This is a genomic window from Streptomyces sp. NPDC007872, from assembly GCF_042868165.1.
In the GTDB taxonomy this organism is placed as follows: Bacteria; Actinomycetota; Actinomycetes; order Streptomycetales; family Streptomycetaceae; genus Streptomyces.
This window is the reverse complement of the sequence record NZ_JBIAEA010000001.1, coordinates 214449-269248: the sequence shown is the minus strand read 5'-3', so window position 1 is coordinate 269248 and position 54800 is coordinate 214449. Positions and strand designations below refer to the sequence as shown.

Genomic DNA, 54800 nt, shown 5'->3' with positions numbered 1-54800 from the left:
CCGGGCCGCGTTCACCTGGGGCTGCGTGAGGAAGAGGGCACCCGTCAGGTCCGCGCCCGACAGGTCGGCGTCCCGCAGGTCGGCACCGATCAGATCGGCGAGCGACAGGTCCGCCCCCGTCAGATCGGCGGCGATGAGCAGCGCCCCGCGCAGGTCCGCGCCCCGCAGCTTCGCCCCGCGCAACCGCTTGCCGATCAGGTCCGCTCCGCGCCGGCTCTTCGGCCGGCCGCCGGCCGTGGCCCGGACCAGCTCGCTCGTCCGGAGCAGCAGCGGATTCACCCCGGCCCGCACGGCGTTCACGTCCAGCTCCTCCAGCGCGTCCGGCGTACCCGACGCGAGCGCCTCGACCCGGGCGAGCGCCGCCCGCACCTCGGCGTGGACGGGACGGGCGGCGGGCAGCGCCAGGGCCTCGGTGAGATGACGCAGCAGCTCGTGCAGCCCGCGCACCACAGGGAACACCTCGTACATCTGCCGGGCCGTCTCCGGGGCCTCGCGCCAGGACACGCCGCCGAAGGTCACCAGGGACACCCGCTGGCCGGCGCCGAAGCAGTCGTACACCGTACAGCCCTGGAAACCGCTCGGCCGCAGCCGCGTGTGGATGCCGCAGCGGAAGTCCTCCCGCAGGTTGCGGCAGGGCTCGCCGGAGGGCTTGTCCACGGCGAAGTCCGCCGACCTGGCGAAGGGCAGCGCCACGCAGCACAGGCCGAAGCAGTTCGCGCAGTCGCCGCGCAGCGCGGATTCCCGGGTGTCGGGCACGGTGAAACGATTCCTTAGGGGTGGGGGAAGGGCGCCGGGGAGAGCGGCCCGTCCACCGTATCGCGCCCGGTCCCGTGCTCTCGGCGAAATTCGTTGCCGAGATCACCGGGGCCGGTGAGGATCGACGCATGCCGACGTTCACGACGTATGACGGAACCGAACTCGCCTACCGCACGCAGGGGGAGGGCGAGCCGCTGGTGTGCCTGGCGGGCGGGCCGATGCGCGACGCCGCCTACCTCGGCGACCTCGGCGGACTCGCCGCCCACCGCACGCTCGTCCTCCTCGACGCCCGGGGCACCGGGGCGAGCGCCGTGCCCGCCGACCCCGGCACGTACCGCTGCGACCGGCAGGTCGGCGACGTCGAGGCGCTCCGCGCCCACCTCGGCCTGGAGCGGATCGACCTCCTCGGCCACTCGGCGGGCGGCAACCTCGCGACCCTGTACGCCGCCGCCCACCCCGAGCGGATCCGCTCCCTCGTCCTCGTCACCTCCGCGGGCCGCGCGCTCGGCGTCACCACCACCGACGAGGAGTGGGACGCGGCCGCCGAGGTCTTCGCCGACCGGCCCTGGTACCCGGAGGCCAGGGCCGCGCTCGACGCGATCGGCCCCGACACCCCGCTGTCCCGCGTGTGCGAGATCACCGCGCCCTTCGCCTACGGCCGCTGGGACGAGGCCGCCCGGGAACACGCGGCCGCCGCCGACCGGCAGACCCGCTGGGAGGCCGCCGGCGCCTACCACGGCGAGGGCGCCTACGACCCGGCGGCGACCCGCCGCGCCCTCACCGCGCTCACCGCTCCGGTCCTGGTCCTCGCGGGGGAGCGCGACGCCGGACCGACCCCCGCCAAGGCCGCGGAGGCGACCGCCCTCTTCCCCTCCGCCGAGCTCGTCGTCCAGGCCGGCGCCGGGCACCACCCCTGGGTGGACGACCCGGACGCCTTCGTCCGCGCGGTCACCGCCTTCCTCGATCCCGCCGTCCGCACGGTCACCGTGGACGGCGTGCGCCTCGCCCACCGGGTCGCGGGACCCGAGGACGCCCCGCCCGTCGTCCTGGTCCACGGACGCGGCGAGAACAGCACCACCTGGGCGCGGGTGGCGGCCGACCTGGCCGCCGACCACCGGGTGTACGCGCTCGACCTGCGCGGCCACGGACTCAGCGACCGGCGCCCCGGCGGCTACGGCTTCGACGCCTTCCGCGACGAGCTCGGCGGCTTCCTCAAGGCCCTCGGCCTCACCGGCGCCACCGTCGTCGCCCACTCGATGGGTGCCGCCGCCGCGTACCTCCTCGCCCGGGACGAGCCCGGCCTCGTCGGCCGCCTCGTCCTGGAGGAGCCCCCGGTCTTCTTCCCGCTCGACCCGCCGCGCCCCGCCGCCGAACGGCCCGAGGGCCCCCTCGGCTTCGACTGGGAGGTGGTCCGGGCCACCGACGCCCAGCTCAACGACCCCGACCCCGACTGGCGCGACCGGCTCGCGTCGATCACCGCCCCCACCCTGGTCCTGGCCGGCGGCCCGACCAGCCACGTGCCCCAGGAACGGCTGTCCTGGCTGGCGGACCGGATCCCCGGAGCCCGTCTCGTCACCGTCGACGCCGGCCACCTCGTCCACACCGACCGCACGGCCGAATTCCTCTCCCTGGTAAGGGAGTTCGGCCTGTAGGAGGGAGGGCTTCCCTCACCCGCCGTGGCGTTCCTGGGCGGCCATCACCTCGTCGCCGTGCTCGAAGGCCCACGCCCCGAACGCGTCGATCGGACCGAGCAGGGTCCGCCCCAGCGGGGTGAGCCCGTACGTCACCCGGGCCGCAGCCCCCGCGTGGACGTGCCGCTCCACCAGGCCGTTGAACTCCAGCCGTCGCAGCGTCTCGGTGAGGACCTTGGAGCTGATCCCGCCGACGCGCCCGCGCAGCTCGACGTGGCGGCTCGGGCCGTCGCGCAGGGCCCAGAGCACCACCGAGTTCCAGGTGTGGGCGAGCAGGTCGAAGGCCAGCCGGGCGCGGCAGTCGGCGAGGTATCCGTCGGAGGTCACGCACCAAATGGTGCCCGACCGGCTCCCTAGTGTCGTCCCCGGAGTGCCGGACGTCGGCACCGGAGGACCGGAAGACCGGAAGGACGGGAACGATGAGGATCGGTGTACTGGGCACGGGCGACATGGCGGACGCCCTCGCCACCCACTGGGTACGGGCGGGCCACGAGGTGCTCGTCGGCGGCCGCGACGCGCGAAGGGCGGAGCGGCTCGCCGCCCGGCTCGGCGGTGGGACGCGGCACGGGAGCCTCGACGAGGCGGCCGGCTTCGGGGCCGTCGCCCTCGCCGCGCTGCCGTACGGAGCGGGGGCGGAGGTCGTCGCGGGCGTACGGGCCTCCCTGGCCGGGCGGGTCCTGCTGGACTGCTCCAATCCGGTGGGCCCCGGCTTCCGGCTGCTCACGGACGGCGGCCCCTCCGCCGCCCGCCGGCTGGCCGACGCGGCGCCCGGGGCGCGGGTCGTCAAGGCCTTCAACCTCTGCCACGAGGACGTGTGGCGGATGACCCCGCCGGTCTTCGACGGCCGGCCCCTCGCCGTCCCGGTCTGCGGCGACGACGGGGAAGCGCTCGCGCTGGTCGAAGAGCTGGTGCGGGACACGGGCTGCACCCCGCTGGCCGGGGGCGGCCTCGACCGCGCCGGACTGGTCGAGGCGACCGCCGCGCTCTTCATCGGCCTGTGGGTCGGGGAGGGCGCGGACGCCCAGGCGATCGCCCCGCCCCTGGCGTTCGCCACGGGACCGGCGGAGGGCCTCCCGCCGCACCCGTGACCGTGCCCGCCTACCCTGGCGCGCATGAACGCGGAACGCGACCTGACCCGGCTCCTCTCCGGCCTGCGACCGGAACTCGACCCCGGCCGGTACGTCTTCACCACGGTGGACGGCCCCGTCCCGGCCGGGCTCGTCCCGGTGGTCACCGTCACCGAGCCCGAGGGGCTCACCCTCGTCGTACGGCAGGAGGAGGCGGACGCGGCCTCCCTCCCGTACGACTACGTGGCGGGCCGGATCACCCTGCGGGTGCGCTCCGCCCTCGACGCCGTCGGGCTCACGGCCGCCGTCGCGCGCGAACTCGCCGGCGCCGGCCTGAGCTGCAACGTGGTGGCCGGGTTCCACCACGACCACCTCTTCGTCGAACGCGCCCGCGCCGAGGAGGCGTTGGGCCTCCTGAACCGACTGGCGGAGCGGTCGGGCGGCGACCGGGGCGAGTGAGACGGTTCCGGCCGGGGCGTGCGGGGCCGGTCGCCCGTACGGCGCACCCGGAGCGACCCTCCGGGCACCTCGGGTGACCGCCGGGGCGCCGGGTACCCCGCGCGCGAGCCTCCCGGAGCGGGCCGCCGGGGGCCCGTCCGGGCCTCGCCCGAGCCCCCGCAGAGCGAGGAACGGGCACCGCGGCACACCGGTGCGGTCGGGGCGGCCGTACGGAGCCGCCCGGCGCGTCGCGCGCCGCCCCGGGGCACGTACCATGGCCGTATGTCCTTCCTCCGCCGCCGCAGCGCCGCCACACCCGCGGGTCCGGACTTCGACGTCCTGGCCATGGACCCGGGGGACTGGCCCGGCAACCTCGGCGCCGGCCTGCTGCCCGCACCCGACGGCTCCTGCCAGGGAGTGTTCCTCCGGTACGACCTGTTCGGCGGCCGCGGCCCCGCGATGATCATCGGCAACCTGCCGGAGGGCTCTCCGGCCCGCGAGCTCGCGGACGGCCAGATCCCCTTCGAGGTGGCGCAGCTCCTCGCCGCCCTGGAGAACGACGAGCCGGTCGAGGTGCTCGACACCGAGGACGTCCCCGTGATGCAGGGCGACAACCTCCTCGTCGTCCGCCGCCTCAAGCTCTCCGAGAGCCGCATCTCCTGCGTCCAGTTCGACCGCAGCGACAACGTCCTCGTGACGATCGCCAGTTGGGACCGGCCGATCACCGACGACCTGTACGCGCTGCTCAAGCCGCTGCCCGCCGAGCTGTTCCAGCAGGGCTGACGGGGGAGCGGGGCAGCGTGAGCGCGCGCGTCGACAGTTGGATCTGGGCGGTCCGCCTGACCAAGACCCGCTCCCAGGCCGCGGCGGCCTGCCGGGCCGGACACGTCAAGGTCAACGGCGAGCGGGTCAAGCCCGCCCAGCCGGTGAAGCCCGGCGACGAGGTCCGGGTCTTCCACGGTGGCCGGGAGCGGATCGTCGAGGTCAAGGTGCTGCACACCAAGCGGATCGGCCCGCCGGTCGCCGCCGAGGCCTACGTGGACAACAGCCCGCCCCCGCCGCCGCGCGAGCACGTCGCGGTCGCCGCCGTCCGCGACCGGGGCGCGGGCCGTCCCACCAAGCGCGAACGCCGGGAGATCGACGAACTGCGCGGCCGTCGCCCCTGAGGAGACGTGAGGCCCCCGGGACCCTTCCGCGTGCGTCAGCGGGGAGCGGACCCCAGCAGTTCCGCCACCCGCGCGGCCGAGGTGCCGAGCCCCTTCGGGCCCCGCCCGTGCCGCAGCAGCGCGGTCCCGGCGCCCGAGCGCACGTCCTCGGCCCGGTAACGCCGTACGTTCCGGTGCCAGTTGAGGATCCCGGCGAGCCAGTCCTCCAGCTCCCGCAGATACGCCCCGAAGGCCGCCCTGCCCTCCTCGTCGAGCCCGAAGTCCTCGAAGAGCAGAGGCACTTCGTGCTTCTTCACGTGCTCGTACTGGCGCAGTCGCCCCCGCATCAGGTCGTCGACCATCGCGACCGCCGTCGGATAGTCGCAGTCGAAGAACGTCTGCAGCACGAGGACGCCGTTGTGCACCTCGCCCTCGACCTCGACCTCCTTCTGGTACGAGAAGAGGTCGTTGAGGAGCGTCGCGTAGTCCATGACCGACCGCTCCAGGGCGCGCACCGTGCCCGTGCGGTAGAGCGCGGGCGGCAGCGCGTCGGCGTGCCGCAGCCGGCACAGCAGGGTGGTCAGCTCCGAGCCGAAGGTGGAGCGGCGCATCTCGATGTAGTCGACCGGGTCGGGCACCCGGTGCTGCGCCTGGTTGTGCAGCTCCCACAGCCAACTGTCCAGCATGGCGTCGAGCGCGTACCGCAACTGCCCCCGCGCCTCCGGCGACATCGGGCCCGCCGTCCGCGCCCAGAGGTCGGCGAGCGAGCGCTCCATCGGATTCACGGCGGACGACGCCCCCAGGGCCGGGTCCTCCAGCGGCATGCAGGCCTTGAAGCGCTCGGTCTGCGCCTTCGCGCCGGCGAGGTCGCGCGGCCGGCCGAAGACCAGCGGATAGTGGTCGTCCCCGTACGTGCCCCAGGTCAGCCACTCGGAGCTGAGCTCCAGCTCCTCCGGGGTGGCGTCCGGGTCGAGCCCCGCCGCGCACAGCGCGAGGTCGAAGCCGTCCATCATCGGGCGGTCCCAGATGTCGTCCAGGAGCCCCATCCGCTCGGCCCAGTCCTCCGAGCGCCGCTTCGCCTCCGCGTGGTGCGGGCTGAGCGCCAGCGGGTACGGCAGGTCGAACTCCGGAAGCAGCGAGGGCCCCACGTGCCGGTGCGGCACGTGGGTGAGCGTCCGCAGCCGCGCGGCCGCCGGACGCCCGAAGAGGTTCCGCACGTCCAGGGCCGAGGTGCCGATGATCCCGTCCAGGTGCGAAGGACCGCCGGCCATCCCCTCGTTCATGTACCGGCTGGAGCGCATGTGCCACTCGTGACCGCCGGACTGCCAGTCCTGGAGCCCCTTCACGTACGCCGCGACGGCCGCGCACTCCTCCGGCGAGAGGCCCTTCTCGACGGCGAGCGGCGGCACCTCGGTCAGGGCCGTGTTCTCGAACTGGTGGAGCCGCGAGGTCAGCAGGTCGTTGACGGCGTTCGCCGCCTCCTGTGTCGTGCAGCCGAGGAACCGCTCCAGGACGAGCACGCCGTTGCTGTTCTCGCCCTCCTCCTCCACCTCGCGCTGGTACGAGAAGAGGTCGTTGCGCAGGTGCACCGCGTCCGAGAAGGTGTCCCGCAGCACGCACAGCGGCCGGGAGTGCGCCACCCGGTCCGGGACCTCCGCCCCCGCCGCGTACTCGACCAGCCCCGCCGACCAGGGCGCCCCGCCCACCTTGCGGCGCATCTCGATGTACTCGACGGGGTTGGCGACGCGCCCCTCGTTGATGTTGTCGAGCTCCCAGAGCGACTCGTAGAGCAGGTGCTCCGTGGCCTCCGCGAACCGTTTGCGCCAGCCCTCGGACATGGAGGGCACGGTCCGCAGCCAGAGGTCCGCGAGGCCCGCCTCGACCGGGTTGGACGGCTCCGGCATGTCCACCGGGTCCGCCGGCATGAACATCGGCAGCCGGTCCAGATAGGCCTTGCTCCCCGCCCGGTCCTGGGTGCGCTTGAAGACCTCCAGGAAGTGGTCGTCGAAGAAGAAGACCCAGGTGTACCAGTCGGTGACGAGGTTCAGGGCCTCCTCGCCGCAGTCGGGGTGGGTGTAGGCGCAGAGCAGCGCGTAGTCGTGGGAGTCGAGGTCGTGCTCCTCCCACACCCCCGAGCCCTCCAGCATCCCCCTCTCCCGCGCCCACGCGCGCGTGTGCGTGCGGGCGGCCTCCACGTGGGGGTTGAGGCGTGCCGGATGCGGGACGTAGAAATCCGGCATGACGAAGGGCTGCGGCATGTGCTGGGGGGCCTTCCGGTGAACGAGGGTCGGGTGACCGGGCCAGCCTTACCCCTCGCCCGTACGGCGCACACGATCTCCCGAATAGTCGTATGAACGCCGACGGGGCGGTGCCGGACCGCGCGTCCGGCACCACCCCGCGCCTTTCGGCCGCCTTCCCGCTAGATCCGGGAAACCCGCACGTCGGCGGCCTTCACGAAGGCCACCCGGTGGCCGAACTGGATCTCGTAGTACTCCTCCCGGCCCCGGACGACCGCGTGCCCCGTCGTGTCGAACGTCGGTGCGAAGAGGTACTCGCCCGGGGTGCGGTCGCCCACCACGTACCGCTGACCGGCGAGCAGCCTGTACGGCAGCGGCGACACCGCCTGGACCGGCACGCCCGCCGGATAGGCCGAGGCCTCCGGGTAGGCCCGCCCGTACACCGGCACCTCCGCCAGGCCCTCGCGCGGCGTCAGGACGAGCCCCCGTCCGTTCACCGCCGTCGGCTGCCTGCGCGGGTTGTGGAACCAGGCCTTCTGCCCGAGGTACCAGACCGCCGTCCAGTCGCCCCGGCGCTCCGCCACCGCGAAGCTCTGCCCCGTCGAGGCACGCGCTCCCGTGTCGTTGACGCCGGTGGTGGAGTACTCCCCGCCCGGCCGCAGCCCGACGTCCTTCACCAGGGGCGCGTCCTCGTCCGGCGCGGTGCGCAGGCGCACCGCCCCGCTGCCGTGCGGCGCGCACGCCGTCCCCGCCGCCGCGCAGTCGGTGTAGACCGGCCGGTGGGCGTCGTAGTCCGGCCGGATCGTCACCACGCCCGCGTGCGGACCGGCGCTCGGGACGATCGGACGGCCGAGCAGCCGGAAGTAGTGCGCCCAGTCCCAGTACGGGCCCGGGTCCGTGTGCATGCCCCGGATCGAGGACGTCACCGTGCCCGGCACGTTGTCGTGTCCCAGGACGTGCTGCCGGTCCAGCGGGATGCCGTACCGGGCGGCGAGGTACCGCACCAGGCGCGCCGACGACCGGTACATCGCCTCCGTGTACCAGGAGTCCGGCGAGGTCAGGAAGCCCTCGTGCTCCAGACCCACCGACTTGGCGTTCACGAACCAGTTGCCCGCGTGCCAGCCGACGTCCTTCAGCGCCAGGTGCTGCGCCACGTGCCCGTCGGAGGAGCGCAGCGAGTACTGCCACGACACGTAGGCCGGGTCCTGCACCAGGCCCAGGGTCACGTCCCAGGTGGCCTCGGTGTCGTGGATCACGATGTAGTCGATCGACTGGGAGACGGGCCGGTCCGCCTTGTCGTGGTTGCCGTAGTCGCCGTCGCCGAACTCCTCGTACGGCGCGGGGATCCACTCGCAGGCCACCGTCCGCGGGCACTCCACGGGGCCGGCGGCCGGCGCCCGCAGACCGAGCGCCGCCACCTGCCCCGTGACGGGCGCGACCGCCGGGGCGGCCGGGAGGGTCACGACCTGCCCGCTGTCCGTCGTCCGCGTCTCCCCGGTCCGGATCACGTCGAACACGTCGTTCGCGTACGCGGCCGCCGTCGCCGCGTCGTCCGCGCCGGAGTACCGCGCCACCGCCCCGTACCAGTCGGCCGGGTCCGCGCTCGCGGGCAGCCCGGCCTCCCGCTGCGCGGCGGCGAGCAGGGCCGCGCCGCCCTCGATGTTGGCGCCCGGCCGGGTCCGCAGCTCCTCGGCCGGGATCCCGGACAGCGCGGACGCCCGCTCCAGGGTCCGCAGCCGTCCGGGCAGCCGGCCGGCGGACGGCACCGGCGCCGGCGCCTCCGTGCGCGCCGGGCGCGAGGAGTCGCCGCGTGCGTCCTCCTCGCCGTCCGAGTGGTGCGGGGCGGACCGCTTCAGGGCCGTCACCGCGTCCGTCAGGTGCATCGGCCCGTACCCGCCGGTCACGCTCGGCGCGCCGCCGTGGCCGTCCCACCGCGACTGGAGGTACGAGACGGCGAGCAGCACGCTCTCGGGCACGCCGGTGCGCGCGGCGGCCCGGGTGAACTGCCCCTGGAGGGAGCCCTCCTCGGGCGCGTCGGCGCCGGCCGGCGGCGCGGCGGACAGCAGGGGGAGCAGCAGGGCGGCGGACGCCAGGGCGACCGCCGCCCTCGGCGCGCGGACCGGCGGCGTACGTCTGCGGGACCCGGAACGGAGCAAGGCGGCCTCCAAGGCGTGGGGGTGACACGGGGAGCGTGCGGGGCCGAACCCGTACAGGGGTATCGGCTCCCGGACGATCCGTCAATCACACCTGGAGCCATGAAAGTTCGCACGTCAGAGCGGGAACGGCGGCCGAACGGCGGAGTTTCGCGGCGACGGGCCCCGGGCCTGGGACGCGTCACTGGAGTGGACCACTGGAGGGGCACCCGCGGGGGAGGGCGGGGCCGGAGAAGCCGGTGCGCCGCGTCCCGGTGTGTCGGCACCGGGCGCACGGCGCACCACCCCCGTGGTCGGCGGGCCCCGCCCTTCAGCGCGTCCCGACCGCCGCGCGCACGGCCCGCCGTGCCATGGCGCAGTCGTCGTGCAGCCGCCTGAGCAGCAGCCGCTGTTCCTCCCCGGGGGCGAGCGCCCCCGAGGGCACCGGCACGGAACCGGCCGGCGGAGCCTCCTTCATGGTGCGCTGCACCGCCGTCTCGTAGGTGCGGATCTCCCGCGTGAGCACGATCATCAGGTTCACCAGGAAGGCGTCCCGGGAGGCCGGGCCCGCCTGCTGGGCGAGCTGACTGATCTGGCGCCGGGCCAGCGGCGCGTCACCGAGCACCGCCCACAGGGTCGCCAGGTCGTAGCCGGGCAGGTACCAGCCCGCGTGCTCCCAGTCGACCAGGACCGGCCCGGTCGGGGAGAGCAGGACGTTGGAGAGCAGGGCGTCGCCGTGGCAGAACTGGCCCGTGCCCTGGCGGCCGCCCGCGTGCGCCAGACCGTGCAGCAGCTTCTGCAGGTCGTCCCGGTCCCGGTCGGTGAAGAGCCCGAGCTCGTGGTAGCGGGCGATCCGGGCGCCGTAGTCCAGCGGGGCGTCGAACGTCCCGGCCGGTGGCCGCCAGGCGTTGAGCCGGGCGATCGCGCCGAGCGCGGCCCGCACGTCGGCGCGGGGCGGGGCCTCGACGGGGTGGCGCGAGAGGGCCGCCGCCCGTCCCGGCATCCGCTCGATCACCAGCGTGCAGTTCTCCGGGTCCGCCGCGATCAGCCGGGGCGCCCGCACCGGCGGACGGTGCCGGACGAAGGCGCGGTAGGAAGCTATCTCGTGCCGGAACCGCTCGACCCAGGCCGGCGAGTGGTCCAGTAAACACTTCGCGACCGCCGTGGCCCGTCCGGTCGTCCCGACGATCAGTACGGAACGACCGCTGCGCCGCAGTACCTGCACCGGCTTGAACTCCGGGCAGATGCGGTGGACCGAGGCGATCGCCATCTTGAGCTGCGCGCCCTGGGGACCGGACAGATCGATCCTCCCGCTGACCGGCTGGGTGCCGGTGCCGCCCGCCCAGCGCCGCGGCCGGACGGCCTGCGGCGCGGGGGCGAGGTACGGTCCGGCGCCGGCGGGGACGACGCGGTGCTGCGGCCGGGGCGGGGCGGACACGGAGGACGATGCTGTGTACATGGAGGTGACAGATCCCTTCGTGTGCCGACGAGTTGCGTGCGTCGCCCCGCCCGCCCCCGGTCCGCACCCTGGGGAATGAGGGCCGGTCGACGGGACGGGGTGGCGCGTTCCTACCTGACACCCGCGCGCGGGTGGCGGAACATCGGGCGCACCCTGGCGAACCCTGGCGAATAGTCGCCAGCCCCATGACAGGGGGTTACTGTCAACTCAGCCGAGAACCTGGGGGCTTAGACGTGACCGGAGAAACCAACACCCGTCTCGCGGACCTGTTCGGCCTGGCCGGCTGGTCCAAGGGAGAACTCGCGAGGCTCGTCAACCGGCAGGCGGCGGCCATGGGCCACCCCCAGCTCGCGACCGACACCTCGCGGGTGCGGCGGTGGATCGACCGGGGCGAGACCCCGCGCGACCCCGTCCCCCGGGTGCTGGCAGCACTGTTCACCGAGCGACTCGGCCGTGTCGTGACCATCGAGGACCTCGGGTTCGTACGACACGGGCGTGCAGGGAAACGGCAGGACGTCAGCACGACGGAGAACCCTGACCAACTGCCCTGGCCACCCGATCGTACGGCGGCGGTCCTCACCGAATTCACGGGAATGGACCTCATGCTCAACCGACGCGGCCTGGTGGGCGCGGGTGCCGCGCTTGCCGCCGGCTCCGTACTCAGCAAGGCCATGCACGACTGGCTGCAGACCGATCCCGCCCGCCCGGGCGCCGCTCCGCGTGCCACCGATCCCCTCCACGCCGACCCCGCCGGGTTCGACCGCTACGAGGCCGCCCCCATCGGGTCGGAGGAGATCGAGGCCCTGGAGCACTCGGTGCAGGTGTTCCGCGCCTGGGACGCCTCCCGGGGCGGCGGCCTCCAGCGCAAGGCCGTGGTGGGCCAGCTCAACGAGGTGGGCGGCATGCTCGCCTACCGCCACGCCGACCACCTCCAGCGGCGCCTGTGGGGCGTCGCCGCCAACCTGGCCGTCCTCGCGGGCTGGATGTCCCACGACGTCGGCCTCGAACCCACGGCGCAGAAGTACTTCGTCATCGCGGCCCACGCGGCCCGCGAGAGCGGCGACCGGCCCCGGGCCGGCGAGGCGCTGTCCCGTGCCGCGCGCCAGATGGTGCACCTGGGCCGGCCCGACGACGCCCTCGACCTGATGAAGCTGGCCCAGACGGGCTCGGGCGACCGGCTGCTGCCCAGGACCCGGGCCATGTTCCACACCATCGAGGCCTGGGCGCAGGCGTCGATGGGCCGGGGGCAGGCCATGCGCCGGACCCTCGGCGAGGCCGAGGACCTGTTCGTGTCGGACCGGCGCGACGAGGCGACGCCGGACTGGATGCAGAACTTCGACGAGGCCGACATGCACGGCATGGAGGCCCTCGCCTACCGGACCCTCGCCGACCACGACCCGACGGCCGCGATCCCCGCGCAGCGCCACGCCAAGCTGGCGCTCGAACTGCGGAGCAAGGGGCACGAGCGGTCCAAGCTCTTCGACCACATCTCCCTGGCCTCCGCCTGCTTCATCGCCGACGACCCGGAGCAGGCCGACCGGTACGCCCGGCTCGCCCTCACGTCCATGGGGGAGACCTCCTCCCACCGGACCTGGGACCGGCTGCGGGAGATGTACCGGCTCACCGGCCAGTACGCCGACTACGCCAGGACCGACGTCCTGCGCGAGGAGATCGAGCTGGCCCTGACCCGGTCCCCGGTGAACCGCCCGAGGCCCGGACAGGCCTGATCCCCGGCCCCTTCGGGGGACCGGGGACCGGGACTGCGACTACCGGTCGTCGGCCGGCTCAGTGGCCGACCCGCACCACCATCACGCAGGCGTCGTCCTCGCGTGCCTCCTCGCCGAACTCCTCGACCACCATCCGCACGCCTTCCCGCGCGTCCCGCGCGCCGGCGAGCCGGGGGCCGAGGGCGAGCAGGCGTTCCGCTCCCGTGTCGTCGTCCGTACCGCCGTCCCGGGTCAGCCCGTCGGTGTGCAGGACGAGCAGGTCGCCCGGGAGCAGTCGGGTCTCGGCCTCGTCGTACGCGGCGCCGGCCGTCGCCCCGAGGAGGACGCCCTCGGGACGCCGGAGGGCGCGCCCCGTCCCGCCGCGGAAGAGCAGCGGGGCGGGGTGGCCGGCCTGCGCCCAGGTCAGGGTCTGGGCGACGGGATCGTACCGGCAGCACATGGCGCTGCCGAGCGCGGGCTGCACGGAGGTCTCCAGGAGCTGGTTGAGGTGGCCCATCAGGGCGGCGGGGCGGATCCCGGCGACCGCCATGCCCCGCAGCGCGCCGAGGAGCATCGCCATGGAGGAGGTCGCGGCGACCCCGTGACCGGTCAGGTCGCCGACGGTCAGCAGGGCGTCCCCGTCCGGCAGCGCGAGCGCGTCGTACCAGTCGCCGCCGATCAGTCCGGTGCTGGCGGCCGGGAGGTAGTGCGCGGCCACGTCGAGCGGGGCCGGGCCGCCGTGGGCGAAGTGCAGCGAGCCGCGCCAGGGCGGCAGGACCGCCTCCTGGAGCTCGACGGCGACCCGGCGCTCGGTGCGCTCGATGTCCCGGCTGCGCTCCAGGCCCGCCCGGCTCTCCCTGACGGCCCGCTGGCTGCGCCGCAGTTCGCTGACGTCCCGCAGGACGGCCCACATGGAGGCGGTGCAACCGCCGGCGTCGAGGACGGGCTCGCCCGTCATGTGGACGGTGCGCACCCGCCCGTCGGCCCGGACGATCCGGAACTCGCCGTCGATCGGCTTCCCGTCGATCAGACAGTCCGTCACCATCCCCTGGAGGAGGGGCTGGTCCTCGGCGAAGACCATCGTGGGCATCTCGTCGAGCGACATCGGACCGCTCTCGCGGGTGCGGCCGAAGATCTGGTACAGCTCCTCGGACCAGCTCACCTCGTCGGTGAGCAGGTTCCACTCGGCGCTGCCGACCCGGGAGAGCAGCGCGCCGGTGCGCGCCGGCGCGGCCGCGCCGTACGCGGTGCCGGGATCGGTCGCGAACCCCGCGTCGTGGAGGTCCTCCCCGCCGCTCTCCGTCCCCGGCGACACCTCCACCGGAACGCCCGCGCGTAACTGGCCCAACTGGGCTCCGAGGTCGTCGAGTTGGTGTACGGCGAGGTCGCACAGGGCGCGCTGCCACCGCTGCTGCGGGTCGTCCTCGTCCGCCACGGCGTCCCGGCGGACGGCGTCGACCTCGCCGCGCAGGCGGCGGGTCTGCGAGATCAGCGCGTCCACCGCGCCCGGCTCCGGCGGCTGGGCGGGGCGGTCCGCGAACAGAGGGGACGGCATGTCGTACTCCGATGCAGGCGCGGCGCGGCCAAGAGTGAAGAGGAGGCCCGCATACGACTGTTGCACAGCCCGGGACGGCTCGTAAGAGGTTTGGCAACACTCGATCCGGTGGTGCTTCTGGCATATGTCAAAGGCCCGGAAGGGGGCGGGGAGGCCGCGAACGGAGGTTCGGTGGGAGGGGGAACTGTACGAAGCCGGTCGTGCCCGGAGCGGCGTCCGGCACCGCCTCCGCGCGCACGGCGGTTCCGGGCCCCCGCCCGCGGCGGCCTCCGGAAGCGGGCCGGGCCTCCGGGGCGCGGCGGGCTGCGAGAGGATGGGGCGGTGTCCACCTCACCGAGCCCGGCCCAGGACCCCGCGCCACCGGCGGCGCGGCGACCGCTCCGCACCGAGCGGCTGCTGCTGCGGCCCGTCCGCGCCGGTGACGTTCCGGCCGTGACGCGACTGTGGACCGATCCCGACGTACGGCGTCACCTCGGCGGCCCCGTCACCGAGCCCGTCATTCGCATCCGGCAGCGGCGGATCGTCGGGGCGCCCGGCTTCCACGCCGTGGTCCGCGCCGAGGACGGCGTCCTCCTCGGGCTCGTCACGGTGGAGGAGGGCGGGCGGAACGGGGAGACGGAGGTCTCCTACCAGTTCCTGCCCGAGCACTGGGGGCACGGGTACGCGCGCGAGGCGGTCGGCGCGGCCGTCGCGCGGGCCCTGGAGAACGTGCCCGGCGTGGTCGCGGTCACCCAGGAGGCCAACCACCGCTCCCGGCGGCTCCTGGAGGCCGTCGGCCTGGAGCACGCCGAGTCCTTCGTGGAGTGGGACGCGCACCAGGTGCTGTACCGGCGACGGCGCGACGACGGGCCCGCCTGAGGCCCTTCCGCCCGTCGGCGCCGTTCACCGCGGCCGCCCGCCCGCCGCCAGTGCCGCCACCGCCCGCTCCAGCCGTGCCGCCCTCGTCCGCGCGGTGCGGGCCTGCCAGAGGCTCAGGATCACCAGATAGCGGTCCGTCCTGTTCAACGCCTCGAAGGCCGCCGCGGCGCGGGGCTCGGCCGCCAGGGCCACCGCGAGGTCGTCCGGCACGGTCGCCTCCTTCTGGGAGGGGTACGCGGCCTCCCACCGCCCGTCCGCCCGCGCCGCCCGCACCTCGGCGAGGCCCGGCTCGCGCATCCGGCCGGCGGCGGTCAGCGCCTCGACCTGGCGCACGTTGACCTGGGACCAGAGGCTCCCGGGCGGGCGCGGTGTGATCTTCTGGAGGTACGACCGCTCGTCGCGCGCTCTGCGCTTGCCGGTGATCCACCCGTGGGCGAGCGTGGCGTCCAGGATCTCCTCGGCGGTGGGCGAGGCCAGGTCCGAGCCCTTGCGGGCGAGCAGCAGCCAGATGCCCGGGGTGTCGCCGTGGTGCCTCTCCAGCCAGGCCTCCAGCTCCTCCCCGCCGCCGAACGTGATCACCGCGAGTCCCTCGACCGTCTCCACCCGAACCTCCCCCGCACCAGGACCTGGACGGTGACACGATACGGTCGGCGGCCGGGACGTCCGCTCCCGCTCCGAGGAGATCCGCCATGTCCTTCCTGGTGATCGGCGAGTGCGTCGCCGACGTCGTCCGCGCGCCCGGCACCGCCGACCGCGTCCACCCCGGCGGCAGCCCGGCCAACGTCGCGTACGGCCTGGCCCGCCTCGGCCGGGACGTCACCCTGCTCACCCAGCTCGCCGACGACCCCGCCGGGCGTCTGATCGGCGACCACCTGAGGGGCGCGGGCGTACGGGTGGAGGTCGGCGGCCTCCCCGAGCGCACCCCGTCGGCCGTCGTGGGCCTCGACGCGGAGGGCCGGGCCACGTACGCCTTCGACATCGTCTGGACGCTGGAGGCCGGGGGGCTGCCCGCGCGGGCGCCCGCCCATGTGCACATCGGCTCGATCGCGGCCGTCACCGCCCCCGGCGCGGCGGCCGTCCTGACCGTGACCGAGCGGCTCCGCGACCGGGCCACGGTCAGCTACGACCCCAATGTGCGTCCCGGACTGATGGGGGAGCACGGCTCGGCCGTCGCCCGCGTGGAACGCTGCGTCGCCCTCGCCGACCTGGTCAAGGCGAGCGACGAGGACCTGGCCTGGCTGTATCCCGGGGAGGACCCGGAGGCCGTCGCCACCCGCTGGCTGGCCCTCGGCCCGGCCGTCGTCCTGGTCACCCGGGGCGCGGCCGGCTCCTTCGCCGTCACCCGGCACCACACGGTCGCCGCCGGGGCGCCCCGGGTCGACGTCGTCGACACCGTCGGCGCGGGCGACTCGTTCATGTCCGCCGCCCTGGACGCGCTGACCGTACGGGACCGGGCGGCCCTCGGCGCGCTCTCCGCCGGGGAGTTGACCGGGCTGCTCGCCCGGGCCGGGGCGGCGGCGGCCGTGACCGTCTCCCGGGCCGGGGCCCGGCCGCCGGACCGGGCCGAGCTGGACGCGGCCCGCGAGGACCCGGCCGGGACGTGACGAGGCCGTGGCCCCCGGAGGAATCCTCCGGGGGCCACGGCCACGGGTGTCGCTTCGGCGCGGGGACCGTCAGTAGGCCGGGGCCAGCTTCGGGTTCGGGCCGTACGCGTTCTGCTGCTGCTCGCCCTCGGTGCAGTTGAAGACCAGCAGGATGATGCCGCCGACGAACGGGACCAGGGCTATGAGGAGCCACCAGCCGGAACGGCCGGTGTCGTGGAGGCGCCGGACGGACACGCCGAGGGAGGGCAGGAAGATGCCCAGGGCGTAGAGGGCGTACAGCAGCGGGAAGGTGCCGATCAGCAGGTCGACGGTCGCGAGGACGGCGATCGCGATCAGGTTGAAGAGCGCGAACATCCAGAATTCCTTGCGGCGTGCCCGGCCGCTGAACACCGCGTACTTCTTGAGAACGTCGAGGTACCAGTTCACTTTGTCCCCCCAAGGACCGGGTGTGCGAGCAGGAGCCTGTCCCTGTGGAGCAAGCTTTACGCAGAACTTATGTGGCCGAAAGCGGATGGGTCAATTCGTTACCTTCCAGGTGCGGTTCACCCGCGGGCACAGGAAACGGCGGCACCTCCTGGGAGTCGAGGTGCCGCCGTCACGGACGGGGATCAGCGGGGGGCCGGGGCGGAGCCGGACGTCACGTCCTCTTGCTCTTGCTCATGAGCAGTCCGCCGGCGGTGAGGGCGAACAGGCAGACGCACGCGCCGGTGATGACGTTGCTGAGGATCATGCCCGTGTCGGGCCCCCGGGAGACGACCCACGGCGAGACGATCAGCCACGCGCCCAGCAGCAGGACCACGAAGTTCAGGTCCTGCGACCGCTCGGGGACCATCGACATGCACAGGCCGAGGACCGCGAGCGCGATGCCGACGACCAGGTTGCTGAGGGCGAGTTCCGGCCGGGCGGCGGCGAAGTGGACCGTCCACGCGGAGATCGCGGCGTAGACGCCGGCGAGGATCACGAGCTCCTCGACCGCCGCCACACCTCGGGTCTGGAGCATGCGGGCGTATCGGTCCCGCATTTCCGGCGCGTCCGGGTGTCCCGAGATGTCACCGGGGCGATGAGAGACGTCGGCCATGTGACTCGCCTCCTTCTGGCGTCTTGCGTGTCGGGCCGCGTGTGCGGCGAATGCGCGCCGCTGTTCCATTGTGCTCTTATCTGGCCTTTATGTGTAGTTCTGGCCCTGAGGGATGTGCACAGAATTCGGACACCGGTTGTGCCGGGTTCCGCCAAAAGGAGCCGCTCGTTCGCCGGAGACCCGGCGTAGCCCGGAAGGGAACTCGGGGAATCGGCCTTCCAGCGCCGGGAGCGGGCGATGACCGGCATCGTGCGGAGAAGTTCCGATTCGGCGGACGAGACCCGTCCCTTCGAGGACGGCAAGGGCAGGCTGGACCTGCTGACCGGCGCGGACGGTCCGGTCGGCCGCGCCGTGTTCGAGCCGGGCCGCGCACGTCGGGTACGTCGTCGGCGGCCGGTTGGAGGTCGTCATGGACGACGGCGAGACCGAGGAGTTCGGACCCGGCGACTTCATGCGGGTCGAACCCGGTCACGACGCGTGGGTCCTCGGCGACGACCCGTGCGTGGTCCTCGACCGGGCGGGCTTCGGGGACTACGCCAAACCTGCCTGACCTGCTCGGCTCGTCCGGCCCGCTCGGTCCGCCCGGTCCGTGGCCGTGCGCCTCAGTGGTGGCCGAACCTCACCCCCTCCCACGGCACCCGGTCGTACGGGAAGGACTCCGGGCACCGCTGGTCGAGCGAGCGCGGTGCGGCCGGTTCGATCACCGGATCGGCCCCCTCCACCCGCAGCAGCCACCCGGCCAGCGCCTCCCGCAGTCCGTCGGCCACCTCCCGGTGCGAGACGAGGCCCACCAGGTTCTCCAGTTCGTACGGGTCGGAGGCCAGGTCGTACAGCTCGGTCTCCCGGTAGCGGCCGGCCGCCGGCTCGCGCCAGGCGTCGGTCCCGGGCGGCGCCGACACCACGTACTTCCACCGCTCGGTCCGCACCGCCCGGCCGACCTGGTCCTCGCTGATCTGGACGAAGACCGACTCGGGACGGTCCGGGTCCGTCCCGCCGCCGACCAGCGGCAGCAGCGACCGGCCCTGCACCCCCTCGGGCACGTCGAGCCCCACCGCCTCGACCAGCGTCGGCATCAGGTCGGCCGTGGACACCGGCCGCCGGACCAGGCCGCCGCCCCGGAAGCCGGGGCCGGTCAGCGCCCACGGCACCCGCACCGAGGAGTCGTGCGCCGACCGCTTGTACTCGGAGTTCCGCGTACGGAAGTGGGAACCGTGGTCGGCGGTCCAGGCGAGGACCGTGTCGTCCTCGATGCCCAGGGAGCGCAGCGCGTCCCGGAGCCGGCCCACCCCCTCGTCCACCCGCTTGACCTGCCCGAGGTAGCCGCCGACGTGCCGGTGCGCGCCGCCGTGCGGGGCGCCGGGGCTCAGCGCGGCGAGGTCGGGCGGCAGCCAGCGGCCCTCGTACCGCTCCCGGTACCCGGCGGGGGCCGGGTAGTCGTCCGTCGGGTTCTGGTGGTGCGGTTCGAGCAGCGAGAGGAAGAGCAGGAACGGCCGGTCGTGGTGGTCGGCGACGAACCGGATCGCCGCGTCGACGAGGGCGTCCGAGCGGTAGCCCGGCAGCCGGACCGGCTCGCCCTCCTCGTCGTGGACCACCGTGCGGTACGCGTCCGAGGTGAACTCCAGCCGGTCCGAGGCCAGCCAGTGCGCGTAGCCGCCCCGGCGCCCGGGCGGCACGGGGCCGTCCGGGTTCTCCTCGCCGGCCAGGTGCCACTTGCCGATGTAACCGGTCGCGTACCCCGCCGCGCCGAGGACCGAGGCGAGGGTGGGGACGTCCTCCGGCAGCGGGAGGCCGTTGCGGAAGACCCCGGTGGAGGTCGGCCAGCGGCCGGTCTGCAACGCCGAACGGGCGGGCGCGCAGACCGGGTTGGGGGTGATCGCCCGCTCGACCAGCGTGCCCTCGCGGGCCAGCCGGTCGAACTCGGGGGTCACCCCCGCCGGATTGCCGTGGACGCCCGTGGTGTCCCACCGCTGCTGGTCGGTGAGGACCACGATCACCCGGGGCGGGACGTTCGTCATACGGCGGCGGTCTCCGCCGCACCGGCAGCCGTACCGGCAGCCGTACCGCCAGCCGCGCCGTCCGCCGTGCCCGCCGCGTCCGTCGTCGAGGCGCCGGAGGCGATGCCGAACGCCGGGTCCGGCACGGACTCGGGCGCGAGCAGCACCGAGGAGCGCCCGTCCACGCCGACCGGCACGTCGCCGTCGATGGTCACCCGGCGCAGCTTGCGGTCGTGGTCGTCGGAGTCGTCCACGCCGTAGTGCTGGGTGGCGCGGTTGTCCCAGATGGCGACGTCGCCGACCTGCCACTGCCAGCGGACGGTGTTCTCCGGGCGCTCCACGTGCCGCTGGAAGAGGGCGAACAGGTCCCGGGAGTCGGCGCCGGTCAGACCGCTGATCCGCTGGACGAAGTTGCCGAGCAGCAGGGTCCGCTCACCGGTCTCCGGGTGGACCCGCACGACCGGGTGCTCGGTCAGGAACTTCGTCGAGGCGAAGACCTCGCGGAAGCGCACGAGCTGTTCGGGCAGGGTGCCGGGGCGCAGGGCCGCGTAGTCGTAGTCGTTGGAGTGCACCGCCCGCAGGCCGTCGGCCAGCTTCCGCAGCGACTCGGGGAGGTTCTCGTACGCGGTCGCCGTGTTCGCCCACAGGGTGTTGCCGCCGTACGGCGGGATGACGATCGCGCGGAGGATCGAGAAGGCGGGGTAGGCCGGGACGAACGTCACGTCGCTGTGCCACTGGTTGGCCCGGCCGCCGTAGTCCGAGTCGATCGGGAAGGAGTAACGGCCGTCGGCGGAGGGGACGGTGGGGTGGGCGACGGGCGTGCCGAGGAGCCGGCCGAACGCCTCCTGCGCCTCCTCGTCCAGGTGGCCCTGGTCCCGGAAGAAGACGACCTTGTGCGCCAGGAGCGCGGCGCGGATCTCGGCGACGGTCTCGGCGGGCAGGTCGCCGCCGAGGCGGACGCCGGAGATGACGGCGCCGAGGCGGCCGCCGACCTTCTGGACGGTGATCTTCCGGACGTCGGGGGAGGTGGTGGTCGACATGACGTGTCCTTTCGGGAAGTGCGGGAGTTCAGGAGCCCCGGAGCGGGTCCGGAGCAATTAATCTCGGAGAGGAAGTAATGAGCCGACGGAGGGGTCGGTATGGACGTGCGCGTCCGTCGTGCGTACGCGCCGTCCGGGCCTGCGGAGCGGGGTGAAGGGCCCGGAGCGGTGCGGACCGGGACGGTGCGGACCGGGTGCGGGAGGACGCTGTTCGGACGCGGCGGATCCGGAAGGGCCGGACCACGGGGGCGGGACCGGCGGACCGGTCGCGCGAGGAGTCGCGAGGGTCAGGCGCCGCGGAGGGCGGGACAGGAGGGGGTCGCGAACATGTCCCGGAGCCTCGCAGCGGCCGCCGCCGCGCGTCAAGCGCCCGTCCGCTCCCCGAACCGCCGCCCCCGGTGGTTGAATCGGCGCCTGCCCGGCGCCGCCGATCCGGCCTCCCCCACCCCGCAGAACCCCACGTGACCAGCGATGTTCCCCTTCCGGAAGGGGAACGCGGCCGGTATCGGACGGCGCAGGACGGCCGCGCCGGCGACCGCCCGGGATTTCACACCGCCGCAACAGTGACCGGAGAGGTACCCATGACCACGAGCACCCCGCACGGCTCCCGGATGGCCGGTGACGGCAGACGCGAGACGAACGCCGCCACCGTCCTGCGGACCGTCCTCGACCACGGACCGGTCGCCCGCGGCGCCGTCGCCCGGCTCTCCGGCCTCAGTCCCGCCGCCGTCTCGCGCCAGGCCACCGACCTCACCCGGCTCGGCCTCCTGCGCGAGCTGCCCGAACTCGCCGGGGGCGGGGGAGTGGGGCGGCCCCAGATCCCCGTCGACCTGCACGTCGGCGTCACCGGAGGACCCGTCGTCGGCGGCGTCCACCTCGGCGTGCCCGGTTCGACCTTCGCCCTCGTCGACCTGCGCGGCCGGGTCCTGGCCCGCCACACCCACGCGCACGAGGGCATCGCGCCGGACGCCCTGCCCGGGGAACTCGCCCGCGAGCTGCGGGGCTTCCTCGACGAGCACACCCGGGGTCGCCCCCTGCTCGGGGTCGGCGCCGCGATCGGCGGCTGGGTGGACCCGGCCGAAGGGGTGGTGGTCCGGCACGACGCCCTCGGCTGGCGCCGCCGGCCGCTCGCCGCCGAACTCGCCCGCGGCCTCGGCGGACGGACCGTGCGCCTGGACAACCACGCCCGCTCCATCGCCCAGTCGGAGATCCTCTTCGGCCGGCCCGCCGCCCGCCGCAGCCTCGTGCACCTCTTCGTCGGCAACGTCGTCGACGCGGCCGTCGGACTCGCCGGGGTCGTGCACCAGGGGCCCGGGGCGGCGGCCGGCGACGTGGCGCACCTGCCCGTACCGGACTCCACGGCCCCCTGCCCCTGCGGGCGTTCGGGCTGCCTGGAGGCGACCGCGTCGAACACCGCCCTCGGGCGCACCGCCGTGCGCCGCGGCATCGTGCCCGAGCCCGACACCTCCCTGGTGGTGGACGCGGCGGCGGCCGGGGACCGGCGCGCCGACCGGCTGCTGCGCGAACGGGCCCGCGCGGTCGGCCGCGCGGTGGCGCTCCTGCTCGACGTGCTCAACCCCGACCTGGTCGTCGTGACCGAGCAGGCCAGCGTCATCGAACCGGACTACCTGGAGGAGATCCGGGGGGCCGCGATCGACCTCTCGCACGTCTGCGGAGACCCCGAACGCATCGTCAGTCCACATGCCGGACCGGCCACACTGCCCGTCGCGGCGGGCACGGTTCTGCTGAACCCCCTGTTCAGGAGGCCTCTTGAGACCATCGAAGAGCTCCTGCCGGCAGGGGCGGACGACTGATGTCGTCTCGGAATGCGGTCAACGCCGGTTGACCACTGCGCGAAGCCGCTGTCATATTGCTCCCGTGAATCCGGACATGCGCCTCATCTCCCGCAGGCACGTCGACCTCTGTCGACAGGCCAGCGCGGTCTGTGCCGTCCGCGCCTGACCCCGGCGCCGGTCGTCGCACCGGCCGCACCGCTCCCGTACCGGCCCCGCAGGCCCCGGGCCGCCCGCCGCACCCCCGTCACCGACGGCCGGCGAGCGCCCCGACGTTCCGCCCGCCGGCCGGACGCGCCACCACGGCTCCGTGACGCGAGGGGGCCGAAGCCTCCACCGGCTCCGTGACCCCCGGTCCCCGTCGCCGTGATCCTCCGCACCGCTCCGCACCCGGTTCCGCGTGCTTCCGCATCCCCGTACCCGGATCCGCGCACCCCTCTCCACCCCGTCGTGGTTCCTTCCTTCCGCAGCGGAAGGAAATCCGCGCACCCCGCGGACCTCCACCCCTTTCACAGGCAGGCATCGATGACCGAGCTGTACCCCACCACGCCCACCGCCCTCTCCCGGCGCACCACCCTGCGCGCCGCGGGCGGCGGCACCCTGCTGCTCGGGCTCGGCCTGGCGGGCTGCCGCTCGGCGGTCTCCGAGGCCGAGTCCCCGGCGCCCGGCGCCGAGGCGACCGCGGAGCCCCGGCGCGGGGGCACCCTCACCGTCGCCGTCAACTCGGACTTCACGCCCAGCCTGCTCTTCGCCCAGAGCAGCCAGTCGCTCCAGCAGCGGCTCGTCTACAACACCCTCGTCCGCTACGACGACCGGTTGCAGCCGCAGCCGGAGCTCGCCACCTCCTGGGACTACGCCGAGGACGGCCGCTCCATCACCCTCAAGCTGCGCACCGGCGTCACCTACCACGACGGCCGGCCCTTCACCGCCGACGACGTGATCTTCGCGGTGAAGAACCTCCAGAACCCGCTGCGCGCCGCCCAGTTGAGGGCCACCGCCGCCGCGATCACCGGCTTCGAGAAGCGCGGTGACCACGAACTCGTCCTCACGCTCGCCCACCCGGTCAACAACCTGTTCGACCTCTTCGAGTTCATGATCATCACCGACCGGAACAGCGTCGAGGACGCCGTCGCCGGCAGGAAGCTCAACGGCACCGGCCCCTTCAAGCTCACCAAGTGGAGCCCCGGCACCGGCCTCGGCTTCACCCGCAACGAGAAGTACTGGCAGCCCGACCGCCCCTACCTGGACGCCGTCGAGTTCCGCGTCATCGCCCAGGCCGACGCCCTCCTCTCCTCCCTGCGCACCGGCCAGAGCCAGCTCTCCTACGGCGTCCCCGGCCGGAACCTCGCCGTCCTCGCCGCCGACCCCGAGCTCGCCATCAGCGAGTACGCCACCGGCGGCGGCGCCCACTACCTCGGCGTCAACACCACCGTCGCCCCGCTGAACGACAAGACCGTCCGGCAGGCCCTCGCCTGGGGCGTCGACCGCGAGCGGATCCTCAAGCAGGTCCTCGGCGGCTACGGACTCGCCTCCGCCACCCCCTGGCCCAAGTCCTCGCCCGCCTTCAGCGAGGCCGGCCGCACCCACTACACCTACGACCCGGGCAAGGCCCGCGAACTCCTCAAGTCCGCCGGCCACACCAAGCTCGACCTGCCGCTCCTCCACATCAACCTGCCCGGCGACACCGCGGTGGCCGAGGCCATCCAGTACGACCTCAAGCAGATCGGCGTCCAGGTCACCCTCGAACCGACCGACCCGGCCACCGCCCAGAAGAACCTCATCTCCCAGTCCATGCCCGGCCTCTGGACCATGAGCCACGGCTTCGCCCAGGTCCAGCCCTCCACCCTGGCCGTCAGCGCCTATCCCTTCAACGAGGCCAAGAACACCTCCAGGTTCCGCTCCGCCGCCTACACCAAGGTCGTCCGCGAGGCCTGGACCACCCCCGAGACCGGCGCCCGCGCCAACGCCCTGCGGCAGCAGATCACCGACACCCTCCTCGACGAGGCGTTCATCATCGACCTCGTCATCCGGGGCTCCGTCCAGGTCGCCGCCAAGAAGCTGCACGGCGTCACCCTCAACAAGTTCGCCTACCTCAACCTCGACGACGCCCACCTGGCGGGCTGAGATGCGCGGCTACCTGCTGCGGAGGATCCCCTCCGCGCTCCTCGTCCTCCTCGTCGCCTCCTTCGTCGCCTTCGCCGTCCTCCGGCTCGTCCCCGGAGACCCGGCGGCCGTCCTCGCCGGACCCGACGCGAGCGCCGAGACCGAGGCCGCCATCCGGGCGCGCCTCGGCCTCGACGAACCCCTGCCCGCCCAGTACCTCCGGTGGCTCGGCGACCTCCTCACCGGCGACCTCGGGCCGTCCTACGCGATCGGCGGACAGACCGCCGACCTGATCGGCGACGGCCTCGGCGCCACCGTCGAACTCACCCTCGCCGCCCTGCTGTTCGTCGTCGTCCTCGGTGCCGTCTTCGGCATCCTCGGCGCCACCTCCCGCAGCCGCTGGGTGCGCACCGCCGTACGGGTCGTCACCACCGGCGCCCTCGCCGTGCCGCCCTTCGTCACCGGCGTCCTCCTCGTCCTCCTCTTCTCCGTCCTCCTGGGCGTCCTGCCCCCGGGCGGCCGCGTCCCCCTCCTCACCGCACCCGACCTGGGCGTCCAGTACCTGCTGCTGCCCGCCCTCTGCCTCGCCCTGCCCAGCGCCGCCGTCCTCGGCCGCTACCTCAAGGACGGCATCGAACGCGCCCTGGGCGAGGACTACGTCCGCACCGCCACCGCCGCCGGCATCGCCCCCCGCCGGCTGCTGTGGCGCCACGCCCTGCCGAACGCGCTCCCGCCCGTCGTCACCCTCCTCGGCATGCAGACCGGCAACCTCCTCGGCGGCGCCGTCCTCGTCGAGGCGATCTTCGCCTGGCCCGGCCTCGGCCAGCTCGCCGAACAGGCCCTGGTCCGCCGGGACTACCCCGTCGTCCAGGACCTCCTGCTCCTCCTCGTCACCGTCTTCGTCCTCGTCCAACTGCTCACCGACCTCGTCCACGCCTGGCTCGACCCCCGGATCAGGTGGGAGTGACCGCCATGACCACCCTCACGAAGGCCGCACCGCCCCTCGCGCGCCGGCCCCGCCACCCCTACCGGGCCGCCCTCGCCACCGCCCGCGGCCGCACCGGACTCGTCCTCGTCGGCCTGGTCGTCCTCGCCGGACTCCTCGCCCCGCTGCTCGCCGGCCACGGCCCCACCGACCAGAGCGGTCTGACGCTCGCCGGCCCCGGCACCCCGGGACACCCGCTCGGCACCGACGACCTCGGCCGCGACCTGCTCTCCCGGCTGCTCCACGGCATCCGCGCGGACCTCGGCATCATCGCGATCGCCGTGCCGCTCGGCGCGCTCCTCGGCTGCCTCTTCGCCCTGGCCGCCGCCGCGCACCCGATCGCCGACACCGTCGTCCAGCGCGCCTTCGACCTGATCCTGGCCTTCCCGGGACTGATCCTGGCGCTCGCCATCACGGCGATCCTCGGCCCCGGCCGACTGCCCGTGATCATCGTGATCGCCCTGGCCGAGATCCCCGTCTTCGGACGGCTGCTGCGCACCGGGATCCTCGTCCAGCGCGGCCGGGAGTACGTGACGGCCGCCCGCGTCGGCGGCTCCTCCGGCGGCCGGATCCTCACCCGGCACGTCCTGCCCAACGCCGCCGACCCGCTCGTCGTCCAGATCGCCGTCTCCCTCACCGTCGCCGTCTTCATCGAAGGCGCCATGAGCTTCCTCGGCGTCGGCGTCCGGCCGCCCGAGCCCACCCTCGGCGCCGTCCTCAGCCAGTCCATGCCCTATCTGGCCCAGGCCCCGCACTTCGCCGCCGGACCGCTCGTGACCGTGACCGCGCTCGTCCTCGGCCTCTCCCTGACCGCCGAGGCACTGAACCGGGAGATACGCCGATGACCACCCCTCCGCTCCTCGAAGTCCAGGGCTTGGACGTGGGGTTCACCACCCCCGACGGCCGGCCCCTGCACGCCGTGCGGGACGTCTCCTTCACCCTCCGCAGGGGCGAGACGCTCGCCGTCGTCGGCGAGTCCGGCTCCGGGAAGTCCACCACCGCCCTGGCCCTGCTCCGGATGCTGCCCGGCACCGGCCGGATCACCGGCGGTTCCGTCCTCCTCGACGGGGAGGACCTCGCCACGGCCACGGAGGACCGGCTGCGGGAGGTGCGCGGCGCACGGATCGGCATGATCTTCCAGGACCCGATGACGGCCCTGAACCCCGTCCTCAGCATCGGCCGCCACCTCGACGAGGTGCTCAGGGCGCACGGCGACCGGAACGGCAGGACCGCGAACGGCACCAGTACCGCCACCAGTACCGACAAGACGGCCGACGGCTCCGGAGACCCCGGCCGCTCCGAGAGCCCCGGCCGCCCCCGCCGCCCCGGAAGCACCCGTCGCGACAAGGCCGCCCGCCGCGCCCGCGCCGTCGAACTCCTGCGCCTCGTCGGCATCCCCGACCCCGAGCGCCGCCTCGACGACCACCCCCACCAGTTCTCCGGCGGCCAGCGCCAGCGCGTCCTCATCGCCATGGCCCTCGCCGGCGAACCCGACGTCCTCCTCGCCGACGAGCCCACCACCGCCCTCGACGCCACCGTCCAGGACCAGATCCTCACCCTCCTCGGCGACCTCACCCGTACCACCGGCACCGCCCTCGTCCTCATCACCCACAACATGGGCGTGGTCGCCCGCGCCTGCGAACGCGTCCTCGTCATGTACGGCGGCACCGTCGTCGAGGACGGCCCCACCGCCGAGGTCCTCGCCCGCCCCCGGCACCCCTACACCGCCGGCCTCCTCGCCGCCGTGCCCCGGCTCTCCGCGCCCTCCGGCACCCGCCTCACCGGCATCCCCGGCACCCCGCCCGACCTCTCCCTGCCCCTCGCCGGCTGCGCGTTCGCCGCCCGCTGCGCCCTCGCCGAGGACCACTGCCACACGACCGCGCCCCCGCTCGTCGCCCTCACCGACACCGTCCGCGCGGCCTGCCTGCCCGCCGCCGAACGGTCCGAGCCGCTGCCGCCGCCCCCGCCGCCCGCCCGGATCGACCGGCCCGCGCCCGGCGCCGTCGTCCTGGCCGCCGAGGGGCTCCGCAAGACCTACCGGGGCCGGGGCCGCCGCACCTTCACCGCCCTCGACGACGTCTCCCTGACCCTCGCGGCGGGGGAGACCCTCGGCATCGTCGGCGAATCCGGCTCCGGCAAGTCCACCCTCGCCCGGGTCCTCGCCCACGCCCACCCCTCCGACGGCGGCCGGATCCTCCTCGACGGCCGGGACGTCACCCGCCCCGGGCGCGCCGAGCTGCACGCCGTGCGCCGCCGCGTCCAGATGGTCTTCCAGGACCCGTACGCCTCCCTCAACCCCCGCATGAGCGTCGGCGAGATCGTCGCCGAGCCGCTGCGGGCCTTCGGCATCGGCGCCCCGGCCGAGCGGGCCGACCGCGTCGCGGAGCTCCTCCGCCTCGTCGGCCTCGACCCGGCCGCCGCCGGCCGGCACCCGCGCTCCTTCTCCGGCGGCCAGCGCCAGCGCATCGGCATCGCCCGCGCGCTCGCCCCGGAGCCGTCCGTCCTCATCTGCGACGAACCCGTCTCGGCGCTCGACGTGTCCGTGCAGGCGCAGATCGTCGGCCTCCTCACCGACCTCCAGCGCGACCTGGGCCTCGCCCTCGTCTTCATCGCCCACGACCTGGCCGTGGTCCGCCAGGTCAGCCACCGCATCGCCGTGATGCACGAGGGCCGGATCGTGGAGACCGGCGCCGCCGACGAGCTGTGCGAGCGGCCCCGCGACCCCTACACCCGCGCACTGCTCGCCGCCGCGCCCGAACCCGTACCGCTCACGGCCGCGCCCGTGCCCGCGGCGGCGGAGGCGGTGTCCGCGTGAGCGCCTGCTGCACCCCCGGCCGCACCTGCGCGGGCGGGGGCGGCCACCCGGCCTCCGCCGAGCTGCTGCCCCTGCCGGCCGTACGGACCGCCCCGCCGGACCAGGCCCTGCTCGACCTGGCCGGCGGCACCTTCCGCATGGGCGACTCCTTCGGCGAGGGCTACCCCGCCGACCACGAGGGACCCGTGCGGGAGGTGACCGTCGCCCCCTTCGCGATCGGCGCCACCGCCGTCACCAACGAGCGGTACGCGCGGTTCGTCGAGGCCACCGGACACCGCACCGACGCCGAACGCTTCGGCTCCTCCTTCGTCTTCCACCTCCTGCTCCACCCCGCCGCCGGACGCCACGTCCTCGGCCGGGTCCCGCAGGCCCCCTGGTGGCTCGGCGTCGAAGGTGCCTCCTGGCACGCCCCGGAAGGGCCCGGCTCCGACCTCGAAGGCCGCGCCGACCACCCGGTCACGCACGTCTCGTACGACGACGCCCTCGCCTACTGCGCCTGGGCGGGCGTCCGGCTGCCCACCGAGGCCGAATGGGAGTACGCGGCGCGCGGCGGCCTCGACGGCGCCCGCTACCCGTGGGGCGACGACCTCACCCCCGGCGGCCGGGAGAGGTGCAACACCTGGCTCGGGGACTTCCCGCACCGCTCCGACCGGCCCGGCGGCCGCGTCGGCACCGTCCCCGTCACCGCCTACGAGCCCAACGGCCACGGCCTCTACAACACCTCCGGCAACGTCTGGGAGTGGTGCGCCGACGCCTTCGCCCCCGCCGACGCCTTCGACCCGACCGGTCCCGCGCAGACGGCCGAGCGCGTCATCCGCGGCGGCTCGTACCTCTGCCACTCCTCCTACTGCAACCGCTACCGGGTCGCCGCCCGCTCCCACAACACGCCCGACTCCTCGACCGGCCACGGCGGCTTCCGCGTCGCCCGCTCGCTCCTCCCGGAAGGACCCGCCCCCGCATGACCACCGGAATTCCCGGCGAAACCGCCCCGACCGCCCCCCGCCGCGACCCCTACGAGGGCTTCGCCGGGCGCGTCGGCCGCACCTTCGCCGAGTCCGAACCCGCCTGGCCCGCCCGTACCGCACCGCCCGCCAAGGCCCCCAACATCGTCGTCGTCCTCGTCGACGACATGGGCTTCAGCGACATCGGCCCCTTCGGCTCCGAGATCCCCACCCCGGTCCTGGACGCCCTCGCCGACGACGGGGTACGGCTCACCAACTACCACACCATGCCGCTCTGCTCGCCGGCCCGCGCCGCCCTGCTCACCGGCCTCAACCCGCACCGCGTCGGCTACGCCATGGTCGCCAACTCCGACCCCGGCTTCCCCGGCTACGGCATGGAGATCGCCGACGACATCCCCACCCTCGCCGAACTCCTCCACGACGCCGGCTACGCCACCTACGCCGTCGGCAAGTGGCACCTGGTCCGCGACTCCGCCTCCAACGCCGCCGACCACCGGGGCAACTGGCCGCTCCAGAAGGGCTTCGACCAGTACTACGGCGTCCTGGAGGGCCTCACCAGCCTCTTCCACCCGCACCAGCTCGTCCGGGACAACAGCCCGCTCGACATCGACGAGTTCCCCGACGACTACTACTACACCGACGACATCACCGACCAGGCGATCTCCATGGTGAAGTCGCTGCGCGCCCACGACCCCGACAAGCCCTTCTTCCTCTACCTCGCGCACAACGCCGTCCACGGCCCCCTCCAGGCCAGGTCCGAGGACATCGCCCGCCACCGGGGCCGCTACGACGGGGGCTGGGACGCCCTGCGCGAGCGGCGCTTCGCCGCCCAGATCGCCGCCGGACTCTTCCCGCCCGGCACCGAACTCCCCGCCCGCAACGGCGAGGCCGGACTCGACGTGCCCGCCTGGGACTCCCTCACCGAGGAACAGCGGCGGCTCTACGCCCGCTACATGGAGGTCTACGCCGCCCTCGTCGACAACATCGACCAGAACCTCGGCCGGCTCACCGCCACCCTCGACGCGCTCGGCGAACTCGACAACACCATCGTCGTCTTCACCTCCGACAACGGCGGCACCGGCGAGGGCGGCGCGGAGGGCACCCGCTCCTACTTCAGCCGCTTCGTCCACCACCCCCGCCTCCCCGGCGACTGGGACCCCGACGTCGACCGCGACCCCGAGCTGATCGGCGGCCCCCGCAGCCTCGTCCACTACCCGCGCGGCTGGGGCATGGCCTCCAACACCCCCTTCCGCCTCTACAAGGGCCACACCTACGCCGGCGGCGTCCGCGTGCCCTTCGTCCTGTCCTGGCCCGAGGGCGTCCGCGACGGCCGGCTCGCCGCCGGGCTCCGTCCCCAGTACCAGTACGTCACCGACATCGCCCCCACCCTCCTCGAACTCGCCGGCCTCGCCCGGCCGGAGAGCCGCCGGGGCGTCCCCCTCCAGGAGCCGGACGGCGTCAGCTTCACCCCCGTCCTCGCCGACCCCGCCCACGACTCCACCCACCCCGAGCAGTACTGCGAGATGACCGGCAACCGCAGCCACTACCGCGACGGCCACAAGCTCGTCACCCTGCACCGCCCGGGCACCCCCTACGACGACTCCGAGTGGGCCCTCTACGACATCCGGACCGACCCCACCGAGATCCACGACCTCGCCGCCGAACGCCCCGAGCTCGTCAAGGAGCTGTCGGCCGCCTGGGAGGAGGCCGCCTGGCGCAACGGCGTCTTCCCGCTGCCCGACCACAGCGGCGCCCTCGCCCGCCGCAACCCTGCCGAACAGCGCCTGACCCATCCCCTCACCCTGCTGCCCGGCACCCCCGAGCTGGAGCGCTACCGCTCCTCCCGGCTCGTCGCCCTGCGCTCCTTCGAGATCGCCGTCGCCGTCGAGGAGACCGGCGACGGGGTCCTCGTCTCCCACGGCGACCAGGGCGGCGGCTACAGCCTGTACGTGGAGGACGGGCGCCTGGTCCTCGCGTACAACGAGTACGGCACCCTCCACGAGACCGACGCCGGGCCCCTCGGCCCCGGCCCGCACGAGATCCTCGTCTCCGCCACCGCCGAGGAGGGCCTGCGCTGGCGGTTCGCCGTCACCGTCGACGGCGAGCACCGGGCCGCGCCCGACAGCGTGCGCCAACTGATCGGCATGGCCCCCTTCCAGGGCATCAGCGTCGGCGTCGACCGCAAGTCCCCGGTCTCCTGGCCGCTCCACGAACGCCACCGCTCCTTCCGCTTCACCGGCCGCCTCCGCTCCGTCACCTACCGGCCCGGCGTCCCCGGCCCCGACGCGCCCGAGGCCGTCGCCGCCGCGCTGAAGGAGGCGGCCGCGGCCTTCGAGTAGGAACCCGGCCCCGCGCCGGACCCAGGCCCCCCGGCCGGGTCCGGCACGGCGGTCCGGCACCATGCCCGCATGGAACGAGAACCGCGGGCCCACGCCTCCGACGCCTCCGGCCACCCCGACGTCACCGAGGCCGTCGAGGGCGAACTGCGCCTGCTCGACCCGGCCGTGCGCTCCTCCCGCGCGCTCGCCACGGAACTCCTCGACCCCGAGTTCACCGAGGTCGGGGCCTCGGGCCGGCGCTGGACGTACGAGGAGATGCTCGCCGCCCTCCCCGACATGGCCGGCGACACCGGGGACGGGACGCACTACCGGCCGTCCGCCGTCACCGGGACCCCGCTCGCGCCCGGCGTCGTCCACCTCACGTTCGAGACGGTCCGCGACGGCCACCGCGCCCGGCGCAGCTCGCTCTGGCGCCGCGCCTCCGCGGCGGACGGCGGGCGCATGCGTATGTACTACCACCAGGCGACGCCCGTGCCCGGGGAGGACGGTCAGCCGTAGGCGTCCGTCACGCAGTCGGCGGCGCACCGCCCGTGCTCGTACCGGCGCCGCAGCGCCGCCGCCGCGTGCCGCCGCTCCACCCCGTCGTACCCGTAGCGCTCCTCCGCCGTCCGCACCACGGCCGCCACGGTGACGATCGCCGGCTCGCCCTCACCGGCGGCCCGCCGGGCCGCCGCGATCACCAGGTCCGCCGACCGCTGCAGGTCCCGGGCGTACTCCCGCTGGGCGAAGGCACGCGCGCGCGAGGCGGCGAACGGCCGCACCGACCACCCCTCGCGGAGCACGCCCGTCGCGATGAGCCCCACGGCGATCAGGACGACGAGCACCCCCACCAGGGCGTCGACGCTCCACCTCATCACCGGCCCCCTTCCGCGTGGACCCCTGATCTTAGGGGCCACCACCCCGGCGCACGAGCGCGCATTCGGCCGGGGAGCCCGGCCCGGTGCCGCGTCACACGTTCTTCATGTCCCGTGCATGGTCCGCCGGGGCGGGCGCGTCCATGATCGGCGGTGGGCCGCGCCCCGCCCCCGTACCCCGCCCTCCCGCAAGGAGCCCCGCCATGCCCAGCCGCCGCCGTTTCCTCGCCGGGTCCGCCGCCACGCTCGGCCTCGGCGCCCTGCCGGCGACCGGCACCGCCGAGGCGCGGGAGACCGGGACGGCACGGGAGGCGTCCGGGGCGGCCGCCGTCCGGCCGCCGAACCTGATCGTCGTCCTCGCCGACGACCTCGGGTACGGCGAACTCGGCGCGTACGGCCAGAAGCTCATCACCACCCCGCGCATCGACGCGCTCGCCGCCGACGGACTGCGGTTCACCGACGCCTACTCGACGGCCGCCGTCTGCGCCCCCTCCCGCTGCTCGCTCCTCACCGGCCTGCACACCGGACACGCGACCGTGCGCGCCAACCCGTCCGGCGCCCAGGGCTCCCTCACGGCCGCCGACACCACCTTCGCCCAGGTGCTCCGGGCCCGCGGCTACCGCACCGGCCTCGTCGGCAAGTGGGGCTTCGGGCCGGAGAGCGCCGGCCAGGACAGCCACCCCAACGCCCGGGGCTTCGAGGAGTTCCACGGCTACATCGACCACGGCCACGCGCACCAGTACTATCCGCAGTACCTCTGGCACGACGGCGCCAAGGAGACGATCCCCGCCAACGCGAACGGCGCCAGGGGCGCCTACGCGCCGGACCTGCTGCGGCGGCGGGCCCTGGACTTCATCGACCGGCACGCGGCCGAACCGTTCCTCCTGTTCCTCACCCCGACCGTGCCGCACGCCCCCAGCGACGTCCCCGACACCGGCGCGTACGCCTCCCGCGACTGGAGCGGGGCGAACAAGGGGCACGCCGCGCAGGTGAGCCTCTTCGACGCCCTCGTCGGCGACGTCGTCGACCGGCTGCGCGCCCTCGGCCTGGAGGACGACACCGTCCTCCTCGTCACCAGCGACAACGGCCCCCACGAGGAGGGCGGGGTCGACCCCGACCTGTTCGACTCCAACGGACCGCTGCGCGGCTACAAGCGCAACCTGTACGAGGGCGGGATCCGGGTCCCCCTCCTCGCCTGGGGCCCCGGCCGGATCCGGCCCGGCACCAGCGACCGCCCGACCCCGCTCACCGACCTCCTGCCCACCCTCGCGGAGCTCGGCGGCGCCCCCGCCCCCACCGACGTGGACGGCCTGTCGGCCGCGCCCCTCCTCACCGGCGGCACGGACCCGGCCCACCACGACCACCTCTACTGGTACCGCGACGAGAAGGGCGTCACCTCCCGCGCCAACGCCCAGGACGAGCAGCGCGCCACCTGGCTCGCCGAGGCGCTCCGCAAGGACCGCTGGAAGGCGGTCCGCTTCGCCCCCGTCCGCGACCGGGCGCTCCCCGACGACCGGTGGCAGGTCGAGCTGTACGACCTGGCCGCCGACCCCGGCGAGACCTCCGACCTCGCGGCCCGCCACCCGGCCCGGGTCACGGAACTGGTCGCCCTGATGCGCTCCTCCTGGCGCGACCAGTACCCCCGGGCCCCGTTCGGGGCGTCCCTGACGGTGCCGTCCCTCGCCGTCCCCGGAAGGCCCTTCACCGCCACCGCCGTGCTCGCCAACGGCTCGGCGCGTCCCTGGACCTCGGCCGCCCTCGCCCTGAAGGTCCCGGCCGGCTGGACCGTGCGCGCCACCACGGCCACCGCGGCGGCGCGGCTCGCCCCCGGCGCGCGGCTCACCGCCGCCTGGCAGGTCACCCCGCCCCCGGGCGCCCTGGCGGGCACCCCCTGGACGCTGACCGCCGAGGGCACCGCCACCGCCCCGGGCGGCCCGGTGCGGTACGCCGCTCCCGGCACCGCCACCACCCCGCCCCCGGCGCCCACCGGGGACGGCCACCTCTCCGACCTGCCCTGGATCAGCGCCGTCAACGGCTGGGGCCCGGTCGAGCGCGACGCCTCCAACGGCAAGAACGCCGCCGGTGACGGCACCCCGATCGCCTTCGGCGGCACCACGTACCCCAAGGGCCTCGGCGTCCACGCGTACAGCGACGTCGCCTTCCACCTGGGCGGCGTCGGCGACCGCTTCACCGCCCTGGTCGGCATCGACGACTTCTCGGCCCGCCAGAGCTCCGTCGGCGCCACCCGCGCCACGGTGTACGGCGACGACCGCGTCCTGCACACCACCGGCGTCCTGACCGCCGCCACCGGCCCCGTCCCCCTCGACCTCGACGTCCGGGGCGTCCGGGTCCTGCGCCTGGAGGTCACCGACGCCAACGACAAGACCTCCTTCGACCACACCTCCTGGGCCCTGGCCCGGATCACGGTCGTCTAGGGGGTTCACCGACATCGCGTCGCGAGCCCGGCCCGGCGGCGCGGCTCACGGCGTGGGCGGAGCGATCGCGCGGATGGCGCGCATCGACTCCTCGACCGACCGGGCACCGGCCTCGTGGCCGACCGACAGGGGTTCGCGCGGGTGGGGGAGGAAGGTGACCCGCACCCGTGGCCGGTGCCGGAGCGACGCGAGGGCCCCGGCACCCGTGATGGCACACCCGACGAGCGTGGCCTCGGGAACCGCGCCGAGGAGGCGGGCGGCGCCGCTGCGTACGCGTAACGTCCTGCCCCGGGAAAGGGTCCCCTCGGGGAACACGCAGACGCAGTCGCCCGCCCGGAGCGCCTCCACCGCCGCGTCCAGACCGCCGCTCTCCCGGCCGCGTTCGATCGGGATCTGCTGGAGGCGGTCGAGCACGGCGCCGAGGGGCGGTCTCTCCCACAAGGACCGCTTGGCCAGGAACCGGACCTGCCGGTGCCGACGTGCCGCGACGCCGACGACGAGGGCGTCCAGGGGCGTGTCGTGGTTGGCGACGATCAGGGTGGGGCCGGAGCGCGGGATGTGGTCCGACCCCTCGACGTGCAGCGGTCCGCGCCCCTCCACCACGACACGGGCCGTGGTCAGGGCGAGACGGTACGAGAGCCTCATGCTGGTTCCTCCTGGTCGAGAGGCGGGGGAGCGAGGACACGCAGGGCGCGGGACACGGACGCGAACTCCAGGTGGACGCGGTGTCCCAGGGGGTCCCCGTCGACGTGTACGGGCACGGGCCGGTCCGACCGGACGGTGAACCGGTCGACGTCGTGTGCGAACAGCTCACCGGAGCAGGGCTCGTGCGGTGTCCGGCCGGCCATGCGGGCGACCGAGCGGATCAGCGCGAGCGGGTTCACCGTCCGGCGGGCGCAGAGGTCCAGTCGCGTGTCGAAGGACGCGCGGGGCGTGGCGCGCAGCGGTCGGCGGCCCACATAGGTCCAGGGATCGCTGTTCGCGACGACCAGCCACCGTACGCCCTCGCACGGCGGGGAACCCGACCGCCGCAGCCGCAGCTCGGGCGGTGAACGCACGAGGAGGTGGCGTGCCGCCGTGCCCGCGGTGCGCGCGAGGCTCGACCGCCGTCCCCGCGCGCGTTGCTCCTCCACGTCCGCCACGATGGCGGCGTCCGGACCCACCCCCGCGGCGAAGAGGAAGTAGCGCTCGTCGACGCGGCCGACCCCGATCGTGCGGTACCGCGCGGTGCGCAGGTGACACCGCAGGACGTCGGTCGCGGTCCGGAAGTCCCGGGGGAGCCCCAGGGAACGGGCGAAGACGTTCGTCGCACCGCCCGGGACCACACCCAGGACCGGGACGCGACCGTGGACTCCGTCGGCGAGAAGGCCGTTCGCGATCTCGTTCACCGTGCCGTCGCCGCCCAGCGCGACCACCACGTCCACCTCTCGTCCCCGCATCGCCTCCCTGGCGAGCGCGACGGCATGGCCACGGCCCGTGGTCTCCGCCGTCTCGGTCCGCGTGATCCCGCGCAGCGCGTCGAGGAGGCAGTCGCGCCGGGCGCGGTCGACGCCCGTCGCGTGGGGATTCACTACAACCAGTGCCGACATCGAGGCAGAATACGGCCATCCGGGGGCGGTTCACGGACCGAAGGCGGATAATCCTTCGAAGGAGGTTCTCGCGTCCGCACACCACTGTCCTCGGCGTTCTCCGTGAGACATGATGGGTCGCTCCATGCGGCCGGTGCAACGGAGCCCCGTCCGCGCGTGCTCGGCGGGCGGCGATGGCGGAGCTGGCGAGGGACCATCTGGGGCGCATGACGTTCTCCAGCGCGCGGGCCGCTCTCTTCGTGAGCCTGCGGGCGCCCCTCTACGTCTTCAACATCGTCTCCGCGGAGGGCTGGGTCGACGACCGTCCGCTCGTCCTCGCGCTCACCCTTCTCGCCGCGGCGGTCGACGCGGGCATCGCCCTGCGCCTGCACCGTTCCGGGCGCGACCTCATGAAGGCGCGCGTACCGCTCGACCTGCTCTACGCGTGCCTGGGAGCGCTCGCCGTGCCTCCGACGTGGCCGTACTCCGGTGTGCTCCTCTTCCTGGTCCCGACGGCCATCGAACTCATCGCCGTACGAGGACTGCTGCTCGGCACGCTGTACGTCGCCACGGTGGACGGCGTCATGTACCTCACCCGCGTCGCGGCCGGCGCCGACCCCTACGTGTTCGAACTCCTCTTCTACGGCGTGTGGATGCTGGTCATCGGGGCCGTCGCGTTCGCCGTGACCGAACTCGCCGGACGGCAGCACCAGAGGCGGTTTCTGACGGAGCGCGAGGCGTTTCGCAACATGGTCGCCCTGCAGACGCGCAACGAACTCCTCCTCGGCCGTGGCGGAGCCGTGGTGGAGGCGCTCAACCGGACCTGGTACCAGCTCGAGGTGACACTGGGGGACACGGCACGCCGAGCCCACCACGAGTTCCGCCGTGAACAGCAGTGCCTCTCCGACAGAACCCGGGAAGAGGCCAGGTACCTGGCCGACATCCTCCTGGAAGCGGCGGCGGCACAGCGCGTCGGACGGCCCGCCGTCGCGGAACACCTGCACTTCACGATGGACAGGGAGCAACGCCTCCAAGTGCTGTCCCCCGCTCAGGCCGAGGTGCTGATGGCCGGGCTCGCCGCCCTCGACCTGACGGGACGACACCGGGCGGAGGTCCTCTTCAGCGACCCCGTCACCGGCGAGGCGCAACTCTCCGTCGGCGGCCGGACGCTGCACGTCCCTCCGGCGAAAGGGCGCAAGCTGGCGCTCGTGCCCGCAGCCGTGGTCTTCGGCTCCGGTTCCCTGCTGGCCCTCGTCAACCCGATCTACGCGGACCTGCCCCTCGCTCCCGTCCTCCTCACCGTGGCGACCACCGCCGCGCTGGGCCTCGCGGCCGAACGACGGAGAAGACGCAGACGGGAGAAGGGCCTCGGGACGGGGACGCGCGCACTCTGGCTCGCCACCCTGTTTCCCGCCCTCCTCGTCCTGGCCATGACGGCCGTGCTGCCCGTCCAGTGGAGGCTGGCGGACGGGCGGATCATCGTTCCCGCGATCGTCGGACTGACGAGCACGCTCTACATGGTCGGCATCATCTGGCCCGAACTGCCGCCCCGCCTGCGCCGGTGGACCATCGCGTTCTGCCTGGCCTGGACGCTCGTCGCCGTCCGGATGAATCCGTACGGCGCGCCGCCCTTCCGGTCGGTCATCGGCACCCTGATCATTCCCGCCAGCGTGGTCATGGCGGTCCTGGCCTTCGACAACAGGAACAGGGACCTGGGCCTGCGCCTCCACGACCAGTGGGTGGAACGCCTCCAGGCCACCGCCGAGGACATCAGGTCCCGTTGTTTCGAGGAGGAGATCGACTCGCTGCGGCGTCAGATCGTCCACGCCGCGGGCATGGTGGGTCGCGCGGAGGGCGAGTACGACGTGGCGGTTCCCGCCCGACTGCTCGCGGAGGCCAGGTCCTCCCTCCAAGCCCTGCGCCCCCGGGGCGTGGCGCACACCATCTAGGTCAGGAGTTCGCCGATGGGCCGCGTGGTCATTCTCGCCCTCGGATCCCGGGGCGACGTCGAGCCGTGCGTCGCCCTCGCCGGGGCGCTGCGGCAGGACGGTCACGACGTGGTGATCCACGCGCTGGACGACTTCCGGAACCTCGTCGGGCGTGCGGGCATCGACTTCGCGTCCATGCGGACGAGCCTTCCCCGCCCGGGGCAGGCGTCCCGGGCGGTGGACTGGGCGATGAGACACGCGCACCGCCACCCGCTCGTGGCCGTGGCGGGCGTGGGCCTGTGGCTGAAGGGCGTCGCGACCGACATCGCGCGATCGGTGACGCGCCGGACCCGCCCCACCGACACGGTCATCAGCGGGATCCTGACCCTCGACACGGCGCTGGCGCTCCGCGCCGCACTCGGATGCCGCGTCGCCGTGGCGCTGTTCGCCCCGTGCCTGCCCACGCGCGAGGGACCCAGCCTCATCGAACCGCTCAGGCCCGCGCACACCAGCGTCCTCAACCGGGCGGGAGGCACACTGGCGTGGTCGGCGGGCGCGTGGTGGTCCCGGCCGGGCGGTGCCGCCGCGCGGCGCGAGCTGGGCCTGACCGGGCGGCGCACCGAACGCTCCTTCCTCGGTCCCCCCGATGTTCCCGTCCTCCTCGCCGCGAGTCGCCTCCTCGTCCCCGTCGCCGCGGACTGGGGTACCGAGGTACGGCTGACCGGACCGTGGCACACGCCCGCACCCGACCGCCAGGACGTGCCCGAGGGCCTCGCGAGGTTCCTCGAGGAGGGCCCCGCCCCCGTCTTCGCGAGCTTCGGCAGCGTCGGACTGGTCTCGGACGTCCCGTTGTTCCTCGAAGCCGCCACGACCGCGGGCGTCCGCCTGGTCACCACCGTGCCACGGGGCTCCGGCACGACACCGGGCCGCGTCGGAGCGACGGCCTACGTGGTGGACGAAGTCCCGCACGCGTGGCTGCTGCCCCGTACCGCCGCGATCATCCACCACGGCGGGGCGGGCACCACGACGGCCGCGCTGCGTTCGGGCGTCCCCTCCACCGCCGTCCCGCACCAGTTCGACCAGCACTACTACGCCCGTCGGCTCGCCCTGCTCGGCGTCGGCCCCGTCCCCGTGCCGCGACGGAAGCTGGACAGCGCCGGGCTCGCGCGGACGATGGCGGCGATGACCCGCGCGCCCGAGGCGGTGGAGTACCGGCGGCGGGCGCTCCGGGTCTCGGCGGAAGCCGTGGGGGAGCGCGGCACCGAGGAGGCGCTGCGCGTGTTGAGAGCCGCCCGGCTGATCTGAACCCGTGTGGGCGGGCGGCGGGGCGGAGGCCCGTCGGCGTCGGCGGAGCGCGTGCCGCGGCCCGCCGCCCGCCTCACCCGCTTGTCGCGGAGTCCACGGACACCGGCAGTACGACGTGAGGGTAGGAGCGCAGGACCGGATAGAAGGCCCGGAAACGACGGACCGACGAGGGAGCGGCTCCGCAGGACCGGAGGAACGCGACCCACTGCCCGGCGTCTCGCGCACGGTGCGCGACCCCGATGTCGTCGTGCGCGGCGTGGTTCAGCAGATAGTCCCACGCCCGCCAGAACCGGCGTTCCGCACATGTCCCGGGTGCGTCCTCGACGACGACGACCGTCGACCGGGTCACCCGCAGGACCTCGCGCACGAGAGCCTCGGGACGCTCGGCGTGGTGGAGCACGAACACGAGCAACGCCGCGTCGAACGACTTGTCGGGGAACGGCAGCCTCTCCCCGTCGTAGAGCCGCAACGGCACCGCGGTGACGTTGTGGTCGACGACGTCGACCGCCGTCACCGAGAGCCTTCCGTCCGCGCCCAGGAGCTCCGCGACGCGACATCCCCCCGCCCCGACGTCGAGGACGCTGCTTCCCGCCGGCAGATGCGGCCTGATCCGCTCGACAAGGGGCTCCTCCCGCCAGTAGACCCGGGAGAAGGCACGTCCCACGCGGCCGAGAACACCCATGGGGCCACTATGGCGCGGCTGGTTCGGCGGCGGCAATGCCGCCTCGGTGGGCCGGGCGCGACCGCCGGCCCCGCCGCTCCGGACGAGGAGCCGGCCCTCGCGCACGAGTGCGCACGCGCCGCTCACCCATCGCTGCCGCCGTGGGGATCGTCCGTCGCCCGGAGCCCGAGCAGACGCCGCAGGAGAGGTCTCAGTTCCTTCTCGTGCGCGAGCCGCCGTCGCTCGCCCGTACGGAACAGTGCGACGGGCAGGAGGCGTCCCAGTGACTCGCGCAGGCTCCGGCGTTCGTAGGGCGACACGTCCGCGGCCGGAGCGCCGGCCGAGACCAGTGGAGGCGTGGCCCTGCTGCTCTCCGCGGCGGCGAGTGCGTCCCCGATCCGCGGCGGCGCGACGAAACCGACGGCGCGCCAGTCCACCGGCTCCCGGGGAGCCATGTCCCGGGGCGACTCCACCGCCCGGACGAAGTGCGCCGAGGACGGCACGTCGAGGTAGTCGAAGGCGTAGTCGACCCCTGCCTCCTGGCACCGCAGGGAGAGTTCGGGATGCGTGCGCGCGTACGAGCTCACCAGGATGATCACGGGCCGCCCCCTGCCCGCCGTTTCACGGATGTGCTGCGCGACCCTGGGGCCGAGGAAGCGGTCGGGCAGTTCACCGCGGCCCATGAGGGCCGGGCGTTCCCGGTCGTCCCGGCCGTCCAGTACGACGCTGTCGAACCGCTGCCAGTCCGTCTCCTCGAACGCCGCCTCGAAGCTGTAACCCACAACGGTGTGCCCGGCCGCGCGGAGCCAGCCGACACGACCGTCCAGGACGTCCTCGCGCTCGTCCACCACGGCGACCCGCACGCGTACCACCCCCGTCCCGCACTGTAGCGGCCGGTCCGCCGACCGGGGCCCGGCGCGGCGGGAACCGGACGGCCGCCGCTCGCAAAAACCACCCCTCCGTTTTGCGAACGCCCGAGTCCAGTCTGGCTCCAGAGCGCCTCGCACCGCCCTCTCCACGGGCGAGCGAAGCACCGTGCCCCGCCGGATCCGTCCGTTCCGGCCGAACCGAAAGGACCCGTCACCATGACCGGCCCGCGCGACCAAGCCCTCCTCTCCCTCCGCACCGCCCTGATCTTCGTGCTCGGCTTGCTGGCCGCCGCCGCGGCCGGAGGCCTGACCTACCTGAGTACGCACCGCGTTCCCGACGCCCTCATCGCCGCGGGTGTCGCCGCGGGAGGCGCGGTGGCCCTGTTCGGCACGATCATCGAGTAGGGCGGTCGCCCCGAGCGAACGGGCCGTTCCCGGAACCACGTCCGCCAGACGTGTACTTCGGTGCCCGGCTGCCGTTCCGAGAACAGGCCCGTCGGGGAGGCCGTTCGCAGCAGCCTCCGCAGGTCCGCCTCGAAGTCCTCCGGGCGGGCGCCGAAGAGACGCGGAGCCGAGTACGACATCGAGAACACCCGGGTGACCACGTCGTCCTCGGCGCGGTCGAGCACCTGCCCGCCGGGGACGACGAGGCGTTCGGACCCGGAGAAGTCCGCGCGGGCGGGGACCACGGCCTCCCCGCCCGGGGTCCCGTCCGGGAGCACGCCCCGGCCGGCCCGGCGGACCGGCCCCAGACACCGCGCCACGAGGCGACCGATCGCGGTGCGGGGCGCCGCCGGACGCGGAAACGCCCTCGAAGGACCGGACCTCCGTCTCGTCGTCGGCCACGGGGACCAGCGCCGGGCCTCGGCGAGCATCCCCCCGTCGGGGTCCACCCCGACGACCTCCTCGAAGAGGGGAGCGAGCGGCAGGGCGAGGGTGCCGGGACCGCACCCCACGTCGAGCAGGCGCTCCCGCCCGTCGAGCCCCGGCGCTCCGGCGAGGGCGTCTACGAGTCCCGGCGCGCAGGGCGGCCTCCCACGCCCGTAGCACGCGGCGGCGCCCGCGAACAACGTCTCGTCCCGCACCTGTCCGGCCGCCGTCTCCGCCCTCTCCTCCCCGGGCGCCCGCCCGCCCGCTCCCACCGCCCCGGACGCCCGTCACTCCTCCGGCGGCACGCAGAGCACCGGCACCGCCGACATGTGGAGCAGCTTGTGCGGGGTCGAGCCGAGGAGGGCGCCGCGGATCGGGCTCTCGCTCCAACTGCCGACCACGATGACCCGGGCCGCGTGGCGGGTCGCCGCGTCGATCAGGGCCTGGGCCGGCTTCTCGTCGATGACCTCGACGACGGTCGGCACGCCCGCCCGGTCGGCCTCCGCGACCGCGTGTTCGAGACCGGTGCGGCCGGCCTGCCGGATGGCGTCGTAGTGGGAGCGGTACTCCTCGCCGGTGGGGCCGGGGGCCGCCGCGCCGTAGACCAGGACGAGGGTCTCGCCGAAGGCGGCCGCCACCTCGACCGCGATCCGCAGCGCGCGGGCGGCCCCGGGCGACTCGTCGTAACCCAGCACGACCGACATCTCAGCCCTTCCCTCCGTGACCGTGACCGTCCCCGCCGCCCCGGATGCCCCGGACCACGTCCGGATCGGCCACCCCCGGGCGCTCGTCCCAGAACGCGGGCGCCCGCAGCCGCCACACGATCATGACGATCACCCCGGCGGCGGCGATGCCCAGGCCGATGACCAGCGGCGGGCCGAGACCGAGCCACGAGTCGCCGCTGTACGAGTTCTCCGGATCGGCCATGTCGGAGACCGACCGCACGAGGAGCCACGTCAGGAGTCCCGCGCCCACCAGCGGGCCGAGCCCGATCAGCAGGAAGTTGTGGAGGCTCTCGAAGAGGTGCCGGCGGTAGTACACCGCGCAGGCCACCCCGGTGAGCGCGTAGTAGAAGGCGATGAGCAGCGAGAGGGCGGTGAGCGAGTCCAGGAGCGCGTTCTCGCTGATCTGGTTCACCGTCAGGTACCAGACGATCGCGATCCCGGCGACCCACCACGTGCTCACGTCGGGGGTGCGGAACCGCGCGCTGATGTGCCCGTAGTGCGCGGGCAGCGCCCGGCGGCGGGCCATCGACAGGGCGGTCCGCGAGGCCGGGATGATCGTGGTCTGGGTGGAGGCGATCGCCGACGTGGACACGGCGAGGAGCAGCACCCAGTCCCAGCCGCCCAGGACGTCCCCGGCGAGCTGGGCGAAGACGAACTCCTCCTCGTCGGCGTTCTCGGCGAGGAACGCGGGACCGGCGTAGGCCACCACCGCGAACCCCACGGACACGTAGGTCACGAGCAGGATCACGGTCGACCACAGGCCCGCCTTGCCGGGAGCGGTCGCGGAGTCCTCGACCTCCTCGGTGAGGTTGACCGCCGACTCCCAGCCCCAGTAGATGAAGACGCCGAGTAGCAGCCCGCCGGTGAGGGCCGCGCCGCCCGCGCCGAACGGGTTCAGCCAGTCGAGCGCGGGCTCCACCGAGTCGTACGCGCTGGTCCCGGCGTACACCTCGGCGAGCGCCACGCACACGAAGACGAGCAGGAAGACGACCTGCGCCAGGATCAGCACGTTCTGCACCTTGGCCGACAGCTCGGTGCCGATCACGCACACGGCCGTCATCACGAGGATGAGCAGCACGGTGAGCAGTTGGCGCACGAACGCGTTCTCCACCCAGCCGTCGAGTCCGACGGCGAGCAGCCCGAAGCTCACGGCCACGTCGGCGAGCGAGCCGACGACCAGGACGCCGGTCATCGTGATGGCCCAGCCGCCCAGCCAGCCCGCCCAGGGGCCCATCGCGCGCGTGACCCACGAGAAGGTCGTGCCGCAGTCCTGGTCGACCTTGTTCAGGTAGTAGAACGCCGACGCGATCAGCAGCATCGGGACGAAGGACGCGACCATCACCCCGGGCGCGTAGATCCCCGCGAGCGCGACGATCGGGCCGATGACGGCGGCGATGGAGTACGCGGGGGAGGTGGAGTTCAGCCCGATGACGAGGGCGTCGACGAAGCCGATCGCGTCGTGCTTCAGATCCGCCGGCCGGTCCCCGGACGCGGGGTCCTCGACTGCCATGTTCCCTCGCTCCCGTTCCGCCGCTTCCGTTCGGCCGCTTCAGGTCCGCTCGGACAGAGCAGAGAGACGTGTCCCTCCACCGATCGTAGGAAGGAGCGGTTCCGCCCGCATGCCGGGCGGCCGGGGCCTCGTCCGTCCGGGGGGCGGGCCGCTAGCATCACGCGGGTCCGCCGCCCCGTCACGGAATGGAACGGAACGCCCGATGTCGAAGGACCTCGCCGGCTTCGCCGAGCTCTCCACGCCCCTGGTCGCCGACGCCTGCGTGCGGCTCGGGGAACCCCTGCGCGCCGCGCCCGCCGGGGTGCTGCCCGTCGTCGACGGGCAGCGGATCGCCGGACGGGCGCTCCCCGTGCGGCACTACGGAAGCGTCGACGTCTTCCTGGAGGCCTTCGCGCACGCGGAGCCCGGGGACGTCCTCGTCATCGACAACGCCGGGCGTCGCGACGAGGCCTGCATCGGGGACCTGGCGGTCCTGGAGGCCGGGGCGGCGGGCGTCGCCGGGATCGCCGTCTGGGGGCTGCACCGCGACACCCCGGACCTCGTCCGGATCGGACTGCCCGTCTTCTCGTACGGGCGCCACGCCCCCGGCCCCGTGCGCCTCGACCCCCGTGAGCCGGACGCGCTGCGCTCCGCGCGCTTCGGGGAGCACGAGGTCACGTCGGACGACGTGGTGTTCGGCGACGACGACGGGGTGCTGTTCGTGGCGGCCGACCGGGCCGGGGCCGTCCTGGAGGCCGCGCTGTCCCTCTTCCGCACCGAACGGGAGCAGGCCCGGCGCATCACGGCGGGGGAGACCCTGCGCGACCAGACCCGCTTCGACGCCTACCTCGCGGGCCGGGCCGAGGACCCCTCGTACACCTTCCGGCAGCACCTGCGCCGGATCGGCGGGGCGATCGAGGAGTGACGGGCCCGGGGCCGACGGGCCCGGACCCGGACTCGGGCCCGGCGCACGGGACTCAGCCCTCGAAGCCGACCGTGCCGTCCGGCAGGACCGCCTCGACCCGGGCGCCGTGCTCCACGGTCCGGCTCACCGTGCAGAACTTCTCGTGCGTCAGGCGCACCCCGCGCGCGAACACCTCCGCCGCCTTCGGGTTGTCGTCCGGCAGGTCGAACTCGTAGCTGACCCGGATCCGGCCCACCCGGCCGTCGTCCTCGGGGCCCGAGACCGACTCCACCACGATCCGCAGGTCGTCGTGGTCCACCGCCCGCGCGGTCCGGTCGATCACGAGCCCGCCGCAGCCGCCCATCGCGGCGAGCAGCAGCTCGACCGGGGTGAACGAGGGCTGCGCGCCGTCGTCGTCCGCGGCGGCCATCCGCACCTCCGCGCCCCGGTCGTTGCGGGCGGTCCAGTTCCGGTACCCGGTGCGGACGGTCTCGATCCGGTAGTCGGCCATGGCGGCGGGTCTCCTTCGTGCGCGTACGGTGGCCCGCCCACGGTACGCCGGGGCGGGCCGGCGGGCGCGCGCGGACGGACTCCGGCCCTGAGTAGCGCGGTACGGACGTCTGAGTACGCCGACCGATGTGCCGCCGGCCCGCCCGCCGCTTGACTGGGGCCATGACCTCCGAAGCCCGGCGCACCCGCCCCCTCCAGCACGTCACGGCCACCGGCACGGCCCTCGCCGTGGCCCTCGGGCCGGTGCTCGTCGGCGCCCTGATCGCCCGGTCGGTCGGCGCGGACCCGATGGCCTCCGTCAACGCCCTGATCGCGGGCGGCGGCCGGAGCGCCCGGATCTCCCGGGCCCAGCTCAGGAGCGGGGCGGGACTTCGCAAGGGCGCGGGCGTACGGCTCCGGTCGGGTGCGGGGCTCCGGTCCGCCGTGCGCCCCCGGTCCGGCTCAGTCGCGCGGCCTGCGCGCCAGGAGGAAGCCCTGCGGCGACTTCTCCCGGGGATCCGGCTCCCGCACCAGACGGGCCGACGCGACGAGGCCGGCCCCGGCCAGGAGCTCCGCGATCCGGTCGGGTGACCGGCGGTACACGTCGAGGGCGACCTCGTGTCCGTACGCCCGTTCCAGCCGTACCCGCTCGTCGCCCACCTTGAAGGCGATCAGGAGCCGCCCGCCCGGCGCGAGGACTCGGTGGAACTCCGTGAAGGAGGCCGTGAGTTCGTCCTCCGGCATGTGCACCGTCGAGTACCAGGACAGGACCCCGCCCAGTGAGGCGTCCGGCAGGTCGAGCGCCGTCATCGACCCCACCTCGAAGCGCGGCCCCGGGTGGGCCTCGCGGGCGACCGCGATCATGCCCGGCGACAGGTCCACCCCGAAGGCCTCGGCGCCGATGCTCCGCAGATGGGACGTCACCCGGCCCGTCCCGCAGCCGAGGTCCCCGATCGTACGGGGGCCACCGGACCGCTCCACCTCCTCCGCGAACCCGGCGATCACCGCCCGGTCCAGCGGCGCCGCGTCCAACCGGCCGGTGAGGAGCCGCTCGTAGTCGGCGGCGACGGTGTCGTACGAGCGGCGGGTGGCGGTGACGTGCGCGGCTTCGGTCATGACGGCACCCTACGGCCGCGCCGGAAGGCGGGAAGGGCGGTGGCCTGCCCCGAGGAAGGGGCGGGCCACCGTCGCGGCGCGACTTCGCCTTCGCGCCCGGGAGCGCGAACTCCCGTACGGGGGTGCCGCCCCGACTCGCGGGGCGGCACCGGTCGGTCGTCGGCCGGTCAGTGGCGCCGGCCGCGGGCGTCGGGGTCGTCCGGGTCCTCGAGGCCCTCGACCTCGATCTCCTCCTTGCGGACCTCGCCCGAGACGGTCTGCTCCTCCGTGACCTCGTCGGCCTTGAGGCTCACCCGCTCCACCGGGACGGTCCGGGTCTCCACGACGGGGCGCTCCTCGTGGAGGATGACCTCGTGCTCGGCCTCGGTGATCTCCGGGCCGGACAGGGCCTCGTCACGGTTGGCGTCCGTGATCGGCTCCCGCTCGATCCGCACCTCTTCGTGGCTCACGGGAATGGTCTGCTGGACCTCTTCGGTCACCACGTACTTGCGCAGCCTGACGCGTCCGGCCTCCGTGCGCTCGACGCCGACGTGCATCTGCTCCTCGGAGCGGGTCATCGCGTCGTCGTCCGTGCCCCTGGCGCGTCCGGCGGTGTCGCCCGCCATGTACCCCTCGGAGGTGCCCATGGGGCCGGTGGCGGTGCCGGTTCCCATCCCGGCCGCGGTGCCGGTGCCCGCGGCGGTTCCGGTCTCGCCGTGGGCCCAGCCGCCCTCACCGGGCTCGTTGGCCCGCTGCCAGGCGTCGTCCCACGCGATGCCGTAGTGCTCGAAGAGACGGTGCTCCTCGCTCTCGGAGAGGTGTCCGCCGGCGTCGACGTCCACGTTGGGGGCGTCCTTGATGGTGGACTTGGGGTACGGGACCTCCAGGTGGTCGTCGACCAGAGCCGCGTCCTTGATCGGGACGAAGGATTCACTGGTGCCGAACATGCCGGTCTTCACCGTCACCCACTCCGGAAGGCCGGTCGCGTCGTCGACGAAGATGTGCTTCGCGTCGCCGACCTTCTTGCCCTCCGCGTCGTAGACGGGATGGTCCAGCACGGCGTGGATCTGCTCTCGGGCGATCATGTCGACCCTCCTGCTCTCTCTCGTCTCGTTCACCACGCCTCTTACCAGACGAACGACAGAGAAACGGCACAAATCCATCTAATTATGTTGAATCATTAAACATGTGGACGCGGGGGCGGGGCGGGCGAGGACGAGCGAGGGCCCCACCGCTCCGCGGCGGTGGGGCCCTCGACGGGTTCCGGAAGGGTCAGGCGGCCGGCGGGACCCGGGGCGGGCGGCCCGCGCCGCGCGTCAGGACGTAGCCGCCGATGCCCGCGAGCGCCGCGAGGACGCCGCCCGCCACGGTCCAGAGCCAGCGGTCGGACCACCAGCCGGAGGACCAGCCGTCCTCCGGGGCCGCCGCCTCGACGGCGGACGGGCGGCCCGCGTCGGCGTCCGCCTCCGCCCGGTCGGCGGTCGTCGCGCCCGGCACGAGCGGCGCGGCGAGCGCCCCGTCCGTGGCGTGGGCGCCGCCCTCGTCCTTGACGTCCACCCCGAGCCGGGCGTCGAAGGGCTGGCCGAGGTCCTCGGCCGGCAGGCCCGTGACGGTCAGGCGTACGAAGTAGCTGCCGGGCAGCGGGTCGTTCGCCCAGGCGTCGGCCGAGGCGCGCACCGGGCGCAGCACGCAGGCGAGTTCCACCTTCGCCGCGTCCTTCGCGGCCGTGCGGGACTGCGCCCCGTACATGCACGGCTGGCGGCGCCGCAGCCCGTCGTACACGTCGATCCGCCAGGTGGAGGGGCCGTGCCGCAGGGCCGCGTCCGGCAGGGTGACGGCGGCGTTCACCGTCGGCCGCTGCCCGGTGTCCGCGGGGAACACCCAGTACAGGTAGTCGCCCGTGGCGGCCTGCGCAGTGGCCTGCTGTCCCGGGAGGAACCTCGCGGCGGTGCGGAAGGTGGTGCCCGCCTCCGTCGGACCCGCGGTGGAGCGGGTGTCCGGGGTCGCGGTGCCGGAGGGGGAGTCGGCGACGGCGGCCGGGCCCGCGAGCCCGAGCAGGGCCGCGCCCGCGAGCGCGGCCGCGGCGAGCGTGCGTACGGTGCGCATCAGTGGGTCCTCCAGACGGCGACGCGCCAGCGGGACAGCCAGCCCCAGATCAGACCGGCCAGGAAGCCGGCGAGCACCAGCGCGCCGAGCAGCCACCAGCCCCGGCCGAGACCGAACGAGGCCACGTCCGAGGCGCTCGAAGGACCGTCGACGACGTCCACGGCCAGCTCGATCGGCATGCCGGGCGTCGTCTTGACCGACGGGGGGGCGGAGAAGGAGTTGCTGACCTGGAGGCAGACCGTCTCGGCGGCCGGCTTGGCGTCGTCGGAGTCGGTGCCGGACAGCTCCGGCTTCGGATAGCGCAGCCCGGTCGATATCACGTCCGCGCGCCCGTCACCGGCCTCGGAGCCGCGGGTGATCTCCCGGCCGTGGCGGGTGACGGCGCGCAGCAGCACCCCGTAGTCGTCGTTGACGGCACGGTCGGCCGACACGCTGACGGAGGCGCGCAGTTCCTGGCCGGGCAGCAGGTCCACCCGGTACCAGCGGTGCTCGCCGAAGGTCTCGCGGTCCGTGTACAGACCGGGCTTCAGCTCCGGGGCGTCGGCGCACCGCGCGGCGCCCCGGGCGGCGACGGGCGTGACGGCCGGGTCGGCCGCGCGGTCGACCAACTGCCGCACGCGGCGCGAGAGTTCCTCGGTGCGGTGGACCGAGGTGTACGTGCCTCCGGTCGCCTCCGCGATGCAGGTGAGCTGCTGCCGGGTCCTGGCGTCCGGCACCAGGCCCAGGGTGTCGATGACGAGGTGGATGCCCTTCGCCGCGATCTCCCGCGCCACCTGGCAGGGGTCGAGCGGGGCGCAGGTGTCCTCGCCGTCCGTGATGAGCACGATCCGGCGGGTGGTGTCGCCGCCCTCCAGGTCCTTCGCCGCGCCGAGCAGCGCCGGACCGATCGGGGTCCAGCCCGTGGGGGCCAGGGTGGCCACCGCCGTCTTGGCCTCGGTCCGGTCGAGCGGGCCCACCGGGTAGAGCCGGCGGGTGTCCTTGCAGCCCTGCTTGCGGTCCTGTCCCGGATAGTCGGCACCCAGGGTCCGGATGCCGAGGCGCACCTCCTCGGGCACCGCGTCGAGGACCTCGTTGAAGGCCTGCTTCGCGGCGGCCATGCGGGACTTGCCGTCGATGTCCCTGGCCCGCATGGAGCCGCTGACGTCGAGCACCAGCTCGACCTTGGGGGGTTCCTTCGCCGTCGGCGCGTCGGCGGCCGCCTGCGTCGGCAGGAGCGCGGCGCCCAGGGCGGCGAGCAGCGCGCAGGCCCCGGTCGCCAGCCGTTTTCTCGTGATCATCGCCGGATCGTATTGACGATCGTCCGACAAACCAAAACGGGGGTGTCGACGGGGGCCCGAGGCGCTCGGTCTCAGCCGGAAGGAGCGGCGGGGCCCTCCGCGTCGCTCTCGGGGAGGGCCCGGGCCCGCACGGCGTGGGCGGGGTCCTGGTGCCCTCCGGAGGGCATGACGCGCACCTCGCCCCGGTCGCTGATCTCCGCGCGGATGATGCCGGTCGGGTCGGTGTAGATGGGATGGCCCCCGGAGCCCTTGTAGAGGGTGCGTTCCACGACCACGACGTCCTGGGTGGCGCCCGTGACGTCGGTGAACACCAGCTCGTATCTGGATATGCTCATTTGCCCTATTTTACGCTGTTATCGAACCGATCCTGTCCGGGGCTGTGGGAGCACCCCTCAGGCCGTACGGGACACGGCGTCCACCAGGTGCGCCAGGGCCGCCCCGAGGGCCGCCGCCCCCGGGCCCGCCGCACCGCCGGGTTCCGGCATGTAGAGGTCCCGGCGGATCTCCACCATCAGCGCGTGGACCCGCGGATCCCGGCCGTGGTGCGCCAGCGGGACATAGGTCCCGGCGAAGGGGCTGTCCGTCCCCACCCCGCCGAATCCGCCGAACGCCTCCCGCGCCGCGTCGAGGAGCGCGGGAGGCGTGTGGAAGGCGTCCGTGCCGAGGCAGACCGGGGGCCGGGGACCGCCGCCGTGCAGCTCGTACGGCAGCGGTTCGCTCGGATACGAGTGGACGTCGATCACCACCGCCCGGCCCGTCGCCGCCAGCCGGCCGGCCACGGCCCCCGCCACGCCCCGCGCGTACGGCGTGAAGTACCGGTCGAGCAGCGGCGCCGGGTCGAACCCGGCCGGCCGCAGCGCGGCCCGGTGCGTGGTGCGCGTGTAGACCGCCCCCATGCCGACGGCCGCCATCTCCTCCCGCTCGTCCGGAAAGCGCTCGGGGTCGACGACGAGCCGGGAGAGCCGGTTGACGAACCGCCAGGGGGCCGTGCCGGCCGCCGCCGCGGCCGCGGCGGCGATCTCCGCCGTGTGCGCGTCGGTGATGTGGTCCAGCTCCCGCGCCAGTTCGTCGTCGCCGAGCAGGATCCCGGCCCGTACGTCGGCGGGCACGGCGCGGGAGGAGTGCGGCACGTGCAGGAGGACGGGGGAGTCCGGGGCGCCGGGGAGGAGGGCGAAGGAAGGGGCGCGGGAGGTTTCGGCCGTGGCGGCGCGCGGAGTCTCGGTCATGCCGGGATCCTCTCCCGACCCCGCCCGCGGCGTCACGAAACCGCTGGTTAGAGTGGTGGGAGGTTGCGCCGCCGCACCAGGACCGGGTGCGAGACCGGGCCGACTGCCGACCACAGGGACCCGTACGGCCACCCCTGCCCCCGCTTCGCCCGGCCCACGGCCGCCTGTCCCGGAAACGTCGCATCGCATGAGCACCGACACCGCCCTGTCCCCCGAGACCACCCCCGCCGCCCCCACGGCCCCCGCCGCTTCCGGATCCGCCGCCCCCGGCCCGGACGCGCCCCGGCGGCCGAGGATGGCCGGGCGCGCCCCGGCCCGGCCCGCCCCCGCGGCCGCCGTCCACGGTGTCAGCGCCGCCACGGCCGCCCTCCTCGGACTCGTCGGCCTCGGCGCCCTCCTCCACGAACCCGTCCTGATACCCCCGCTGGCCGCCAGCGCCGCCCTGGTGCACTGTGCCCCCGCACTGCCCCTCGCCCAGCCACGGAGCGTGGTCGTCGGCCATCTGCTCGGAGCCGCCGCCGGATACGCGGCGGGCGCCGCCGCGAGCGGCAGCGCCTGGGCCGCCGCGCTCGCCGCCGGCGTCACCCTCGCGCTCACCACCCTGGCCCGGACCCCGCACTCCCCGGCCTGCGCCACCTCCGTCGTGATCGTGCTCCAGGCGCCCGCCCCCGGCCGGTTCGTCCCCCTCCTCCTGGGCTCCACGATCCTGCTCGTCCTGACCGCGTTCGCCGCCTCCCGCGTCCGGCGCGCGGCGCCGAGGTACCCCGCCTACTGGTGGTGACCCCGGGCCCGGCGCCCGCGTGAGCCCCGGCCGGGCGACCGTACGCCCTCCCGCCGTGCGCGTGTGCGGGCGCCTGTGACCCGATGCGCCCCGGCGTTCCGCGCCCCCGCGCGCCCTCCGCGGGGGTGATCGCGTCAACTTCCGTCCGGTTCCAGTCGGAAACCCCCCTGGGGGCCCGGGTTGTTCACGGTCCGGCCCACCAGTGCGCATTACCCTTCGTTGGTCTTCGCTTGACCGTGTCTTGGTGAAGCGTGATGCCGGTGTGACTCCGGAGAGGGACGTGCCGCGCCCGGCCGCGGGCCGTCCCGGACCGCCCTGGTCCGTCCCGTCCGTCCGCGCGACCACCGGCCCGTCCCCGCTCCTCGGATCCCGTGAGGGGAGATCCGCATGCCGTCCTCCTCGTCCCGCCCCCGGCAGTTCCCGAACCTCCGGCAGTTTCCGCACCTCCGGCAGGACTTCGCAGCCTCCCTCGTCGTCTTCCTCGTCGCCCTGCCGCTCTGCATCGGCGTGGCCGTCGCCTCCGGCGTGCCCGCCGAACTCGGCCTGATCACCGGCATCGTCGGCGGCGTCGTCACCGGCCTCATGCGGGGCAGCAGCCTCCAGGTCTCCGGGCCCGCCGCCGGCCTCACCGTCCTCGTCCTGGAGGCGGTCCGGGCCTTCGGCCTCGCCGCCCTCGGCGTCATCGTGCTCCTCGCCGGACTGCTCCAGATCCTCATGGGCCTGCTGAGGTGGGGCCGCTGGTTCCGGGCCATCTCCCTCTCGGTCGTCGAGGGCATGCTCGCCGGCATCGGCCTCGTCATCGTGGCCGGCCAGCTCTACGCCGCGGCCGGACTCGACGCCCCCGACTCCGGCCTCGCCCGGCTCGCCGGCCTCCCGGCCGCCCTCGTCCGCGCCCTGACCTCCACCGCCAATCTGGTCCCGCTCGTCGTCGCCGCCGGCACGGTCCTCGTGATCGTGGGCTGGCGGCACCTGCCCCCGAGGGCGCGGGCCGTGCCCGGCGCGCTCGTCGCGGTCCTCCTCGCGGCCCTCGCCACCGCCCTCCTCGACCTGCCCGTCGCCACCGTGCGGGTGAGCGGCGTCCTGGACGCCGTGCGCGTGCCCGGCGCGGACGCCTTCGCCGGCCTGGCCGACCTCGCCCTGCTCGGCACCGTCCTCGCCTTCGCGCTGATCGCCTCGGCGGAGTCGCTGTTCAGCGCGGCGGCCGTGGACCGGCTGCACGACGGACCGCGCACCGAGTACGACAGGGAGCTGCTCGCCCAGGGGGTCGGCAACACGGTCTGCGGTGTGCTCGGCGCCCTACCCATGACCGCGGTGATCGTCCGCAGTTCGGCCAACGTCCAGGCGGGGGCCAGGACCAAGGCCTCCCGGGTGCTCCACGGCGCGTGGCTGCTCCTCTTCGCCGCCCTGCTGCCCGCCACCCTGGAGTACGTGCCGCTCGCCGCGCTCGCCGGCATCCTCGTCCACGCCGGCTGGAAGCTGATCCCCTTCAAGGGGCTGGTCACGCTGTGGCGCGGTCACCGGGGCGAGGCGCTCGTCCTGGTCGCGACGGCCGTGGCGATCGTCACGGTCAACATGTTCGAAGGGGTCCTGATCGGACTCGTGCTCTCCGTCGCCAAGGCGGCCTGGGACGCCTCCCACCTCCGCGTCGAGCGGACCGACGACGGCCACGGGCCGGTGCGCGTCAGCCTGTCGGGGAACGTCACCTTCCTGCGGCTGCCGAAGATACTCGACACGCTCGAAGCCCTCCCGGGGGACCGCCCGGTCGAACTGGACCTCTCCGGGCTCCAGCACCTCGACCACGCCTGCCGCGCCGCCCTGGAGACCTGGGCCGAACGCCACTCCGCCGCCGGCCCCGACTCCGTACGGCTGCACGGCCCGCCGGAGCACGCCCCCGGCCGGCCGGCGGACGGCGAACCCGCGCGGACGGGTTCCTGACCCGCGGTCACCTCCACGTGTCCGTGAGGGAGATCGGGGATGAGGGCGCCGGTCCGGGGTACCCGATGACCGTCCAACCCACTAGGGAGGAATCATGGGTCTGGGAGCTTTCATCATTCTGATCGCGGTGGGGGCCATTCTCACGTTCGCGTCCGACTGGCAGATGGAGGGCGTCAACCTCGATCTGGTCGGTCTGATCCTCATGGCCGTCGGCATCATCGGCACGGCGGCCTACGTCAGCGTGCTGCGCCGGCGCCGGATGATCGTCCCCCCGGTCGCCCCCACGGTCACCACCGAGGACGACCGGAGGGACCTGCTCTGAGCGAATGAGCGAACGGAACGCCACCGCTGCCGTCACCGTCACGGAGACACGACACGAGTCCCGGAGACACGACGCGGGACACGGGACGAGAGGGGTGGGGGGGCCGGGGGGGGGGGGGCCCCCCCCCCGCCCCGGGCCCCCCCCGCCCCCCCCGGGGGGGGGGGGGGGGCGCGCCCCCCCCCCCCCCCCCCCCCCCCCCCCCCG

At 74.4% G+C, this 54800-nt stretch carries 52 protein-coding genes (1 of these 52 only partly in view); 26 read left to right on the top strand and 26 right to left on the bottom strand.

All coding sequences use genetic code 11. The annotated features are described in order from the left end of the window. Positions 1 to 756, bottom strand: partial view of a pentapeptide repeat-containing protein gene (locus ACFYNX_RS01175; protein WP_365545355.1) — the 5' portion only. The gene continues 60 nt to the left of window position 1, outside the view; only the first 756 of its 816 coding nucleotides appear in the window; its start codon is at positions 754 to 756; the stop codon falls past the left edge of the window. A gap of 128 nt (positions 757 to 884) precedes the next feature. Between ACFYNX_RS01175 and ACFYNX_RS01170 the strand changes: the two genes are divergently transcribed. Further along, the gene (locus ACFYNX_RS01170) at positions 885 to 2408 is read left to right on the top strand and encodes an alpha/beta fold hydrolase (RefSeq protein WP_388656285.1); all 1524 of its coding nucleotides are present in this window, start codon (positions 885 to 887) and stop codon (positions 2406 to 2408) included. Between the two features lie 15 nt (positions 2409 to 2423). Here the strand turns inward: ACFYNX_RS01170 and ACFYNX_RS01165 are convergent, their stop codons facing one another. Further along, entirely contained in the window at positions 2424 to 2774 is a 351-nt protein-coding gene (locus ACFYNX_RS01165) for a helix-turn-helix domain-containing protein (protein ID WP_365545361.1), read from the bottom strand. A gap of 92 nt (positions 2775 to 2866) precedes the next feature. On the opposite strand from ACFYNX_RS01165, the gene ACFYNX_RS01160 reads away from it, so the two are divergent. From ACFYNX_RS01160 to ACFYNX_RS01145, 4 genes are all read left to right on the top strand, one after another. Further along, positions 2867 to 3535 carry an NAD(P)-binding domain-containing protein gene (locus tag ACFYNX_RS01160; protein ID WP_365545364.1) on the top strand — a complete coding sequence of 223 codons (669 nt, stop codon included), beginning with the start codon at positions 2867 to 2869 and terminating at the stop codon, positions 3533 to 3535. A 24-nt stretch (positions 3536 to 3559) separates the two neighbouring features. Further along, on the top strand, positions 3560 to 3973 hold the full coding sequence (locus ACFYNX_RS01155) for an ACT domain-containing protein (RefSeq protein WP_388656282.1): 414 nt from the start codon (positions 3560 to 3562) through the stop codon (positions 3971 to 3973). Between the two features lie 261 nt (positions 3974 to 4234). After that, the gene (locus tag ACFYNX_RS01150) at positions 4235 to 4735 is read left to right on the top strand and encodes a hypothetical protein (RefSeq protein ID WP_388656279.1); all 501 of its coding nucleotides are present in this window, start codon (positions 4235 to 4237) and stop codon (positions 4733 to 4735) included. 17 nt (positions 4736 to 4752) lie between these two features. Beyond that, positions 4753 to 5118 (top strand): RNA-binding S4 domain-containing protein, encoded by a 366-nt coding sequence (locus tag ACFYNX_RS01145; protein WP_030208147.1) that lies wholly within the window; start codon positions 4753 to 4755, stop codon positions 5116 to 5118. Positions 5119 to 5153: 35 nt separating this feature from the next. Here ACFYNX_RS01145 and ACFYNX_RS01140 read toward each other — a convergent pair whose 3' ends face one another. The 3 genes from ACFYNX_RS01140 to ACFYNX_RS01130 all read right to left on the bottom strand — a co-directional run bounded on the left by ACFYNX_RS01140 (position 5154) and on the right by ACFYNX_RS01130 (position 10925). Next, positions 5154 to 7355, bottom strand: coding sequence for a germacradienol/geosmin synthase (locus tag ACFYNX_RS01140; RefSeq protein WP_388656276.1), 2202 nt, complete (start codon positions 7353 to 7355; stop codon positions 5154 to 5156). 161 nt (positions 7356 to 7516) lie between these two features. Then, entirely contained in the window at positions 7517 to 9490 is a 1974-nt protein-coding gene (locus ACFYNX_RS01135; RefSeq protein ID WP_388656273.1) for an N-acetylmuramoyl-L-alanine amidase, read from the bottom strand. 307 nt (positions 9491 to 9797) lie between these two features. Beyond that, positions 9798 to 10925 (bottom strand): aminoglycoside phosphotransferase family protein, encoded by a 1128-nt coding sequence (locus ACFYNX_RS01130; RefSeq protein WP_388656270.1) that lies wholly within the window; start codon positions 10923 to 10925, stop codon positions 9798 to 9800. A gap of 233 nt (positions 10926 to 11158) precedes the next feature. Between ACFYNX_RS01130 and ACFYNX_RS01125 the strand changes: the two genes are divergently transcribed. Further along, positions 11159 to 12652 carry a hypothetical protein gene (locus ACFYNX_RS01125; RefSeq protein ID WP_365545377.1) on the top strand — a complete coding sequence of 498 codons (1494 nt, stop codon included), beginning with the start codon at positions 11159 to 11161 and terminating at the stop codon, positions 12650 to 12652. 58 nt (positions 12653 to 12710) lie between these two features. On the opposite strand, the gene ACFYNX_RS01120 is transcribed toward ACFYNX_RS01125, so the two are convergent. Then, positions 12711 to 14186, bottom strand: coding sequence for a PP2C family protein-serine/threonine phosphatase (locus tag ACFYNX_RS01120; RefSeq protein WP_388656267.1), 1476 nt, complete (start codon positions 14184 to 14186; stop codon positions 12711 to 12713). A 321-nt stretch (positions 14187 to 14507) separates the two neighbouring features. On the opposite strand from ACFYNX_RS01120, the gene ACFYNX_RS01115 reads away from it, so the two are divergent. Beyond that, positions 14508 to 15044: a GNAT family N-acetyltransferase gene (locus ACFYNX_RS01115; RefSeq protein WP_365545383.1), complete on the top strand. Its 537-nt coding sequence runs from the start codon at positions 14508 to 14510 to the stop codon at positions 15042 to 15044. 24 nt (positions 15045 to 15068) lie between these two features. On the opposite strand, the gene ACFYNX_RS01110 is transcribed toward ACFYNX_RS01115, so the two are convergent. Further along, a complete protein-coding gene (locus tag ACFYNX_RS01110) occupies positions 15069 to 15647 on the bottom strand; it encodes a YdeI family protein (RefSeq protein ID WP_388656264.1) in 579 nt (192 codons plus the stop codon). A gap of 86 nt (positions 15648 to 15733) precedes the next feature. Between ACFYNX_RS01110 and ACFYNX_RS01105 the strand changes: the two genes are divergently transcribed. Beyond that, positions 15734 to 16648, top strand: a complete 915-nt coding sequence (locus ACFYNX_RS01105) for a carbohydrate kinase (RefSeq protein ID WP_388656261.1) — start codon at positions 15734 to 15736, stop codon at positions 16646 to 16648. 69 nt (positions 16649 to 16717) lie between these two features. Here ACFYNX_RS01105 and ACFYNX_RS01100 read toward each other — a convergent pair whose 3' ends face one another. Further along, positions 16718 to 17074, bottom strand: coding sequence for a DUF805 domain-containing protein (locus ACFYNX_RS01100; RefSeq protein ID WP_388656258.1), 357 nt, complete (start codon positions 17072 to 17074; stop codon positions 16718 to 16720). Between the two features lie 211 nt (positions 17075 to 17285). After that, a complete protein-coding gene (locus ACFYNX_RS01095; protein ID WP_125658636.1) occupies positions 17286 to 17726 on the bottom strand; it encodes an SPW repeat protein in 441 nt (146 codons plus the stop codon). Positions 17727 to 18135: 409 nt separating this feature from the next. Here ACFYNX_RS01095 and ACFYNX_RS01090 point away from each other — a divergent pair, with 409 nt between their 5' ends. Further along, positions 18136 to 18276 carry a hypothetical protein gene (locus ACFYNX_RS01090; protein WP_388656255.1) on the top strand — a complete coding sequence of 47 codons (141 nt, stop codon included), beginning with the start codon at positions 18136 to 18138 and terminating at the stop codon, positions 18274 to 18276. Between the two features lie 52 nt (positions 18277 to 18328). Here ACFYNX_RS01090 and ACFYNX_RS01085 read toward each other — a convergent pair whose 3' ends face one another. Both ACFYNX_RS01085 and ACFYNX_RS01080 read right to left on the bottom strand, forming a co-directional pair. Continuing rightward, complete coding sequence (locus ACFYNX_RS01085) at positions 18329 to 19741, bottom strand: sulfatase-like hydrolase/transferase (protein WP_388656253.1); 1413 nt, start codon at positions 19739 to 19741, stop codon at positions 18329 to 18331. Beyond that, positions 19738 to 20760: a TauD/TfdA dioxygenase family protein gene (locus tag ACFYNX_RS01080; protein ID WP_388656250.1), complete on the bottom strand. Its 1023-nt coding sequence runs from the start codon at positions 20758 to 20760 to the stop codon at positions 19738 to 19740. The genes ACFYNX_RS01085 and ACFYNX_RS01080 overlap by 4 nt, the downstream gene beginning before the upstream one ends. Positions 20761 to 21341: 581 nt before the next feature. Here ACFYNX_RS01080 and ACFYNX_RS01075 point away from each other — a divergent pair. The 9 genes from ACFYNX_RS01075 (at position 21342) to ACFYNX_RS01035 (ending at position 32255) form a co-directional block, all read left to right on the top strand. Beyond that, the gene (locus ACFYNX_RS01075) at positions 21342 to 22574 is read left to right on the top strand and encodes an ROK family protein (protein ID WP_388656247.1); all 1233 of its coding nucleotides are present in this window, start codon (positions 21342 to 21344) and stop codon (positions 22572 to 22574) included. 76 nt (positions 22575 to 22650) lie between these two features. Further along, positions 22651 to 22722: a putative leader peptide gene (locus tag ACFYNX_RS01070; RefSeq protein WP_313896399.1), complete on the top strand. Its 72-nt coding sequence runs from the start codon at positions 22651 to 22653 to the stop codon at positions 22720 to 22722. Positions 22723 to 23078: 356 nt separating this feature from the next. Next, complete coding sequence (locus ACFYNX_RS01065; RefSeq protein WP_388656244.1) at positions 23079 to 24677, top strand: ABC transporter substrate-binding protein; 1599 nt, start codon at positions 23079 to 23081, stop codon at positions 24675 to 24677. Between the two features lies 1 nt (position 24678). Then, positions 24679 to 25623, top strand: coding sequence for an ABC transporter permease (locus ACFYNX_RS01060; RefSeq protein WP_365545410.1), 945 nt, complete (start codon positions 24679 to 24681; stop codon positions 25621 to 25623). Positions 25624 to 25628: 5 nt separating this feature from the next. Beyond that, positions 25629 to 26486: an ABC transporter permease gene (locus ACFYNX_RS01055; RefSeq protein ID WP_388656241.1), complete on the top strand. Its 858-nt coding sequence runs from the start codon at positions 25629 to 25631 to the stop codon at positions 26484 to 26486. Beyond that, positions 26483 to 28456 (top strand): ABC transporter ATP-binding protein, encoded by a 1974-nt coding sequence (locus ACFYNX_RS01050; RefSeq protein ID WP_388656238.1) that lies wholly within the window; start codon positions 26483 to 26485, stop codon positions 28454 to 28456. Before ACFYNX_RS01055 ends, ACFYNX_RS01050 begins: the two co-directional genes overlap by 4 nt. Further along, complete coding sequence (locus tag ACFYNX_RS01045; RefSeq protein WP_388656235.1) at positions 28453 to 29418, top strand: formylglycine-generating enzyme family protein; 966 nt, start codon at positions 28453 to 28455, stop codon at positions 29416 to 29418. The genes ACFYNX_RS01050 and ACFYNX_RS01045 overlap by 4 nt, the downstream gene beginning before the upstream one ends. Continuing rightward, entirely contained in the window at positions 29415 to 31757 is a 2343-nt protein-coding gene (locus tag ACFYNX_RS01040) for an arylsulfatase (RefSeq protein WP_388656231.1), read from the top strand. Before ACFYNX_RS01045 ends, ACFYNX_RS01040 begins: the two co-directional genes overlap by 4 nt. A 69-nt stretch (positions 31758 to 31826) precedes the next feature. Then, entirely contained in the window at positions 31827 to 32255 is a 429-nt protein-coding gene (locus ACFYNX_RS01035; RefSeq protein ID WP_365545422.1) for a nuclear transport factor 2 family protein, read from the top strand. On the opposite strand, the gene ACFYNX_RS01030 is transcribed toward ACFYNX_RS01035, so the two are convergent. After that, complete coding sequence (locus ACFYNX_RS01030; RefSeq protein ID WP_388656228.1) at positions 32246 to 32611, bottom strand: hypothetical protein; 366 nt, start codon at positions 32609 to 32611, stop codon at positions 32246 to 32248. The genes ACFYNX_RS01035 and ACFYNX_RS01030 overlap by 10 nt on opposite strands. A gap of 203 nt (positions 32612 to 32814) precedes the next feature. On the opposite strand from ACFYNX_RS01030, the gene ACFYNX_RS01025 reads away from it, so the two are divergent. Then, a complete protein-coding gene (locus tag ACFYNX_RS01025) occupies positions 32815 to 35046 on the top strand; it encodes a sulfatase-like hydrolase/transferase (protein ID WP_388656225.1) in 2232 nt (743 codons plus the stop codon). Between the two features lie 45 nt (positions 35047 to 35091). Here ACFYNX_RS01025 and ACFYNX_RS01020 read toward each other — a convergent pair whose 3' ends face one another. Next, positions 35092 to 35691 carry a lysophospholipid acyltransferase family protein gene (locus ACFYNX_RS01020; RefSeq protein WP_365545430.1) on the bottom strand — a complete coding sequence of 200 codons (600 nt, stop codon included), beginning with the start codon at positions 35689 to 35691 and terminating at the stop codon, positions 35092 to 35094. Then, the gene (locus tag ACFYNX_RS01015) at positions 35688 to 36635 is read right to left on the bottom strand and encodes a diacylglycerol kinase family protein (protein WP_365545433.1); all 948 of its coding nucleotides are present in this window, start codon (positions 36633 to 36635) and stop codon (positions 35688 to 35690) included. The genes ACFYNX_RS01020 and ACFYNX_RS01015 overlap by 4 nt, the downstream gene beginning before the upstream one ends. 206 nt (positions 36636 to 36841) lie before the next feature. Between ACFYNX_RS01015 and ACFYNX_RS01010 the strand changes: the two genes are divergently transcribed. Both ACFYNX_RS01010 and ACFYNX_RS01005 read left to right on the top strand, forming a co-directional pair. Next, positions 36842 to 38563, top strand: a complete 1722-nt coding sequence (locus ACFYNX_RS01010; protein ID WP_388656221.1) for a hypothetical protein — start codon at positions 36842 to 36844, stop codon at positions 38561 to 38563. A gap of 15 nt (positions 38564 to 38578) precedes the next feature. Beyond that, the gene (locus ACFYNX_RS01005; RefSeq protein WP_388656218.1) at positions 38579 to 39847 is read left to right on the top strand and encodes a glycosyltransferase; all 1269 of its coding nucleotides are present in this window, start codon (positions 38579 to 38581) and stop codon (positions 39845 to 39847) included. Positions 39848 to 39920: 73 nt separating this feature from the next. Here the strand turns inward: ACFYNX_RS01005 and ACFYNX_RS01000 are convergent, their stop codons facing one another. Both ACFYNX_RS01000 and ACFYNX_RS00995 read right to left on the bottom strand, forming a co-directional pair. After that, the gene (locus ACFYNX_RS01000) at positions 39921 to 40529 is read right to left on the bottom strand and encodes a class I SAM-dependent methyltransferase (RefSeq protein ID WP_388656216.1); all 609 of its coding nucleotides are present in this window, start codon (positions 40527 to 40529) and stop codon (positions 39921 to 39923) included. A gap of 122 nt (positions 40530 to 40651) precedes the next feature. Continuing rightward, positions 40652 to 41371 (bottom strand): hypothetical protein, encoded by a 720-nt coding sequence (locus tag ACFYNX_RS00995; RefSeq protein ID WP_388656213.1) that lies wholly within the window; start codon positions 41369 to 41371, stop codon positions 40652 to 40654. 222 nt (positions 41372 to 41593) lie between these two features. Here ACFYNX_RS00995 and ACFYNX_RS00990 point away from each other — a divergent pair, with 222 nt between their 5' ends. Then, a complete protein-coding gene (locus tag ACFYNX_RS00990; protein ID WP_388657860.1) occupies positions 41594 to 41782 on the top strand; it encodes a hypothetical protein in 189 nt (62 codons plus the stop codon). Here ACFYNX_RS00990 and ACFYNX_RS00985 read toward each other — a convergent pair. The 3 genes from ACFYNX_RS00985 to ACFYNX_RS00975 all read right to left on the bottom strand — a co-directional run bounded on the left by ACFYNX_RS00985 (position 41689) and on the right by ACFYNX_RS00975 (position 44482). Continuing rightward, entirely contained in the window at positions 41689 to 42462 is a 774-nt protein-coding gene (locus ACFYNX_RS00985) for a class I SAM-dependent methyltransferase (protein ID WP_388656210.1), read from the bottom strand. The two genes, ACFYNX_RS00990 and ACFYNX_RS00985, sit on opposite strands and share 94 nt — an antisense overlap. A 72-nt stretch (positions 42463 to 42534) precedes the next feature. Continuing rightward, complete coding sequence (locus ACFYNX_RS00980; RefSeq protein WP_365545448.1) at positions 42535 to 42951, bottom strand: universal stress protein; 417 nt, start codon at positions 42949 to 42951, stop codon at positions 42535 to 42537. A 1-nt stretch (position 42952) separates the two neighbouring features. Further along, entirely contained in the window at positions 42953 to 44482 is a 1530-nt protein-coding gene (locus tag ACFYNX_RS00975; RefSeq protein ID WP_365545451.1) for an APC family permease, read from the bottom strand. Between the two features lie 202 nt (positions 44483 to 44684). Here ACFYNX_RS00975 and ACFYNX_RS00970 point away from each other — a divergent pair, with 202 nt between their 5' ends. Next, positions 44685 to 45386 carry an RraA family protein gene (locus ACFYNX_RS00970; RefSeq protein WP_365545454.1) on the top strand — a complete coding sequence of 234 codons (702 nt, stop codon included), beginning with the start codon at positions 44685 to 44687 and terminating at the stop codon, positions 45384 to 45386. A gap of 52 nt (positions 45387 to 45438) precedes the next feature. On the opposite strand, the gene ACFYNX_RS00965 is transcribed toward ACFYNX_RS00970, so the two are convergent. From ACFYNX_RS00965 to ACFYNX_RS00935, 7 genes are all read right to left on the bottom strand, one after another. Beyond that, complete coding sequence (locus ACFYNX_RS00965; protein WP_365545456.1) at positions 45439 to 45876, bottom strand: OsmC family protein; 438 nt, start codon at positions 45874 to 45876, stop codon at positions 45439 to 45441. A gap of 440 nt (positions 45877 to 46316) precedes the next feature. Next, complete coding sequence (locus ACFYNX_RS00960) at positions 46317 to 46970, bottom strand: class I SAM-dependent DNA methyltransferase (protein WP_388656206.1); 654 nt, start codon at positions 46968 to 46970, stop codon at positions 46317 to 46319. A 167-nt stretch (positions 46971 to 47137) separates the two neighbouring features. Further along, positions 47138 to 48034, bottom strand: a complete 897-nt coding sequence (locus ACFYNX_RS00955; protein ID WP_365545462.1) for a PRC and DUF2382 domain-containing protein — start codon at positions 48032 to 48034, stop codon at positions 47138 to 47140. 187 nt (positions 48035 to 48221) lie between these two features. Further along, complete coding sequence (locus tag ACFYNX_RS00950) at positions 48222 to 49055, bottom strand: hypothetical protein (RefSeq protein ID WP_365545464.1); 834 nt, start codon at positions 49053 to 49055, stop codon at positions 48222 to 48224. After that, entirely contained in the window at positions 49055 to 50332 is a 1278-nt protein-coding gene (locus ACFYNX_RS00945; RefSeq protein WP_388656203.1) for a VWA domain-containing protein, read from the bottom strand. The genes ACFYNX_RS00950 and ACFYNX_RS00945 overlap by 1 nt, the downstream gene beginning before the upstream one ends. 71 nt (positions 50333 to 50403) lie before the next feature. Continuing rightward, positions 50404 to 50667 (bottom strand): DUF6296 family protein, encoded by a 264-nt coding sequence (locus ACFYNX_RS00940; protein WP_365545470.1) that lies wholly within the window; start codon positions 50665 to 50667, stop codon positions 50404 to 50406. Positions 50668 to 50724: 57 nt separating this feature from the next. Further along, on the bottom strand, positions 50725 to 51558 hold the full coding sequence (locus tag ACFYNX_RS00935; RefSeq protein ID WP_388656200.1) for an N-formylglutamate amidohydrolase: 834 nt from the start codon (positions 51556 to 51558) through the stop codon (positions 50725 to 50727). Between the two features lie 187 nt (positions 51559 to 51745). Between ACFYNX_RS00935 and ACFYNX_RS00930 the strand changes: the two genes are divergently transcribed. From ACFYNX_RS00930 to ACFYNX_RS00920, 3 genes are all read left to right on the top strand, one after another. Continuing rightward, the gene (locus ACFYNX_RS00930; RefSeq protein WP_388656198.1) at positions 51746 to 52339 is read left to right on the top strand and encodes an HPP family protein; all 594 of its coding nucleotides are present in this window, start codon (positions 51746 to 51748) and stop codon (positions 52337 to 52339) included. Between the two features lie 387 nt (positions 52340 to 52726). Further along, positions 52727 to 54274 carry a SulP family inorganic anion transporter gene (locus tag ACFYNX_RS00925; RefSeq protein ID WP_388656195.1) on the top strand — a complete coding sequence of 516 codons (1548 nt, stop codon included), beginning with the start codon at positions 52727 to 52729 and terminating at the stop codon, positions 54272 to 54274. A gap of 94 nt (positions 54275 to 54368) precedes the next feature. Continuing rightward, positions 54369 to 54596, top strand: coding sequence for a DUF6458 family protein (locus ACFYNX_RS00920; RefSeq protein ID WP_125668174.1), 228 nt, complete (start codon positions 54369 to 54371; stop codon positions 54594 to 54596). Positions 54597 to 54800 lie beyond the last annotated feature (204 nt).

What these genes read in the sequence shown, in the direction of transcription:
- ACFYNX_RS01170 (WP_388656285.1), top strand. Translation starts at nt 885, where the DNA reads ATGCCGACGTTCACGACGTATGACGGAACCGAACTCGCCTACCGCACG.
- ACFYNX_RS01160 (WP_365545364.1), top strand. Translation starts at nt 2,867, where the DNA reads ATGAGGATCGGTGTACTGGGCACGGGCGACATGGCGGACGCCCTCGCC.
- ACFYNX_RS01155 (WP_388656282.1), top strand. Translation starts at nt 3,560, where the DNA reads ATGAACGCGGAACGCGACCTGACCCGGCTCCTCTCCGGCCTGCGACCG.
- ACFYNX_RS01150 (WP_388656279.1), top strand. Translation starts at nt 4,235, where the DNA reads ATGTCCTTCCTCCGCCGCCGCAGCGCCGCCACACCCGCGGGTCCGGAC.
- ACFYNX_RS01140 (WP_388656276.1), bottom strand. Translation starts at nt 7,355, where the DNA reads ATGCCGCAGCCCTTCGTCATGCCGGATTTCTACGTCCCGCATCCGGCA.
- ACFYNX_RS01130 (WP_388656270.1), bottom strand. Translation starts at nt 10,925, where the DNA reads ATGTACACAGCATCGTCCTCCGTGTCCGCCCCGCCCCGGCCGCAGCAC.
- ACFYNX_RS01120 (WP_388656267.1), bottom strand. Translation starts at nt 14,186, where the DNA reads ATGCCGTCCCCTCTGTTCGCGGACCGCCCCGCCCAGCCGCCGGAGCCG.
- ACFYNX_RS01105 (WP_388656261.1), top strand. Translation starts at nt 15,734, where the DNA reads ATGTCCTTCCTGGTGATCGGCGAGTGCGTCGCCGACGTCGTCCGCGCG.
- ACFYNX_RS01095 (WP_125658636.1), bottom strand. Translation starts at nt 17,726, where the DNA reads ATGGCCGACGTCTCTCATCGCCCCGGTGACATCTCGGGACACCCGGAC.
- ACFYNX_RS01090 (WP_388656255.1), top strand. Translation starts at nt 18,136, where the DNA reads ATGGACGACGGCGAGACCGAGGAGTTCGGACCCGGCGACTTCATGCGG.
- ACFYNX_RS01085 (WP_388656253.1), bottom strand. Translation starts at nt 19,741, where the DNA reads ATGACGAACGTCCCGCCCCGGGTGATCGTGGTCCTCACCGACCAGCAG.
- ACFYNX_RS01080 (WP_388656250.1), bottom strand. Translation starts at nt 20,760, where the DNA reads ATGTCGACCACCACCTCCCCCGACGTCCGGAAGATCACCGTCCAGAAG.
- ACFYNX_RS01075 (WP_388656247.1), top strand. Translation starts at nt 21,342, where the DNA reads ATGACCACGAGCACCCCGCACGGCTCCCGGATGGCCGGTGACGGCAGA.
- ACFYNX_RS01065 (WP_388656244.1), top strand. Translation starts at nt 23,079, where the DNA reads ATGACCGAGCTGTACCCCACCACGCCCACCGCCCTCTCCCGGCGCACC.
- ACFYNX_RS01060 (WP_365545410.1), top strand. Translation starts at nt 24,679, where the DNA reads ATGCGCGGCTACCTGCTGCGGAGGATCCCCTCCGCGCTCCTCGTCCTC.
- ACFYNX_RS01055 (WP_388656241.1), top strand. Translation starts at nt 25,629, where the DNA reads ATGACCACCCTCACGAAGGCCGCACCGCCCCTCGCGCGCCGGCCCCGC.
- ACFYNX_RS01050 (WP_388656238.1), top strand. Translation starts at nt 26,483, where the DNA reads ATGACCACCCCTCCGCTCCTCGAAGTCCAGGGCTTGGACGTGGGGTTC.
- ACFYNX_RS01040 (WP_388656231.1), top strand. Translation starts at nt 29,415, where the DNA reads ATGACCACCGGAATTCCCGGCGAAACCGCCCCGACCGCCCCCCGCCGC.
- ACFYNX_RS01035 (WP_365545422.1), top strand. Translation starts at nt 31,827, where the DNA reads ATGGAACGAGAACCGCGGGCCCACGCCTCCGACGCCTCCGGCCACCCC.
- ACFYNX_RS01030 (WP_388656228.1), bottom strand. Translation starts at nt 32,611, where the DNA reads ATGAGGTGGAGCGTCGACGCCCTGGTGGGGGTGCTCGTCGTCCTGATC.
- ACFYNX_RS01025 (WP_388656225.1), top strand. Translation starts at nt 32,815, where the DNA reads ATGCCCAGCCGCCGCCGTTTCCTCGCCGGGTCCGCCGCCACGCTCGGC.
- ACFYNX_RS01020 (WP_365545430.1), bottom strand. Translation starts at nt 35,691, where the DNA reads ATGAGGCTCTCGTACCGTCTCGCCCTGACCACGGCCCGTGTCGTGGTG.
- ACFYNX_RS01015 (WP_365545433.1), bottom strand. Translation starts at nt 36,635, where the DNA reads ATGTCGGCACTGGTTGTAGTGAATCCCCACGCGACGGGCGTCGACCGC.
- ACFYNX_RS01010 (WP_388656221.1), top strand. Translation starts at nt 36,842, where the DNA reads ATGACGTTCTCCAGCGCGCGGGCCGCTCTCTTCGTGAGCCTGCGGGCG.
- ACFYNX_RS01005 (WP_388656218.1), top strand. Translation starts at nt 38,579, where the DNA reads ATGGGCCGCGTGGTCATTCTCGCCCTCGGATCCCGGGGCGACGTCGAG.
- ACFYNX_RS01000 (WP_388656216.1), bottom strand. Translation starts at nt 40,529, where the DNA reads ATGGGTGTTCTCGGCCGCGTGGGACGTGCCTTCTCCCGGGTCTACTGG.
- ACFYNX_RS00990 (WP_388657860.1), top strand. Translation starts at nt 41,594, where the DNA reads ATGACCGGCCCGCGCGACCAAGCCCTCCTCTCCCTCCGCACCGCCCTG.
- ACFYNX_RS00980 (WP_365545448.1), bottom strand. Translation starts at nt 42,951, where the DNA reads ATGTCGGTCGTGCTGGGTTACGACGAGTCGCCCGGGGCCGCCCGCGCG.
- ACFYNX_RS00975 (WP_365545451.1), bottom strand. Translation starts at nt 44,482, where the DNA reads ATGGCAGTCGAGGACCCCGCGTCCGGGGACCGGCCGGCGGATCTGAAG.
- ACFYNX_RS00970 (WP_365545454.1), top strand. Translation starts at nt 44,685, where the DNA reads ATGTCGAAGGACCTCGCCGGCTTCGCCGAGCTCTCCACGCCCCTGGTC.
- ACFYNX_RS00965 (WP_365545456.1), bottom strand. Translation starts at nt 45,876, where the DNA reads ATGGCCGACTACCGGATCGAGACCGTCCGCACCGGGTACCGGAACTGG.
- ACFYNX_RS00960 (WP_388656206.1), bottom strand. Translation starts at nt 46,970, where the DNA reads ATGACCGAAGCCGCGCACGTCACCGCCACCCGCCGCTCGTACGACACC.
- ACFYNX_RS00955 (WP_365545462.1), bottom strand. Translation starts at nt 48,034, where the DNA reads ATGATCGCCCGAGAGCAGATCCACGCCGTGCTGGACCATCCCGTCTAC.
- ACFYNX_RS00950 (WP_365545464.1), bottom strand. Translation starts at nt 49,055, where the DNA reads ATGCGCACCGTACGCACGCTCGCCGCGGCCGCGCTCGCGGGCGCGGCC.
- ACFYNX_RS00945 (WP_388656203.1), bottom strand. Translation starts at nt 50,332, where the DNA reads ATGATCACGAGAAAACGGCTGGCGACCGGGGCCTGCGCGCTGCTCGCC.
- ACFYNX_RS00940 (WP_365545470.1), bottom strand. Translation starts at nt 50,667, where the DNA reads ATGAGCATATCCAGATACGAGCTGGTGTTCACCGACGTCACGGGCGCC.
- ACFYNX_RS00935 (WP_388656200.1), bottom strand. Translation starts at nt 51,558, where the DNA reads ATGACCGAGACTCCGCGCGCCGCCACGGCCGAAACCTCCCGCGCCCCT.
- ACFYNX_RS00930 (WP_388656198.1), top strand. Translation starts at nt 51,746, where the DNA reads ATGAGCACCGACACCGCCCTGTCCCCCGAGACCACCCCCGCCGCCCCC.
- ACFYNX_RS00925 (WP_388656195.1), top strand. Translation starts at nt 52,727, where the DNA reads ATGCCGTCCTCCTCGTCCCGCCCCCGGCAGTTCCCGAACCTCCGGCAG.
- ACFYNX_RS00920 (WP_125668174.1), top strand. Translation starts at nt 54,369, where the DNA reads ATGGGTCTGGGAGCTTTCATCATTCTGATCGCGGTGGGGGCCATTCTC.